We start from the raw sequence: 56,609 nt of genomic DNA, 5'->3' as shown, positions 1-56,609 counted from the left end.
CGATCGTCCTCGCAACGCTCGGCAAAGTCTTTGGCATCCAAGTCGTCGCCGCCGGGTCCGAAGAGACGGGCCTTCTCCCCATCCCGGGTCACGCCTTCGCGGCGGAGATAGCTGAGGTGTGTTGCAAGCGGCGCCGAGCGCGCCGAATGGCGAACGACGCGGGTCTTGATGACCGTGATGCGCGAGCGGCTGGTGAGCAGACGGTTCGCCTGCACGGTCGCGCGGCGGCCACGTCCGAAGCGCGATCCTGTGCCGGAGCTGATGTTGCCTGAGCGTGAGACGTGACCGCCGGCCCGCTGCGCGGCCGCAAGCGCCTGCGCGATGAACGGCCGAGCGCGCTGGGCGCGCGTCGAGCGGATGCGGCCGGGGCGGATGCGGAACTCGTCCTCGACGCTCATAGCCACAGCTCCGCACATCGCGCTAACACTCTGATTGAACAGAGAGAGCGTCGAGGCCGCAGGCTGCGTCGACAAGGCGCACCTCGCGAACTCGGCTCGCAAGCTATTGAAAAGCCACGACCGTCCTCGCGCGCACATCGCGCCTTTTTATCTCGCCATCGTGCGGTCGTGCTTCCAAGCTCCTGCCTCAACGCACTCCATTCCACGCCTGAACACGCCATGACGCGAATGGGGACGGCAGTCGTCATTGCGGCCTCTCGTTGCCGCCGCGTGCTACGAATAGAGCGGGTGAACGCGCTGAGAATGCGCCGGCATCTTGCATTCGTGGCGCGTTCGGTCCGCTTTCGCGCTGACGCTCGGGATGCATTACGGCTGCTTTTCCGACGTCATCAGAGCGTGCGACGAAGAGCGGGGCGCTCATCCAAGCAAGCGGATCAGCGCGCGTCGAAGGCATTGCATACGGCGGCGGGTCAACCCCGAGAAGGGGTGCGATCGTGGCGACATAGGCCCGCGTCTCGGCCGGCAGATCGCGCGTGCCCACAAGGTACTCATCGTAACGCCGGGGCCCTGCATTGTAGGCGGCCAGCATGGCGCTGACATTGCCGTATCGGTCGTACATCTCGCGCAGGTACGCGGCGCCGGCGAGAATGTTGTCCCGCACATCGAACGGGTCGCGACCAAGATCGTAGCGGGCGCGCAGCTCAAGCCAGGTTTCCGGCATGACTTGCATAAGGCCGATCGCGCCAGCAGAGGATACGGCGCGGATGTCATGTGCGCTTTCGGCGCGCATGACCACGCGGATCCAGGACGCCGGAATGCGGAAGCGGCGCGAGGCCACGTCGATGTGGAGAGCGATGGGGCTCGCCTGATCGGCGCTGGCGGACGGCACCACCTGAGGACTGGCCGAACCGCTGATCGTGACTACCGAGAGCAGGCCGGAAAGGAGAAGAGCGGTGAGACGCCGGGCGGGCAAACGCCGCCCGGGCCTCATGATCCGCGTTGGTGAGGTGCAGCAGATGGGCATTCCGTCAGTCCCGCTCGGCGCGCTTCTGCGGACGCGTCCAATGCAAACCCCAGACGGACTTGCCCTCGCCCGATTGAAAGAGATTGGCGCGGATCGGCTGTCCGAGTGCGGGGTCGTCGATCTGGACCGACACGTAGTCGCCAGCCTTCTCGCCGGTGCGCTTCCAGCCTGCGCCGATCTCCGGGCCATCGCCGTCACCGAGATGCGCGCGATAGTCCGGCGCGTTCTCGGCGTCCGAATGTTCGGCCGGAACCAACACCATCTCGATGTCGAGTGAGAGCGTGCGGATGCGTCCGGAATAGCCATTCTTGGTGCGGGCGAACTCTCCGATCTGAGGCATTTCGGTCTCCTTGCTGGTGCGATGAGAGGACGACAGCGCGCACCGTCACCGCGTCGGTGCGCGCCATTCGAACTGTCCGGTGCCTTCCTCATCGGTCCACAGCGGCAGCGCGTGGCCGACGATTGCGCTGGCAGGGAGCGGGCCGAAGTAGCGCCCGTCGAGGCTGTCCTCGACCCACCAGTTCATGAGGAAGACCTGGCCGTCGGCGATGCGGCGGCAGCCCTGCCAGATCGGCAGTTGCCGGCCGAGCCGGTCGCGCACCAGCGCATCGCCCATGTCGATGCCGTCGACTGTGACGTGCATGCCATGGCGGCAGACTTCTTGCCCCGGAAGCCCGGCAACACGTTTCAGGAGCGGCACGCCGCGCGGCAGGTAGTGGCGCTCAGCCAGGAAGGAGGCGAGCGGTTCAGGCGCGTTGACGACGACCAGGTCGGTGACCTCGAGCCGATCCGCCGGCGCGATCGTATAGAAGCCAATCGGCATGCTGGCGGAAGCGTTCCAGATGAGTCGTGGCGTCACGGGGACGAAGGAGCCGACGCCGATCGACATCGCGGCGAAGTACGTGGTCATGACGTAGCCGAAGCGCGTCATGACTCGATCTCGCGGCGCAGTAGGATCGCGCGATGTTGCTCGACCGTGTAGGCGCGCGGTTCCTGGCCCGCAGTCAAGCGATTGTGGACATGCCGCCAGTGATGCGGCGAGACCTCGCTCGGATCGATTCCAGCCGCCTCAATAGCGTCGATGACCTGGAGGACGCGCTCGACTTTCGGCCAGCTCTCCATCTTGAGAAGGATGTCGCCGCCCGGCCGCACGAAAGGCAGCGTGGAATAGCGCTCGCCCGGCGTGATCGTGCGCACGATGTCGATGCGCGAGATGACCGTGCCGTGGTCGTTCGAGGCCCAGCGAACGAAGGCGAAGACGCTGTTGGGCGTGAAGCTCAAAACGCGGCGGCGCCGGTCGAGGATCTGCTCATCCTTCTCCTTGCCGAAGCGAATCCAGTATTCGACCTTCTTCTCGATCCAGGTCAGCTCGACGCGCGTGAGGCCGTCGACGGGAAGGGGCGGCGGCACGAGTCGCAGGTGAGATGCGGCACTCATGGCAGGTCTCCTTCGGCTGGAGGGAATTCGCGGGCGAGGAGGTCGCGCAGCATGTCCGCAACGGTCAGGCCACGCTGGAAGGCGACGATCTTGATGCGGCCGCGCAGTTCCGTCGTGATGTCGATCGTCAGCCGCGCGGTGTAAGCGGCCGCGTCGCCGTTGCTGTTGGAGCGCGGCGCAGGCGCCTTGATCCAGCGTTCGGGATCAGCCGGTCGCGCGATGAAGGCGCGTTTGGAGGATCGCTGGGTCACCGCGCCAGCCTCCCGACTTCGCTCGCAAGGGCAGTGATCTCGCGCGCCGCAATCGTTGCGTGGGCTTCCCAGACGAGGCGGCCGGACTGGGCGGCGTCGGCAAAGGCGACACGCTGGCCGACCTTGGAGGCGAGCAGTGGCGGGTCGTGATCGGCGAGCGTGAGCGCCGTCTCGCGCGCGATGACGGTGCGTGCGCCACACCGATTGAGAACGAAGCGGGCGACGAGGTGCGAACGGTAGACGCGCGCCTCGCTGAGCAGTGCGAGCATCTCGGCCGAGCCCCAACCGTCGAACGGCGATGGCTGCACCGGGATCAGGATGATGTCCGCCGCCAGCAGCGCTGAGCGCATCAGCCCGGCGACGCGCGGCGGGCCGTCGATGACGATGTGATGGACGTTGCGCGCGAGTTCGGGTGCTTCGCGATGAAGCGTGTCGCGCGCCAGGCCGATTACGCCGAACAGGCGCGGAAGGCTTTCGCGTGCGCGCTGCTGCGACCAGTCGAGAGCGGAGCCTTGCGGGTCGGCGTCGATGACGGTGACACGCTGGCCACGCCGCGCCCATTCGCCGGCAAGATGCAGAGCGAGCGTCGTCTTGCCGACACCGCCTTTCTGGTTCAGCAGCGCGACGATCATGGCACGCCCCGCTGTTGGCAGCGCTCATGCACAGGTGTGGATCGCGGAGCGGCCGTTAGAAAGATTCCGAAGGAATCTTGGTTACAAAAGTTAGGCCGCACCCAATGCCTTGAATCCGCGTTCGGATTCGACGATTCCGGTCCCCGATAGCACGAGGATCGGGTCCCCGATGGCACGATAGGTGCGGTCCCCGATAGCACGAGACGATTCACAGCTTATCCCCAGCGCGAGAGGGCTCGCGCTTCCCCAGCGGAGCGAGGGCAGCGGCATCGACGGGAGCGAAGGCGAGGCGTTCCGGGGCGTCCGGCGGCTGCTCGAGGGTCAGCCGGTAGCCGGGCAGTGTCTGCCGGCGGACGATGTCGCGCAGGTCATAGGTGAAATGCTTGAGCGGCGACAGGCTGCCGGACTTCGTATGAAGGTAGGCGACGTCGAAGCTCCAGCCGTGCTGCTGGCGGCCGCCGTGCTTGCGCACAAGCCGATACAGCCAGCGCTCCAGCCCGCCGGTCAGGCGGAAGTAGGCCCGGTCGATCGTCAGCACGAGGGCGTCGTCGAGCACGGCCGCGTAGAACCAGTCGGGCACGATCAGCTCGAGGCCGAGCGGGCGGCCGTGTGGATCGGCCTTTTCTTTCCACTCGTTGATCCAGGAGAAGCGGTGCATCCGCCGCTCGTTCGGCTGGCGGATCGAGGTCGCGACCGTGGTCGATTGCAGGCGGTCGAGCGCGGCTTTGAGACGATCGTAGTCGCGTGCGCTCACCCCGCGGCCGATGAAGGAGAGAATCTCGTATGGCGTCGCCGCCATCAGGCGCGACGGTTTCAGGCCGAGGTCGCGCGCCTCGACGATCTGCGACGCTGCCCAGATCAGAACGTCGGCGTCCCAGATCGTCGCCAGGCCATGTTCTGCCACGGCCTCGACACGGATCACGATCGTGCCAGCTTTGAAGTCGATCGGCGTCAGTCTTTTTGATTTTGCGAGGGAGAAGAAGGGATATGCCATGAGGTCCTGCGCGTCGCGTGGAGCGAGGTCGCCGGGCAAGGCCCGGAAGAGATCGAGCTGCTCGCGCTCGCTGCTGCACCGCGCCGTTGACATTGGGGCTCAGCGATGGTGGGAGCGGGCCGGAACGGGAGAGGTGTGGCGCTTGGCCGGGAGTACGGATCCGCGAGGATCTGACGTAGACGTCACAGCGCCGCGATCGGCCCAGGCCTGCAAGTCTTCGAGCGCGTAGACGACGCGTCCGCCGAGTTTTCGATATGACGGGCCTGTGCCGTAGGTCCGATGCTTTTCAAGCGTGCGGCTCGACAGGCCGAGGTAGTTGGCGGCTTCCGGCGTCCGCAAGAAGCGTGGCGGCAATCCAGCGAGATTGTTCATGTCGCACCTCCGGGCGTTTGTTGAGGCTGCTGGTAATCAGCGGCGTCCGAAGGCCACGGTGGCGGAGAGGAACTGCGATGGGGGATGGCGAATTTGGGGTGGCCAAAAAAGCACCCCCCTGGCTTGGCGCTATAGCCTACGGCGACGCTTGAGCAGCGAGCGGTAGCCGCCGGCGGTCAGGGCCAGGCCGTCTTTGACGAGGTCGATGGTCGCGTCGCGCAGGGCGGAGGTTTTCCAAGGCGTCTCGGCGATGCGGGATTGGCCGAAGATGGCCTCGGCAATCTGGCGGTAGCTCGCTCCTTCGCTGTGCCCGTCGACCGCCTGGAGCATGCGTCTTAGGCGGCGGCGCTGTTGCGCCGTAATGCGCGCGTCGGGGAGCAAGCGGTGGCTGTGCGCCATGCGCCAAAGCCTTGCGACCGCCTCGATCCGATCGAGGCCGTCCGCGCCGAGAGGGAGGAGAGCAAAGACACGCTGACCAGCCGCAACCCCTGGCACAAGAAGGACACGGATCGACAGAAGGCCGCGGCCGAGGGCGAGACTTACGCCACCATCGGAATCCGTATGGCTGGTTGCGGCATCTATCGTTGGCACAACGATGCTGTCTACGGTGGATGTCGCCGGCCATGAGCCCAGGATAACCGTGCCTGGGTCGGCTTCCGGTGACCAGAATACCGTGAGGTCTTTCGCTGACAGGCGCGGGTCAACCGGGAAAGCGCAACCCCCAGCGCTCGCGTACCTCGCGTGTCAAGTCTTTCAATTGGGTCGGACGGCGCTCGCCTCGCGAATAATCTTGCTGGTAGTTCGTGTTTCGCCGCAGCCATTCCCAGGCCAAGTCTGATGCGATCAGGCCGTCAACGTAGTCATACGATACTGACGAATGCCAATGCGATGTATCAGGTCTCATTTAGTCCCTCCCTCGGTCCGAGTGGCCGCTTGCGTCGAAGGAGCAACGATTATGGCTGAGGGGAGACGAGTGAAGTCTGATTCTTGGCAGCAGATGATGCCGCGCCGGCATCACGGCTTTCATTCAGTGGCCTATCCGCGGAGCAGTAGTCTGTATCCGTGGTCGGCCATCCAGCGAGCGCGAGCCAAATGGGCACGGTGCACTTGGCTAGCACGCAAAGGCTCCTTGTCCGGATCAATCCCGAAGAGCACGTGAACAGCCTCTCGCCAGTCGGCACCGCTTGAGTCGGCGTCGAGCAGGCGCATGTAGAGCTTCATGTGTGTTCGGTCATACCGTGTGAGCTCGTCGCTCTGCGGTGGTTCATCGACAAATGGGTTCTGTGTCAACTGGCTCTCGCTACTCGATCATGGGCCGCGCAATCGGATTTGGCGCGAGTCGTGCCGCAATGCTACGGACTATGCTTCGAGCCTTTGACCTCAGTGTGAACAAGCATCACTCCTTCGCCTTGATCGGACGAGAGGAAGACTATGCCGCTGGTCTCGAGGGCGCGACGAACCTGGTCGCGCGTCGATTCGTAGACCGCGAGGTTGTTCTCTGATTCAAGGCGCTTGAGCGCCGTAAGAGAGACTCGGGCCTTGTCAGCGAGCGTCTCCTGTGTCCAACCCAGCAACGCGCGCGCGGCCCGCGATTGTCGGGCGGTGATCATGCATGATCACCTCCCATCGCCGGGCACACGCACGCCAGAACTACGACTATTTTAGTCGCTCTCTGCGACTGGCGCCAGTAAAAATCGCTGTGTTTTCCGTCAGCAACGGGGTGGCGGTGGAACTGATTCGGTCGCTGAAGCGAGCGAAAGCCCCGCCTGGGTGTTCCGGGCGGGGCCTGGAGCTCGAGCCTCACTCGCCGTTGCGGCGGTTCGGGCGGGACCAGATCAGGCTGTAGCCTTCGCCGTCCTCGTCGTCGAAGAGGTTGGCATAGATGGGAGCCGTGAACGACGGGTCGTCCAGCTTGAGACCCAGATAGTCGCGCCCCTCGTTGGAGCGCTTGGCCCATGCGGCGCCGATCTCGACGCGGCCCGCGAAGACGCGGTGGCTGGGGGCGTTCTCGCCCGAGCGGTTGGTCTCGGGGACGATGCGGACGTTCTTGGCCTGGACGCTGAGGGTGACGATCTGGCCGACGAACTCGTCGCCGGACTTCTTGAAGGTGCCGATGGTCGCCATGGCAGTTCTCCTTGATCTCTATTTCGAGCCCGCACCATTGCGGCCTCGATGGCGATCGGTTGGCCGGAGGCGATCGACGCCGCACCTGTTTGCAGGCCGAAGCGCAGCGGAGGATGGCAGCCGGGAGACTTTCTTGTTTCGCGAGGAATGGGCGCAGCCCAGGGGAAGAAAGTTGATCGGCGCCATTGCGGCATAGGCGATCGAGGCGAAGCCGGCCTTCGGCCAGATCAGCCCATCAAAGAGGCCGCTTGGAGCGCTCGATCAGACAGAGAAGGATCAAGGCGAACTTGGCGACACCCGTCGTGCAGCCGCTGAGACACGGCGGACGGCGGCCAGTGCTTCATCATGTCGAGGCAAACGAACCTCCCGCATCAATGCTCCCGACGAACAAGAAGTGGCGAGCGATCTGGCCACCGCCTTCGCAGGCGTCGTCGTTCGCTGCGCGGCCTGGCCCGCATTTCAACGTGACGCGCCACCAGGGGCTCGCTCTGAGCCGGGAGTTCCGCAGCGAACTGCCAACTGACGCGGCGGAGTCGAAGGCTACAGCCTGATCTGGTGATGCCGCGCCGGCTGGAATGGCGTCAGGCGCGAACCACGCCTTGGCCGGCCCGACCGGGCGGGGCCAGCGTCGCGAGGCGAGCGAAGGCAGTAATGGCGACGACGATCGCGCCGACAACCGAAAAGGCGATCTGCCACGTCTCGGAAGGCATGGTGTGCTTCACGATGCCATGGGTTGCGTGATAGCCGGCGATGGCCGCTGGCGCCACGAAGACCGCTGCGATCATGAGGCGGAGCCAGAGCGGCTTGACGAAAATGAGCAGCAAGTGGCCGATGAGGAGCGTTGCGAGACCGGCAATGATCCCAACGGCGATTCCTCCGAGCCAGCCAGCGCCGGTGCCGTAGGCCCAAACGCCTGCCGTCACGCCGGCGAACAGCGGTAGCGCGTAGACGGCGAGGTAGAACAACAGACAGCAGATCACGCCGATGGCGGCGATGCTGGCGAGGATGCTGATGACAATCATGGTGGTGGCCTCCGTGAGAAGCATCTGACGGTCGCGCCTTCCACCACCACCACGGCGCGGACGGATATTATAGCAAAGAAGAGAAGGCCGCGGCGAACCGAATTCGCCGCGGCGCTCTGATTGAGGCAGGTGTTGACGGCGATCACTTCGGCTTGTCGCCGTAGCGCCAGACGGGAACTCCGATCTTGCGGGCCTTGTCGGTCAGGTTGTCCTGGATGCCCGTTCCCGGGAAGACGATGACGCCGATAGGCAGCACGGCCAGCATTGCGTCGTTGCGCTTGAATGGTGCGGCCTTCGCATGTTTCGTCCAGTCGGGCTTGAAGGCGATCTGCGGCACGTTGCGGTGATCGGCCCAGCGGGCGGCGATACGCTCGGCGCCCTTCGGTGATCCGCCGTGCATCAGCACCATGTCGGGGTGCTTGGCACGCACCTGGTCGAGCTTGTCCCAGATCAGCCGATGATCGTTAAAGTCGAGCCCGCCGCTGAGCGCGACCTTCGGGCCGGGCGGCAGCATGACCTCGGTCTCGGACCGCTTCTTCGCGGCAAGGAAGTCCCGGCTGTCGATCATCGCCGCGGTCATCGCACGATGGTTGACGAGTGAGCCGTTGCGCGGCCGCCAGGCCGAGCCAGCGTGACGCTCGAAATGCTCGCACGCCTGGTCGCGCATCAGTTCGAAGGCGTCGCGTCGTTCGATGAGCGTCTGCCCCTCGGCGATCAGGCGCTCGAGTTCGACAGACTTGACCTCGGTGCCGTCCTGTTCGCGTTGGCTGCGGCGCTGCGCCTGCTCGTTATCGTCGAGCTCTCGGGCGATGCGGTCGGCGGCGCGATGGAAGACGTTGGTGGTCGACCACAGCAGGTCTTCGAGATCGGGTTCGAGGCGTGTGTCGCTGAGCGTAGCGACGAGAGCATCGAAGATGTCGGCAATGGCGCCGGCGACGACATTGCCCTCGGGAAGCGGTCGTGGATCGGGTTCGTCCTGGAAGGGGCGAAAGCCGTAGAGCTGCAGCTCGGCGAGAACGTGATCGGTCGGAGACGAATTGTGGTGGGGTTCGAAGTCGTCGTCGGTGGTCATGGGATGCTCCGTCGCTGGATTGACCGCGACCCTCGCGGCCTTCATGGCGGCGGAAGACGGCGGGCGGTGCGGCCCTGCACCCGGAGCGAAGCGCAGGGCCGAAGCGCAGCGGAGGGCCGAAGGGGGCCGACTATTTTGCTTCGCGATGTAAAGGCGGCTCTGCCGCCGACGGAAAATAGTCGGCCCACGAGGTTGCCGGGCCGGGCCGTTTGCCGTCCCGATCGCCCTCTTGAAGGCCGAGGGCGCGGCTCTCTCCGGCACGCCTGAGCATCGGCCGCCGGCGAGGCACTGGACCTCACCTTCGTCCCGGCCATGCGGTCACGATCGCGAGCTCTATGCGGCCTCGGCCATGAAACGGGTGACATCCCGCGACGCGAGCTGCGCCCGAAGGTTCGCCCGCAGCGCGTCGGGGCCGAGCATGCGGAGATCCTCGTTGAAGTCGCCCAGTCTCGGCGACAGCACGATCGCCTCGATACCGTCGTCGGACGCACGCTCGATCAGCGCGGCCATCGCGCCGTCGCCCGCCGGATCGTCGTCACGCGCGATGTAGAGTCGGCGCAGCGTGTCCGCGAACAGGATGGCCGAGAGATGGGCGGCCGACAAAGCGGCGACCATCGGCATGTCGGGTAGCGCCATCCTGAGCGACAGCATGGTCTCGATGCCTTCGCCGCCAGCCATGACATCGCCGGCCACTCCGAAGCGGACAGCGTGTCCGAGAAGATCGCCCATCGCGCGACGCGGCGTGTCGATCGGCGCCTTGCCGAGGCGAATGGGGTCAAAGCCCTCGGGATCGAGCCAGGTCCGATGCGCTCCGGTGAGGCGGCCGTCGAGATCGGTGACCGCTGCGATCATGGCGGGCCAGGTCTCCGTCGCGGAATGCTCGTCTGGCCGGTAGTAGCAGCGTGGGTGAAAGCGGAGCGATCCGGTTCCGTGCAAAGACGTAATGCCGCGTCTGCGGAGATATGCCTCGACCAGCGTGCCGTGGATCGGTCGCGACATCGCGAACAAGCGCTGCGCAGCCTCCGACGACCCTGTCGGGGTAGGATGTAACGCGTGGCGGCGCTCGTCGCGCGGCGGTTCGGGTTGCGGCAAGCTGAGGAAGGCGCGTGCCTCCTTGGCGACATCAGCGAAATCCAGGAGGCCGCAGCTCTCGCGGATGACGTCGAGAAGGTCGCCATGCTCGCCGGTGGCGGCGTCGGTCCATTTGCCCGACGCACCCTTGCCGCTCTCGGGGCCGGCCAGGCGCACGAACATCGAGCGCCCAGGCGTGTTGCGCACGTCGCCCACCATCCAATAGCGACCTTCGCGATGGCCGTTGGAGAGATAGTGGCGGCACACCGCCTCGGCGTTGCGCGCGAGACGGTGTGCGAGTTCCGAAGCATCGAGCCGGGACATCACGCGGCCTCCCGCTCGCCGACGCGCGCGACCGGATAGCGATCCATCACCTTGGCGAGGATCGCGGGGCCGCTCGCGTCGGTGGGCACGAACATGCGCAGCTTCCACGAAATGATCTCGTGGAAGAGGCCGTAGGCCGTGAGCCGTTCGCGCATGGTGTCGGTGAAGCCCGACAATTCGATGCGATGACGACCCATCAACCGAACGCGACGAAGCTGGAGCCCCTCGGCAAGATCGATGACGGTCTTGCCCTCGACAAGGGCGGCGAAGGCGTCGTCCGGCGTCAGCGAAGGCAGGCCGGTCGCCGTGGCGGTCGCTGCCCACGCCGGCGAGACCCTGCGTCCGATGATGCGCTCGCCGTCGTCGGTTTGCAGCCGATAGACGCGTGTCGACTCGTTCGGCAGCCGCTTCCAGATCGGGAGCAACAAACCCGCGACCATGTGGATGGTCGAGTCGGCGAACGCCGGCACCTCGTTCAGTTCCGTGGTCCAGGCGTCGGCGAAGGCCGCTTCGTCTGCCTCCTGCCAATGGCTCTCCGCCATCATGCGGACGGGGACGTTCGGTGCTTCCATCGGCCGGATCAGACGCACGCGGTATTCGACATCGCCGTCGTCGAGCATGACGGACGGCGCCCGGACCTGCACGGCGGCACGCCCGCAGCGTTCGTTGACGAGAAGCCGCGATCCGCGCTCGCGCAGCCGGCTCAGCGCTTCGTCCAGCGTGACGGGACAATTGCGCTGGCGCTGCATGATGGTCAGGAGGCGCGTCTCCGCGCCGGTGCCCGGATGCGTGTAGATCGTCTCGCGGTCGGTGACGACGAAACTTTCCGCCCGCAGCGTTTCCAGGCCCATGTCGTAGGTGCCGGCGGCGATCGCGCCCTCGATGCGGGCGTTCAACAGTTGCTCGAAGGCCGTGAACAGGACACCTTGCAGCTCGATGGTCAGCGCGAGCATGCGGTTGAGGAAGGTGGTGATCGGCGGCAGGTCATCCTTGATGCCGTTCGCATCCATGAGCTTCAGGCCGGTCGCCGCTTCGAAGCGCTGAAGCGAGCAGCCCTCGATCTTGCCGCGAACGAGCAGCATGTAGAGCTGGCGCAAGGCGTCGCGTCCGTAGTGGCTTTCGAGATTATCTTCAGGCCTGAACAGGTTCTGGCCGCCGGTCTGGCGCTGGCCGCGCGTGATCGCGCCGAGCGTATCGAGCCGGCGTGCGATCGTGCTCAGGAAGCGCTTCTCGGCCTTCACGTTCGTCGCGACCGGCCTGAACAGCGGAGGCTGCTGCTGGTTGGTGCGATGCGTGCGGCCGAGTCCCTGGATGGCCGTATCCGCCTTCCAGCCGGGCTCGAGGAGATAGTGCACGCGAAGGCGCGTGTTCCTCGCCGTAAGCTCGGCATGATAGCTGCGGCCGGTGCCACCCGCGTCGCTGAACACAATGATGCGCTTCTGGTCGTCCATGAACGCCTGCGCCTCGGCGAGATTGGCGGAGGCCGCCCGGGTTTCGACGACAAGGCGATCGCTCCTGGTGGCGCCGCTCGACTTGCGGACGATCCGGCGCGACCGGCCCGTCACCTCCGCCACCATGTCGGTGCCGAAGCGCTGTACGATCTGGTCGAGCGCGCCGGGAACGGGGGGCAGGCTCGCGAGCTTGGCGATGAGCGCATCCCGTCGCTGCACAGCCTCCCGGCTCTCGACCGGCTGGCCGTCGCGATAGACCGGACGCGACGACAGCTTGCCCTCGCTGTCGGTGAAGGGCTCGTACAGCTGCACCGGGAAGGAATGGGCAAGATAGTCGAGGACATATTCCCGCGGAGTGATGTCAACGCGAACGTCGTTCCACTCCTCGGTCGGGAGCTCCGCGAGACGCCGCTCCATCAGGGCTTCACCCGTCGAGACAATCTGGACGACGGCGGCATGGCCGTCTTCGAGATCGCGCTCGATCGAGCGGATCAAGGTCGGCGTCTTCATGCTGGTGAGGAGGTGCCCGAAGAAGCGCTGCTTCGCCGACTCGAACGCGCTCCGGGCAGCCGACTTGGCCTGGCGGTTCAGCGTCCCCGATCCGCCCTCGCTTCCGCCGGTGATGTTGGCGGCCTGCATGGCGGCGTCGAGGTTGTTATGAATGATCGCGAAGGCGTCCGCGTAGGCGTCATAGACGCGGGTCTGCTCGGGCGTCAGCTCATGCTCGACCAACTCGTATTCGACGCCGGCGAAGCTCAGTGAGCGCGAGGTGTAGAGGCCGAGCGCCCGCAGGTCGCGGGCGAGCACCTCCATGGCGGCGACACCGCCGGCTTCGATCGCCTCCACGAATTCGGCCCGGGTCGAGAACGGGAAGTCTTCGCCACCCCAGAGGCCGAGGCGCTGCGCATAGGCGAGATTGTGCACGGTCGTCGCGCCGGTCGCGGAGACATAGGCAATGCGGGCGTCCGGCAGCGCGTGTTGGAGGCGCAGGCCTGCGCGGCCCTGCTGCGAGGCCTCCTGATCGCCGCGTTCACCTTTGGCGCCGACCGCGTTCTGCATGGCGTGCGCTTCGTCGAAAATGATCACTCCGTCGAAGTCGGAGCCCAACCATTCAACGATCTGCCGCACGCGGGAAAGGCGTTCGCCGCGGTCGTCGGAGCGTAGCGTGGCATAGGTGGTGAATAGGACGCCTTCCCGAAGCGTGATCGGCTTGCCCTGCGGGAATCGCGAGAGCGGCGTGATGAGCAATCGCTCCATGCCGAGCGCCGACCAGTCGCGCTGCGCATCTTCGATCAGCTTATCGGACTTGGAGATCCAAACCGCCTTGCGGCGGCCCTGCATCCAATTGTCCAGGATGATGCCGGCAGACTCGCGGCCTTTGCCGACGCCCGTTCCGTCGCCGATCATGCAGCCGCGCCGGAAGCGGATTGCGCCCTTGGCGTCCTCCGCTGCGGCGGTCACGACGTCAAGCGTTGCGTCGACCATCCAGGCGCCGGCGAGATAGTCCGAGTGCGTCTCGCCTGCGTAGATCAGCGTTTCGAGCTGGGCGCCGGAAAGCACGTTGAGGATGTTGGCAGGAAGTCGAGGACGGTAGGTCGGCTTGGGCGGCGCGACGGAGGCCATCGCCGCCGATTGGACGAGCTGCGTCGGGTGATCCTGAGCGCCGGCAATCCGGATGCTCTGGAGCGCATAGTCCTCGTAGATGGAATCGGAGAGGCGCGCGCCCTGCGGCGGCGTCCAGTCGATCGTCTCGTAGCTGAGTTCGACGCCTTCAGGCTCGGCGACGCTCGACGGTCGCGTTGCAGTTTGTGCGGCGCGTGCGAGATAGCCGCGAACGGTGCGCGGCGTCGTGACGGCCGGCAGGGCGGCGGAGGCATCGACCGGCAGCCGTGGCGGAACGTGCTCGGCGATCCAGGCCAGCAGCGTCCCGACGTCCGGCGCGACACCGGGTGCGACCGGGAACGCGGTCGGATCGTCGGCCGGTCGCTTGTCGATGACGGTCAGCCGTGTCGGGAAGGTCGTGCCGTGCTTGGCATAAACCCGGCCATCGATGGCGGCGGAGAAGACCACACGGCCGCGTTCCTGCAGCCGGACATAGGCGTCGCGCCAGGCCGGCGCGTCGGGCGCGACATTGGCGCCGGTGATCGCGACCAGCCGGCCGCCGTCGGCAAGCCGCGCCAGGGCCGAGCCGATATGGCGGAGCGCGGCGTCGGCCATGCGGCCTTGCACGTTGGCCATCACCGAGAACGGCGGGTTCATGATCACGACGCTCGGCACGATGGCGGCGTCGAGATGATCGTGAATCTGCGCGGCGTCGTGACGGGTCACGCCGACGTTCGGATACAGCAGGGAGAGAATGCCGGCGCGAGTCTCGGCCAGCTCGTTGAGGACGAGCGATCCGCCCGCGATCTCCGCAAGGATGGCGAGCAGGCCGGTGCCCGCCGACGGCTCGAGCACGCGGTCGGCTGGGGTGACCGCCGCGGCCGTCGCGACCGCGAGGCCGAGCGGGGTCGGCGTCGAGAACTGCTGGAGCGCCTCGCTCTCGGACGAGCGGCGCGCGTGCGTCGGCAGGAGGCCGACGATCTTCTCCAGCATGGGGAGGGCCAGGGCCGGAGAACCGGCCTTGCGCAGAAGCGCCTTTCCATATTTGCGGAGAAACAGAACGGTGGCGGCCTCGCAGGCGTCATAAGCTGCCTTCCAGTCCCAGGTGCCGGACGCGTCGGAGGCGCCGAAGGCTCGCTCCATCGCGGCACGAAGGGTCGCGGCGTCGACCTGTCTGCCCTGTTCGAGATGCGGAAGGAGATGGTGCGCGGCTGCGCCGATGCAGCGGGCGATGTCGGAGGGAGACGCAAGCGGGGACGCCGCGACCGCAGGCGCGGCCGCAAGAGCGGTGGTTGGGGTCATGTCGGTGAGCCTCGGGAGAGCGGGAACGGGCGAGCCGGCCGGCGCTCTCTCTGGACCGCTCCGGCTCAAACCCATCCCGGCCAAGCTCTCCCTCTCGTCACGCCGCTGCCCTCACAGCGCGCCACTACGCGATGCGCTCGTCGCGCGTTGCGTTGGCGAGCCTCAGCAGCAGATCGCCGTGGCACGGACGCGGCGCGCAGTAGCAGACGAGATCGCGGCCGCGAAGCTCGTCGAGCGCGCGCAGCAAGTGATGCTGATCGGCGAGCCAGCGCTCGTGTTTCGCGATGACAGCGGCGCGGTCGCCGTCCGGGCCGATCCGGAACGGATTGCCCCATTTGCTGCCGCGGCCGATGTAGACGGCGCCCGCCGGCACGCCTGCGTGATGCTTGTTGAGAACCCTGCACATGCGATCGCCTCCTGATCTCCTATGGCGACGGGACGCGGCTGAGATGCGGCAGGTCACGCATCGGGAGCCGATGCGGAAACGGCTCGCCCGTTGACCAGCGAGCCGCCGCGTCCAGACAGGCCCGCGGCGCGAGAGATCAGGGGGGCGGTTCGTCCGGCAGGGTTGCGGACGGCGGCACGTAGGCGTCGAACGGATTGCCGTCAGCGAGATGGCCAAACGGTGTGAACACGAAATCCGTGCCGTCGCGCCCGACAGCGCAGATGACGAAGCGCGCCTCGCCGGTGACGGCGTCGGTGCATTCCATAAGCGCGAGGTTGCCATCAGCCGCGGCCCGCAGCAGCGTCGCGAAATTGGCGCGTGCGTGATCGGGGATGCTCATGCCGCACCTCGCTTGCTGCGCTTGGCCGAGAGCGTGGCGTCGAGCCAGGGATTGGTTGCAATCCAAGCCACGGTCTTGCGACGGCCGAGGTCGAGGACGTGCGCGCCGCCCCCGAAGGCGTTCACGCGCGGGCGCGAACACGTGTTTGCCCATTGGAAGCCCCAGCGCCCAGTGAGGCCGAATTCCTCGGCACATCGGAGCACGAAGTCGATCACGGTCTGCGCATCGCCGGTAGCATCGTCGCGAATCCAGAGCTGGCTTCCGCCATGCTCTGGCTGGATGGACAGGAGAAACGCATCGGACGGCGGGTCCTCCGCGGCGTTCGCCTCCATCATGCGGCTGTAGAGATCGAGCGCACGCGCGGCGTTCTCCGGCGTGCCGAGGTCGAGAAGACAGGAGAAGTGTGTGAAGAAATCGGCCATGTCAGCCTCCTGAAACGACAAAGCCCGGCGCGTGCCGGGCTGGTTGAAAGACGGGGTTTCTGCCTGAGCGTCAGAGCCGGAATTGGACGACGAGCCGCTGCGCGTTGGCGTGATGCTCGAGCATCTCGCGGTAGAAGCGCTTGCGCGCGTCCCGCTTGGAGGGATCGCGGCGAGCCGATTGCGCGAGCTTGCGCCGCGCAGCGCGGATCACCGTGCGGTTGCTGGCCCAGACCGTGACGTCGAGGCGGAGATAGGCGCCGTACATCTCAGTCCCCCTTCGCGTCCTTCGCCGCTCGCAGGGCGGCGAGTGCTGCGCGGAACTCGGCTGCGCCGACTTCCTCGGTGAGATCGGTGTTGGCGGCGACGGACAGGCAAGCGGCATGAACGTCGTCATCCGATACTGCGTTCGGCGTCAGACCCTCGAAGTCATGATCGGTCTCGATGATCGATGCGATCTGGTCGCGAACGCGATCCTCCTGGAGCTGTGCAAGGACGTGATAGGGCCGCGGTGCCGCGACGGGCTCGTCGGGATCGCGAGCGCCGGCCAGGATCGCTTCGGCCTTTGCGATCGCGGCGTTTGCGCGCGCGAGCCAGTATGCGTCTGTCCGTCGCTCGGCCCTCTGATCCGCAACGAAGATCTTGAGGAGGCCGAACAGCACCTCGAAGTGCGCGGCCTTGCGATGGATGGTCTCATCGAAATGCGATGGGACCGGGACAGTCTCACCCGAATAGGCGGCGTCAGCGCCGAGCCAGATGCCGGTAACATAGGTTTCGCCGGCGGCCTCGTAGTCGAGCTTGTCGTTCGACCAGTCATCGTCCTCGATGGCCTGACGGCAGGCTTCGGCCGGAGTCGCGGCCTCATAGGTTCGCTGCCGGTAGACCGGCACACGATAGGTCGTTTCAACGGTATAGGTGGGCATGACAGGCTCCTGAAACGAGAAAGCCCGGCGCGAGGGCCGGGCCGTTGAGGGTTTAGTGAGGAGAGAGCTGGCTAGTAGCCGAACTCCCACGAGGGCCAGGACTGGCCGTCATCGGCGGCGCTCACCGCTTCATCGAGATAGTCGGTGTGCCCTTCGACGAAGGTCGGGTTCTCGACGGGCGTTTCGTCGATCACCGTCACGCTGCTGACGAGGCCGTCCTCGACCTCGACGTGGACCGGCACGAAATACTGGAAGACGACGCGGCGCGGCGTGGCCGAGCTGAGCTTGGTCATCGGAATGCTCCTTGTTGAGAAATGGCGGGAGCGATTGAAGCCACCCCCGCCATGGTCGCGTTACTCGGCGGCGATCATCGCCGGGTCGTCGACATCGACCTCGCCGTCACCTGGCTGCTCGTCCTCATCGTCGGCGAGGAAGGCCGGCAGCGCATCGTCGGCTTCGGCCTCGTTCGCCTCCGCCGTGGTCGTCGCGTCGGCATCGGCGGAACGCAGCGGCTCCGGCAGCCAACCGGTATCCGCGAGCAGACGCTCGGCCTCCTTGGCCATGTCGGCCTTCTTGAGGTGGTCGATAAGCTGCGCCTTCTCCTCGCCGAGTGCTTCTCGCACGGCTTCGACGATCCGACTCTTGGTGACGCGGCCGAGATAGTTCGCCGCGGTCGGGCGCCATCCAGCCTCCACCATGTCAAGGCCCGTGGCGCGCGCGAGGCGGTCGGCGTCGCGCATCCGCCGGTCGAGGCCGTGCTGCGAGACGCCGTTGCCGCTATAGGGATTCGGACGCTCGTGAAGAGCGTTGATCCCATAGCTGACGCAATGTGCGAGCAGTGCGAGACGGCTCGCATCGTCAAGCCCCGCGATCCAGTCCCACAGCCGATCGTCGTCCTCGATCGGCATGTCGGCCTTCCACGCTTCCACACGGGCCTGGATGGCCTTCGCGGAAGCGCTGTCCTTCAGGTCGGTGGCCTGAACGGGAAAGTGAACCTCCCGAACGGCTGCCTCGACGGCGGAGCCGTGCGCGTTGCGCTTGAAGGCGTCGAGCACCAGCTTGTGCAGGAGCGCCGTGAGAGCGACGTGCGGATGGTTGGCGACTGATTCCCGCAGAGCCAGCGTGCGGTGCGCAGTGAGCTCGATGACCAGGCGCTCGGGCAGCGGTTTGACGCCATCATCGTCCTCATCTTCGTCGCCCTCCGGCTCTTGTCCGCCGATGGTGATGACAGCGCGCTGAACGGACGGCGTTGTGGGAACATCAATCCCACCGTCCTCTCCATCGACCTCAGCGTCGGCGCCGTCGACGGCAACAGGCGCATCGTCCTCGGGCCGCACATAGCCACGGTTGACCACGACGTCGCCGTCGCGGTCCACGCTGACAAAGACCCCGGCGCGAGCGATGTCGGCGGGATCGTAGACGACCGGACGCTTCTCGAAGGCCTCGAGAGCCTCCTCGATCTCACCCAGGCGCTGATCGATCTCGTCCGGCAGCTCGTCGGCGCCGTCATACTCCGCCTCGAGCCGATCGTATTCGGCGCGCAGCGTCTCGCGTTCGGCCCGTTCCTCGTCGGTGAGATCAACGGAAGCGCCGGCGATCTGGCGCAGACCATGATCGTAGCCATACGGCAGGTCGAGGTCGATCTTCACCCACTTCCAGCCTTCGCTGGCGATCTCCTCGGCCACGGTCTTGAGCCGCTCGCCGACCAGGCGGTGAAGCAGCGCTGGGTCCTGGAGCCAGCCGCCATTATCGTCCTCGAACAGGTCGCGCAGCACCGCGCCGCCGGCCGCGACATACGCGTCGGCGCCGACAAAGCGCGCGCGCTTGTCCGAGGCCGGGATCGTGGTCTCGGTCAGCAACTGGCGGATATGCCAGGGCTGCCGATTGTACGAATGCTGCACGGCTTCCCACACCTGCTCCTGACGCGCATGATCGGGGTTGACGGTGAAGGCCATCAGCATGTCGAGCGTCATGCTCTCCTGGGCATAAGCGTCGCGCAGGACGGGCGAGACCGCGTTGAGACGCAGCCGCTGCTTCACGACCTGCACCGTCGTGAGATAGGCCGCGGCGATTTCTTCCTCGGTCATGCCCTTGTCGAGCATGTCCTGGAATGCGCGGAATTGGTCGAGAGGATGAAGGCCCGCGCGCAGAAGGTTCTCGGCGAGGGAGTCGTCTTCGGCGAGAATCTTGGTGTCGGACTTCCGAACGATACAGGGGACGAGCCCGTCCTTCGGGAAGCGCTTGGCCTTCACCAGGCGCTCGATCGCGCGATAGCGGCGCCCGCCCGCCGGCACCTCGAACATGCCGGTCTCGTTGCCGTCCTCATCGAGGATGGCGCGGACGTTGAGGCCCTGGACGAGGTCCTCGCGTCGGCCGATGTCGTGGACCAGCTCGTCGAGCTCGGCTTCCGGCCGGGTTCGCCGGACGTTGGCCTCCGAGAGCACGAGCTTGTTGAAGGGAATGTCGCGCGAGCGCGAGAAGACGATCTTCTTGGCAGCCTTTGCCATGTCGGGATACTCCGCGACGGGCGCCGAGAGCCTCTCTCTCGGCTTCCAACCCGTCACAAAGCGAAGCGCCGCCCTCTACCTCTGAGGACGGCGCCGCCGGCAGATGATCCGGTTTTCCGCAAGGCGGAGATACAGACGTGTGCGTTTCCAGCTTTGCGGGTTTCAGGATGGGCGCGTTACGTCCCATCGCGGCGCGGCCGCGCTGCGCGGTAGAGGATGCGTTCCGCCGCGCGGATGCTCCCCGCCTCGCGAGCGGCTTCCGCCCAGACCGAGAGCGAGAAATCGCCGGTGAACAGGATGTCGCGTTCGATCCCCATCCCGAACGGCAGATGGATCGAGGTCAGTTCTTCGAGGGAGAAACTGCCTAGCTCGGGATCGCCGAGATCGGCGAGTCCGAAGAGCGTATCGCCGTCCGCGTCCAGCTCGGTCGCGAGCCAGACGCCTTCACCCAGCGGGTTGAAGAACTTGACGACGGGCACATGGTCAGCGCCGCGTTCAAGCCCATTGGCGAGCAGTCGCTCGCGCAGGCCATCGGTCAGGAGGATCATGCCGCCCTCCTGTCGTTCGCGGGTTCGCTGGCCGTCTCGGTTTCGGGGAGGAAGGCAAGCAGCCAGTCAGCCGCCTTGCTGGCCTGGGACGCGGCGCGAACGATGGCACGATTATCCTCGCGCAACACCTCCAGCCACGAACCGATGTAGTCGGCGTGTCGCACGGTCGGGACAATGCCGAGCGAAGCGCAGCAGAACGCCGCGTTCATCTCGGCGACCAGTTCCTCGAACGCGTATTTCTTCGAGCCGAAGGAGCCGGAGAGGTCGCGGCCGAGACGCGATGCATGACCTGTTGCATGGCCAAGCTCATGCAGGGCCGTGCGGTGCCAGTCGATGGTTTGGAAGTACGCCTGCGGAGGCGGGACCTGCACGTAGTCATGCGTCGGCACGTAGAAGGCGCGGTTGCCGCCGATGCGAAAGGCGATGCCGGTCTTCTTGATCAGCGCTTCGACGCGCGGCTCGATCAGGTCGGGCTCCGGCGCAGGCGCCGCGACCGCAAGGTCGTCGGGCAGATCCTCGCACTGCGCGACGTTGAACACGGTGAAGCGCTTGAGGAACGGAATCGCCTGCGCCTCCTCACCGGTCTCCTGCGCACGCTTCTTCTCGTCGTCGGGAACGAAGCGATCGGCGTAGACGACCGTGGTGCCACGCTCGTCCTTGCGGACATGGCCGCCGAGCGACAGTGCTTGGCGAAAGGTCAGCCAGCTCTGGAGGGGAAAGCCGTGCTCGATGACCGCGCCCCACAGGATCAGCACATTGATCCCCGAATACTGCCGGCCGGTCGCGGCGTTCGCTGGCATGGCAAGCGGCGCCTTTGCGGCCGCCGTTCCCCAGGGCTGGACCCAGGGCACACGCCCAACCTCCAACTCGGCGATGATCTTGTTGGTGATGTCGTCGTAGAGACTCGCGCGGTCCGCACGGGCGCGAGCATGATGATGATGTCTGGACATCGCGGTTCTCCGCGACGGGCGCCGGAGGCCTCTCCTCCAGCCCTCAACCCGTCACGGAAAACCCGATCCGCACTCTCACTCTAAGGGGGCGTTGCGGGGCAGGCTGTGCAAAAACGCGAACGCCATTGGCGGCAGATCGGCAGATCATACCAGCGCGAAGGCTCCGATCACCCCCGTGCCATCAGCGTTTGTACTCCAAAGGCGTTTGAGGCACGGATAAGGTTGAAGGCGAGAACCGAGAGCGCTGCTTCCGCCTTCACTCGCCTCAGTCCTCGTGTCAGGAAGCGTCCTCCGCCGGTCATTCTTTTGATGGTCCCGAAGGGATGCTCGACGGTGCAACGACGAACCGTCATCAGATCAGGATTCTCGTGGATTCGCCGTTCCATACGGTCGAGCGCCCCCTGGTCCACAAGCCGATGGATCGTGCGCTGGTATCCTGGCGTGCATTGTCCTTTGATCTGGCAAGTCTGGCAGGCCGGCGTCCGGTATCGAATGGCGCGATTGCGGGTGTGCTTGCCCTTCGGGTGCATGATGGCTCCGGCCGGACAGCGGATGGTGTCTGTCCCTTCGTCATGAACGAACTGTATGGGCCGGAAGTATTCCGCCCTCATGGCGCCCCGTTTGATTGGGGCGGCGACGCGAACGCCATCCTGTTCGCAACGGGCAACTTCCTGGGCGTTCGAGTATCCCCCATCGGCCAGAACGTCCAGTTCGTCGACTTCGAGAACCTCTTTCGTGGCCATCGCTATCGGGTGAAGCAACTGGCTGTCGTTGGCCTCGTTGGCGACATCTTGATGAACGATCAAGCCACTTTCGACGTCGACGACACTCTGCATATTGTATGCGGGGAACTTCGGTGCGCGGCCATAGCCCATCGGTCTTGCGTCCGGTTCTCCGAAGACGACGACATCCGTGTCGTGATCGCCAAGCTCGGATTGCCGCCGCTCAAGTCTCGCCTTCCGGCGCTCCAGCGAACCGATAGCCTGGGCAAAGGCATCACGATGAACCGTCTGATCCTCGATCCCTTGGGCGGTATGCTCATCGGCAATGTTGAGACGGTCGAGATAGTAGGCGATTTCCGCTTCAGTATGCGCAATGTCTCTGGCAAGGCGTTCGGCCCCGGCAATGTTCTTGGCGCTGGCCACCGCCCGCATCTTGGTGCCATCCAGCGCGACCTTGCCGCCCGCGATCAGCCCGGCTTCGCGACAGAAGCGGATGAAGGCAGCACCTGCGCCGACTATGGCTTCCGGGTTGTCGTGCCGGAATGCGGCGATCGTCCGGTAGTCGGGCGACATGCGCCGCATCAGCCAAATCGCCTCAAGATCACGCTCGCAGGCACGTTCCAATTGTCGGGAGGAGCGAAGCTGGTTCAGATAGCCCCAGACATAGAGGCGCAGCATATCGCCAGGGTGGAAGCCCGGGCGTCCGGTCGTCGCCGAGACTGTGCGACCGAAGCCGAGTGCCGCAAGATCGAGAGTCTCGACGAACGCGTCAACGACCCGGACGAGCGCCTCGGGGGCAACATAGTCGTCAATGCAGGGAGGAAGTAGACTGGGTTGATGGCGGTCGTGACCTTCGATGAAGCGGGTCATCAAACTTCCTCCGGCGGGCCTCGTTCAATCCATTTCGGATTCAGGCGGTGACACTCACCCGTTCGACCTCGACGGTGATGTGGGAGAGTTCGTGTATTTCCGCGAGGCGAGCCTTGTAGTGCGACGGTTCTCGGGGAGCGCTCGATACCACCGAGAGGATGGCGGCGTGGTGTCCTGGCCCAACCTGCCAGACATGCAGGTCTGCAATCCGGTCGGTGTCGGTTTCCAGCGCCTCGCGGATTTCCGCGGGCAGATCCTCGTCATCGGGAAGCCTATCCAGCAGGACGCCGCCGGAATCACGGATCAGCCCCCAAGACCAGCGTGCGATCACCAGCGCGCCGACGACGCCCATGAGGGGATCGGCCCAGAGCCAGCCATAGCTGCGTCCGGCCAGCAATGCCACGATGGCGAGGATAGAGGTCAGCGCATCCGCCAGCACATGCAGATAGGCGGCGCGGAGGTTGTTGTCGCGTGCATGCTCATGGTGGCCGTGGTCATGATCGTGCTCGTGTGCATGATGGTGCCCATGGTGATGATGGGAATGATCGTCGCGAAGCAGCCAGGCGCAGACAAGATTGACCACCAGTCCCACCACGGCGACGGCGATGGCCTGCCCGAAGCTGATCTCGACCGGATTGGCCAGCCGCACGAGGCTCTCCCAGCCGATCAGCAACGCGATCAGGGCAAGGACGACGGCGCTGGCAAAGCCACCAAGATCGCCGAGCTTGCCGGTGCCGAAGGTGAAGCGGCGATCATCGGCGTGGCGGCGCGCGTAGAGGTAAGTCAGCGCGGTAATCAGCATCGCGCCGGCATGGGTGGACATGTGCCAACCATCGGCCACCAGCGCCATCGAGCCATAGACCGTACCCGCGACGATCTCGACGACCATCATCGACGCGGTCAGGGCGATGACCAGCCAAACCCTATATTCGTTCCGTCGGTGGTCGCGCCCGAGGAAGTTGTGATCGTGGGTATGTGTTGAGATGTCGACTGCGGACATGTGACTTGGCTCCCGCCGGCGTTCCGGCTTACTTCATGTAGGTTCGGATGACTTCGATCAGTTCTTCGCCGCCCTGCCGGCGGTCGGCGTCGGTTTCAGCATGAAGCACATGCTCGCGCAGATGATCCTCCATCACCTCGGCAGTCAGCCCGCTCATTGCGCCGCGGGCAGAGGCGAGCTGGCGCAGGATTTCGCCGCAGGGTTTCTCGGCCTCAAGCGCGCGCTCGATCCCCTCGATCTGACCTTTCAGGCGGCGCACTCGGGCAATCAGCTTCTCTTTGTCGCGGATGGTGTGAGACATGGCGGTGGCTAACCTCTCCTCCAAATGGTATAGGGTACTATACTATATAAGGTGGGATTGGTGAAGTCATGGAATGGACCGAAGACCGGATCGAATGGGTGGCTGACGGCAAGCCGGTCACCGTCGGATTGACGCGCGCCGGTACTGGTCCGGGCATGTTGCTGCTGCCCGCGCTCAGCTCGATCTCCATGCGCGAAGAGATGCGTCCATTGCAGGAAAGGCTGGCCGAGCACTACGCGACAGTTGCGATCGACTGGCCAGGTTTCGGTACGCTGCCGCGGCCGAAGGTGGATTGGCGACCGGATATTTATCGGGATTTCCTGCGCTTCGTGCTGGCCGAGGTCATCCGGCCCGAGATTACTGTCGCGGCGGGCCATGCCACCGGCTACGTGCTGGCGCAGGCGGCGGCCGATCCCGATAGCACCGGCCGCCTCGTCCTGGTGTCGCCAACCTGGCGTGGCCCGCTACCGACCATGGCAGGAAAGCGGTTGGGCCTGTTCCGGGCGCTCGCCAAGGGTGTCGACCTGCCGCTCGCGGGCGCAGCCTTCTATCGGCTCAACGTCACCGGACCGGTCATCGGCATAATGGCGCGGGGCCATGTCTATGCTGACCCCGCATGGCTGACGGGTGACAGGATGGCGGAAAAACGCACCGTCACCGAAGCACCGGGCGCGCGGTATGCATCGTTCCGCTTCGTCGCAGGTGAACTCGATCCGTTCCCGACCCGAGACCCCTGGCTCGGCGCCGCGAGCAGCATTCCGGGCAATATCTCTGTGCTCTATGCGGAAAGCACGCCCCGCAAGTCCAAGGCCGAGACGGCCATGCTCGCCAGCTTGGAAAATGTCAGCGTCACGGTTTTGCCGCGAGGCAAGCTGTCATTTTACGAAGAATATCCCGATGATACGGCAAAGGCGCTTCTGAGCGCACTGGCGTAGATGTGAGCGGGTTTGGCGGCGTTTTTGCACAGCCTGGGGGTCTCCCCGCAGAAGGGGTCGGCCGAGACATTGGCTCGGCCGCAGGGGAAGGCCTTCCCCTATTTGAGAAAGTCCGAATTGTCGTAGTTGAGATACGATAACGGCAACAAGTCAAAGCGAGTGCATCCGGTTGCCGCTGCCACCATGGAACGCCACTACGCGCTTCCGATAATGTGTCGATCTGCGCCAAGGGGGATCACCCATCCGCCGGCGCGATCGGCACGCGCGAATTCATCGTGCCTGGTGGTTGCGGCTAGCCGGTCGCGCACGGTCTTGGCCTCGCCCTCGATCGCCGCATCGATGAGATCCCGCTCTATGCCGACGAAGACCGGGCGCAGGTTGAGCCGGGCAAGCACATCCTGATCGGCGGGATTCGCGGTTGCGTCGGTCAGCGGTCCCGCCCGGGTGACGATTCCGCCAACGAGCCCGTCAATGGCGCTGGCGCCGTCCACTTCCTGTACAGGTGCAGCATTCAGGAGTGCTCTGGCGCTCGCGACGTCACGCTGAAGCCCGTGCTCAGAGCGTTCGCGGGTTAGCCGCCGAAGCGCGCCCGCGAACTCGGCATGGCCGAGCGGAGCGACCAGGTTGGCGATGTGGTGACGAAGCAGCCCGATGAAGACGGCGTCCTTGTCCTCCGCATCGATCGGCTCGCCTTCGTCGACCGGGTCACGGACTGACAGGTACGCTTGCGCTGGTCCATTTGTCGCAGCGCCCCAGCGCGTGGCGATCGCGACGCGCTTGATCGTCACCTTCCGTCCCCTAGCCGTCACGTCGATGCGCTGGGCCTGCGTCCATCCCCTGGTGAGCGCTTTGTCGGGACCGCTTGGGTCATGACAGCCTTTGGCCTCGGCCACGGTCAGGGACGTGAGATCGGCGGCGCAGGCCACCCAGTCCGGCAGATCGCCACGGGAGCGGCGGACGATATCGATGCGGCGCCGGCCATCGAGGAGCAGCGATCGGCTCGTGAGATGCGCGAAGATGGAAAGGTCGAGGTAGCGCTCGAGATAGGCGCGCGCCACAAAGCGTCCGAACAGGCCCGACAGCGCGACCTTCACCTCGCGAGCTTGTCCGAGAGGCTCCTTGAAGATGAACGGTGTGCCCGGACCCGTCGCGGCGAGCAGGGCATCCAGAATGGACCACGCGCCATAAGCAGCGCCGGGAGTCTGAAGCACCTCGCGGATGCCGGCGTCCTCGATCTCGGAAACCTCCAGATCGACGGTCGGGCCAGCGACGGGGCTCGCCGCTGCTGGACCGAAAGCTATGGATGAAGGTTCGCGTCACAGCGCCAACGCCCGCTTGAGATCGCCGTGCTCAAAAGCGCTGGCCATCCGGGTGATCTCGGCGGGCCGGGCGCCGGCCTCTTTCGCGGTCGCCCGCCAGGTCGCCGTCACGGCCGCGACGTCCTTGATGATGGCGCGTGCCGCCGCGAGGCCGAGGCCGAAGTACTCCGAGGCCGCCTCGAGGAGATCGATCGAGCAGGTGCCTTCGTCTAGATCGATGTTCGTCGTCAGCACGCGGGCCTTAAGGTCGGTAGGGACGGGGTTGAGGTCATAGACGGGGGAGAGTGACCAGCCCGCCTTGCCAAGCCATAGGAAGCCATGGTTGCGCAGGTGATCATCCACATTCGAGATCAGCACATTGAGGACGACGCGACGGTACAGCGCCTGCGCGTCGGTCTTCGCTTGCGCCCCGTGGCGCGTCAACGCATCGACGATTTCGGGATAGCTGCCGCGCTCGCCGTCCTTCGATCCGGTCATGGCCATGGCGGAGAGGAACGGGATGCGATTGGCAGCGTCCCTATCGAAGCGCCGAGACAGGAGCACCGCCTTTCCGCCGACCCGCAGCAATTCGTGGGAGGGCGTGGCGATGCCGGCGCGCGCCGCCAGGCGCAAGGCGATCTCCTCCCAGGTCTCCAAGCTGTAGTCGTCGGTTTCCTTGGGGAACTTCGCGATGGAGAGGCGGCCGTGCTGATCGATGACCGACGCCTTGGGGCGTGAACCTCCAAGCGACGATCCGGGTGCGAAGATGAGCTGGAGATCCTCGTCCGTCTCCTCGTCGCGAAGAACGCGCTCCGTCACGGCGAGGAGGCGCCCGAGCTCGATCAGGGCGGGCACGCCCGCGCGAAGCGGCGCCTGAAACACATCATCGCCTGCCCAGCGGAAGCGGAGCGCGCCAAGACGGGTCTCATCGGCGACGCCGAGAAGATAGTCGCTCTCGGCAAGAGTTCTGACCGCGCGGCCTTCGCGCTCGGCGAGGCGCCGCTCGGCGCGCTGCATGAGGCGGCGCCCCCAAGTGTCGGGGGCCGAGTCGCCGAGGGATCCGAAGATGGCCTGTCCGGCCGGCGGCGCGAAGCCGCCGCGGGTCAATGCAAGGGCAGGCTCGATCGAGAAACGGTCCGGATCGGCGAGCCATTCCGGCGCGTATTCGAACACGACGGTCTCGTTGCCCCGCACCTTGTTGCTGCGCGCCAGGCCGACCGGACGGGTACGCCCTTCGAGATCGATATGGACTTCGATGTCAGCCATGATCGGTCGACCCCGGGGCGCGCTTGAGACGGACGCGCTTCGGCAGCTCCGCGCTGGCCAAGGCCTGGCCGATGCTGTCGCGGCTGATGTCGGCGATCTCGCCGAGGCCATCGAGCAGGCCAAGCGCCTGCAGGACGGCAGCATAGATGCCGATGCTGACATTTGCGTCGCCGGCTTCTACCCTTTGCAATGTCGAGCGGGACGTGAACGCGCGCTCCGCCACGACGGCCATCGGCAGCCGTCGGCGACGACGGGCATCGTGGATATCCGCGCCCAGCTTCCGTAGGACGCGCCGCACAGCGGCGGGAGGGTGATGAGGTGTCGGCATTGTGCTCTTCGTGCGTCTAAGACACCCATTACGTAGCACGAAGATTACAATTTATCTACCATGTAGGGGCGGGTCTGGCTCATAGGAGCCCGTCCACTTGAAGTGGCCGGGTATTGGCCGTACATTAGGTCAGGAGAAAAGCCATGCCCAATGCAGCATCCAGATCAACCAGAGGGCGCGCCCGAGCAGAGCGCTTGGAGGCTCGTGTAACCTCGGAACAGAAGAGTCTAATCGAACGTGCCGCCGCCCTCCAAGGGCGGACCGTGACAGACTTCGTGCTGACCAGCGTACAGGATGCGGCCCGCCGCGCTATCGAGGAACACAACCAGCTCGCTCTCTCCGTCCGCGACAGCGAGGCCTTCGTTGACGCGCTGCTGAACCCGAAGCCAGTCAATGATCGTCTGCGCGACACGGTGCGCCGCTACCGTGAGCGGGCCGGCGTTTGACAAGTGCCTGCTGGAAGAGACGAAAAGCTCCGCGTCGAGCCGCTGGCATCGAGCCATGACCGATCGAGGTTCGAGAGCGGCGTAGAGCCGCTGGACCGATATTTCCGGACACAAGCGGGCCAGGACGCGCGGAAGAATATGGCTGCGCCCTTCGTCCTGGTGCTGCCAGATGAGACTATCGCCGGCTACTACACGCTCTCTTCGACATCGGTGCAGCTCTCAGAACTGCCAGCGCAGATAGTGCGCAAGCTCCCGCGATACCCGCTCGTGCCGGCGACGCTTCTGGGTCGGCTGGCCGTCGATCGCCGCCAACAGGGGAAGGGTTATGGGCGTTTCCTGCTGGCCGACGCTCTCTACCGCGCCTCCCGAAGCGAGGTCGCCTCCTTCGCGGTGATCGTCGATGCGAAAGATGAGGGTGCCCGTCGCTTCTATGAACTGGAGAGTTTCCTGCCATTGCTGGACCAGCCCACGAAGCTGTTCAGGCCGATGGCAGACATCCGGCGGCTGTTCGAATAAGAAAAATTTCGGGGCACGGGGAAGTAATAATGATCGATAGACCTTCGCACATAGAAGTTGAGCAGGGCGCCTTTGTCGAAGTGCGGGGCAAGCCGTGGCTTGTGGAGGCGTTGCTTGGTGATGACGGCGACCTGCCTACGCTCAGCTTATCCTGCATTTCAGATGATGCTCAAGGCGAACACCTCGACATTCTATGGGATGCTGAGATTGCCAGGAGGATCCTCGATGAGGATCGATGGGCAAGTGTCGGCGTCGGCAATCCAGACAGCGCGGACGTTCTGGCCGCGCATATCCGGGCAATCCGATGGCGGTCCGCGACAGCCGCCGATCGGGATTTGCTGCAAGCGCCGTTCCGCGCGGGCATCAGGCTCGACGCCTATCAGCTTCTCCCTCTGCGCAAGGCGCTGCGTCTGCCGCGCGTCAATCTGCTGATCGCCGACGATGTCGGTCTCGGCAAGACGATCGAAGCGGGCCTTGTCGCGCGGGAACTCCTGCTCAGACGGCGGGTGGACTTCATCGTGATCGCGGCGCCGCCGGCGATGACGGTGCAGTGGAAGGACGAGCTGGAGGCGAAGTTCGGTCTTTCGTTCGAGATCATAGACAGGGACCGCATCAGCGAGCTGCGGCGCTTACGGGGGTTCTCCGTAAATCCGTGGACCACGGGGTCACGTTTTATCGTGTCGCATCGCCTGCTGACCGACGAGACCTATGCCGGGGGCCTACGCGATGTCCTTGGGGAGTTTCGTACGCGGGCTCTGTTCATCCTGGACGAAGCCCACCACGCCGCTCCATCGGCAGGCACGCGATACGCCATCTCAAGCCAGCTCACGAAAGCGGTCAGGGAGCTCGCGGAGCGCTTCGAGCATCGGCTGTTCCTGACCGCCACACCCCATAACGGGCACTCCAACAGCTTCTCCGCTCTTCTCGAGATGCTCGACCCACAGCGCTTCACGCGCGGCGTCGAGGTCCGGCCGCGCGATCTCGAGCCGGTCATGGTCCGTCGGCTGAAGGCCGATCTCCGCCGTCTCGGCGAGGCATTTCCGGAACGGGTCATCGAGCCGATCTCGATTGACGGACTGCCGGAGGACGCTCCCGAACTGGCGCTCGCACGACTGCTTGCCGCCTATGGCGAGCTGCGCATGAAGCGTATAGCAAAGCTGAGCAGTCAGAAGGCGGCACTCGCCAAGCTAGCCTTTGTCGGCCTTCAACAGAGGCTTCTGTCGTCGATTGCCGCCTTCGCTCGAACGCTGAAGACCCACCGCGTCACCCTACAAAAGGTGCTTAATGGTGAAGAGGTCGCTCGCGCGACGGCGGCCGCGACCGCGTTCGTGGCCGCGCCGACACCGGAGGACAACGCCGAGCTGGGCCTAGAAGAGGAAGACGCGGAAAAGGCAATGGCCGCCGACGAAGACGCGGAAGCCGCCACCGCTTCCGCGGCCGGCGTCGTCGACGCCACGCTGGAGGACCTGCGCGCCGAACTGGCGGTTGTCGACGAGATGCTCGCGCTGGCCGAAAAGCACGCCGCGCGGCCTGACGCGCGCGTGAACTGGCTGGTTGAGTGGATCCGCAAGTCTATGCTGGACGGCCAACAGTGGAATCGGCGCCGGCTGATCATCTTCACCGAGTGGGAGGATACGAGGCGCTGGCTGGAAAGGCGGTTGCGGGAACGGCTGGCCGATACCGACGGCATTGACGATCGGATCGGCGTCTTCAGCGGTGCCACGGGGTCGGATCGCCGCGAGCAGATCAAGCACGCCTTCAACGCCGATCCCGATAGTGAGCCCCTGCGGATTCTGATCTGCACCGACGCAGCACGGGAGGGCATCAACCTTCAATCCTACTGCTCGGATCTCCTGCATTTCGATCTGCCGTGGAATCCATCACGCCTGGAGCAGCGGAACGGCCGCATCGATCGCAAGCTCCAGCCTGCGAAGCAGGTCTTCTGCCGCTATTTCCGATACGAGCAGCGCGAGGCGGACATCGTTCTCGATGCGTTGGTCTGGAAGACCGAGACCATTCGCGAGGAACTCGGCTCGGTCGGCCAGGTTATCGAGGACCGCATCGCCAAGCGGCTGGCCGAAGACGGCATCGGGCGCGGACAGGGGAAGGCGCTCGCTCGCGCGATCTCCGAAGAGAACGACACGGAGCGGCTCGGCAAGGCCCAGTCCGAAATGGACGATGAGGAGAAGGTCCGCCACGAGCGTCTTTTGAAGGAACAGGACGATCTGAGGCGGATCCTCGAACGCTCCCGGGAAAGGGTTGGCGTCGATCCCGACGATCTTGAGCGGGTCGCTGCCGCGGCGTTGTCGCGGGCAGGCTTCGCCCTCAATAGTGCGCGCGGCGAGAGCGTTGGCAGGACCGTGACCTATCGGCTGGATCCGTCCGATCCCGCTTTCTCCAGGGACGCCGGGTGGGACGACGCCTTCGACGACCTGCGGGTTCGGCCGCGCAAGCGCGGCGAGCGGCTCGGCGATTGGCGGCGCAACGCTTCGATCCGATCTATCGCTTTCGAGCCCCCAGTTCTCGACGACGGGCGCGACGCCACCGACGTCGTGCAGGTGCATCTGGAGCATCGCCTGGTCCGGCGTCTCATTTCGCGTTTTCTCAGTCAGGGGTTCCAGTCGAATCTGTCGCGATTCTCAGTCATCACCGGCCCAGGCGCGCAACCGCGTGTCGTGCTGATGGGCCGCCTGGCCGTCTATGGCGCCGGCGCGGCCCGGCTGCATGAGGAGATAATCCCGATCACGGCCATCTGGACGGAATCCGAACGGGGCCGAAAGCCGCTCCGAACGCTGGGAGAGAGCGGGGAGGAAAGAACGCTGAATCAGCTTGAAGACGCGCTGCGCACCGCGCGCGAAGCCCCCGCGGCGGCGATCGCACGAATTCAGACGCTCGTCTCCCAGGACATCGCCGACTTGACCCCCGCCCTCGAAGCCATCGCCAAGGAACGCCTTGCCGCCGTCAAGACACAACTCGCTAAGCGTGGAGATGAGGAGGCGCGGTCGTTAGCGAGCTTGCTGGAGCAGCAGCGGGATAGGATTGGTAGAGCCTCGAAGGAGTTCAATCCCGATCAGCTCACCCTCGACCTCGTGCCCGAAGAACGGCGCGAGCGCGAAGCCGACCGGCGGCACTGGCAAACGCGCCTCGCACGCCTCGAACAGGAGCTTCGCGACGAGCCGAAACGTCTGCGCGAATCCTATGAGGTGAAGGCCCATCGGTTGGAGCCGGTCGGCATCGTCTATCTCTGGCCGGTGTCGGGGTGAGCGCGATGGCTGACGTTCTCTACCGCGATCCTGACATCGAATGGCTCGATCACGTCCAGCCGGTCGGGCTGGTCGTAGCACCCAGCGTTCTCAAGGAACTGGGCCTGACGCCGCTGCATCAGAGCCCCGTCGACACGGCCGAAGCCGCCGAACACCTCAATCCGGATGTGTCCGGGCCGGCGCTGCCCGATCCCTGGACTTTCATGGAGAAGGTGCTCGGCTGGAACGCCGCCCATGTGGCAGGAGCGCCAGGCGGACCGGAATTGCCGGACACGCTGCTTGTGAGCCTGCCCGAGCACGGAACGACGCTGGCGCCAACCTGGGCAGTCGCCGAACTCGGCCAGAACGGCCAGCCGTGGCAGCTTCTCGTCCGCATCGAGGTGGCGGGCACCGAGCCGGATGGCCGCGCCCAGCTCGATGGTTGGGAAGCCTCGCCGCATCAGCGCTTCGAGCGCCTGCTGAGAGACACCGGCGTCTTTGCCGGCCTGCTGATCACTGACCGGGAACTGCGCCTCGTCTATGCCCCGCGTGGCGAGACATCGGGCTATCTGTCCTTCCCGCTGCGCCCGCTCGGCATGGTGGCCGGGCGACCGATGCTCGGCGGGCTGAAGCTTCTCCTCGATAGCTCGTCTCTGTTCACGGCCGCTGATACACACCGCCTTCCGGCTCTCCTGAAGAAGAGCCGCGACGCCCAGGCGTCGGTCTCGACCGAACTCGCCGGCCAAGTCCTCGGCGCGCTGCACGAGCTGCTCCGCGGTCTCGACGCGGCCGATGCCGATCTGATCCGGGACCTGGCGCGCTCGAATCCCGGCCACCTCTATGAGGGGCTATTGACGGTCCTCATGAGGCTGGTCTTCATCCTTTACGCCGAGGATCGCGATCTGCTGCCATCGCGCGCCGATGCCCGAGCGCGGGCGATCTACGAGACCAGCTACTCGGTCCGCGGCCTGTACGCGAGGCTCGCCGAGGATGCCGCGCTCAACCCCGACACGATGAACGAGCGGCGCGGCGGCTGGGGGCAATTGCTCGCGCTCTTCCGGCTGATCCACAAGGGGCATCGTTCGCATTTCGTCCAGGCGCGCGGCGGGAAGCTGTTCGATCCGGACGAGTTTCTCTTTCTGGAAGGCCGCAAGACCAGGGATGACGCGCCCCGCATCCTGAGCGTGTCGGACGGCTGCATCCTGCGCATCCTCGAAGGGCTGATGACCCTGAAACTGCGCGGCCAGGAGCGCCAACGCCTGTCCTACCGCACGCTGGATGTCGAGCAGATCGGCTCGGTCTATGAGACGGTGATGGGCTTCACCGTCGAGGCGGCCAAGAGCAGCGTGCTCGCCATCAAGGCCGGCAAGAACAACCGGACGCCGGTGTTCGTGGCGCTCGACGAGCTGCTGGCCCGCAAGGGCAAGGACAGGATCAAAGACCTGAAGGAGAATGTCGGCCGCTCTCTCACGGCCGCGCAAGCGAAGCCTGTCGAGGCGGCGAAGAGCGTCGAGGAACTGGCCGCGGCTTTCGAGGGCATGGTGGACGAGCGCGGGTCGCCGCGCCATGTCATGGCGCCGGCCGGAACGCCGATCCTCCAGCCGACCGGCGAGCGCCGCCGCACCGGCAGCCACTATACGCCCCGGAGCCTCACCCAGCCGATCGTTGCCCATGCGCTGGAGCCGGCCTTCGAGCGGCTGGGACCGGATGCCACGCCGGATCAGATTCTCGATCTGAAGGTCTGCGATCCGGCGATGGGTTCAGGCGCCTTCCTGGTCGAGGCTTGCCGCGCCATCGCGTCCCGGCTGGTGGCGGCATGGGCGCGCTGGCCCGAGACGCGGCCGGTCATTCCGGCAGATGAGGACGAGGAACTGCATGCCCGCCGCCTGGTCGCGCAGCGTTGCCTTTACGGTGTCGACAAGAACCCGCGCGCGGTCGATCTGGCGAAGCTGTCGCTGTGGCTCGCGACGCTGGCGAAGGACCACGAGTTCACATTCCTCGACCATGCGCTGAAATGCGGCGACAGCCTGGTGGGGCTGACTAGGGAGCAGATCGCAGCGACCCATTGGGACACGACCAAGCCGCCGACTTTCGTCGGTAAGCTCGTGGGCGACCATTTGCGTGACGCGGAGCAAGGCCGCGCGCGCATTCGCGAAGAAGCTGAGTGGGCAACCGAGGCCGAGCTAAGACCGCAGCTCAAATCGGTTGATGCGAAGCTCGAAGTTGCACGATTGATCGGTGACGGCGTCATCGCCGCATTCTTCTTCGCGGACAAGCCGAGGAAGAGGATCGAGGCACTCGTCGAATTCCAGAAGCTCGTTCAAAACAATCTCGGATCACGCGACTGGATGGAAAAAGCCGCCTGGTTCTCGGATGAACTTTTGATGAGCGAACATCCGCTTTGCCCCTTTCATTGGACGATCGAGTATCCAGAGGTCTTTTCGCGTGATAACCCTGGTTTCGATGCGATCATCGGCAATCCCCCCTTCGCCGGCAAGAACACGATCATCGCAGGCAACCGGAAGAATTACCTGCCTTGGCTGCAAACGTTGCACGAACGTGCGCACGGCAACGCCGATCTGGTGGCGCATTTCTTCCGGCGTGCGTTCGGGCTGTTGAGGCACGCAGGCGTATTCGGCCTGATCGCGACGAACACCATCGGCCAGGGCGATACCCGTGACACTGGCCTAGCCGCGATCATTGCCGAAGGTGGTGCGATCGCCCGCGCGACAAGGCGGCTGAAATGGCCGGGCGAGGCGGCGGTAGTGGTCAGCGTTGTGCATCTCGTCAAAGGCGCTGCTCAGTCGCCGAGTCTCGACGGAAGGCAGGTGCGGCGCATTTCTGCTTATTTGGTCGAAGGCGATCTCGACCGCGCGCCGGAGCGCCTGGCGGAAAACGCACGAAGAGCGTTCATCGGTTCATACATCTTGGGAGCAGGCTTTACTTTCGACGACATCTCTGCGGCCAAAGGAGAATCCGAAAGTCTCGATGAGATGCGCGCGCTGGTTGCCAAAGACCAGCGCAACGCCGAGCGCATCTTTCCCTATATCGGCGGAGAGGAGGTCAACACCTCTCCGACGCATGCGCACCATCGGTATGTGATCGACTTCGCCGACTATCCGCTACGCCGTGATTCCGCGTTGGGATCGTGGTTTATGAACGAAGGTACCGAAGCTTGCGAAGAACGCCGCCGAGAATGGCTGCGCAGTGGGGTTGTGCCAAGTGACTATCCCGATGAAGTCGCCGAGGACTGGCCCGATTTGCTAGCGATTGTGGATCGACGAATAAAGCCTCAGCGAATTAAGCTGCCTCCATCTAACGCTTGGAACAAAACTGTCGCAAAATATTGGTGGCGTTGGGGTGCCTACAGAAAGGAATTGAACCGCACGATTGGAGGGCTGAGGCGTTACATATTCATTCCGAACCTTTCACCTCATCTTTTGGTAACATTCATAAATGCAGGTGTAGTGACCGGCGCTCCTCATAACGTGGTCGCCTTTTCAAACCTGGCGCCGTTTTCCGTTATCCAATCTCGGCCACACGAGGTCTGGGCGCGCTTCTTCTCGTCTTCGATGAAGGACGATCTTCGCTACGCACCGTCTGACTGCTTTGAGACTTTTCCCTTACCGGAAGGTTTTGAGACTTCGCCGGCCCTCGAAGCCGCTGGCCGAGCCTATCACGACCACCGTGCCGCGCTGATGATCGCCCGCAACGAGGGCATGACGAAGACCTACAATCGCTTCCACGACCGGACTGAGGCAGCCACAGACATCGTTCGCCTGCGCGAGCTGCACGCGGCGATGGATCGCGCGGTGCTCGAAGCCTATGGCTGGCATGATCTCGCCGAACGCGCCGCGCCGATCTTCCTCGACGAGACCAACGAGGACGACCACACCTATCAGGGCCGCCTCTTTTGGCCCTCCGACTTCCGCGACGAAGTCCTCACCCGTCTCCTCGCGCTCAACGCTGAACGCGCCGAAGCCGAGCGCGCCGCCGGTCTGATCGTGGCCGCTGACCAGGACGACGAAGAATTGGAAAGCGAAGAAGAAGCGTCATGATGGAGGCGGCCCATGGGGGGAATCTCTGACGAGCATGTCGAATGGGCAATCGTGAACCGTCTAAAGGCAATGCTCGATGAACCGCCGAAGACGACGTTCAACGTGACGCAGAGCTTCGCGCTCTTCAGCAGCGTGTTGTTGTGGACCAAGAACCGGGCATGGGTGGCGGGGAATCATGGCGTGCGGGGCAACTGGGACAATCCGGCGGACCATCTCGCGCACGATGTGCGCGAGGCGATGCGTGGGAAGCTGATCACGGAAGCGCCCTGGAGCCTCACGCAGATCATACCACGGATCGCCTTGGTCGACGGCGATGACGGTCCGGCCAAGCGCCAGCGTCGGGTCAACGATGACTTCGAGACCATGACCGCAGAAGACTTCTTCAAATGGCTTCGCGATGCGCTCGCGCACGGCGACGGCCGGACCATCTGTCCCATGCACAAGGTGTCGCCGCGCACTGGAAACACGCTGCTTGCCGGCTTTCGTATCGTGTTCGAGGCCGAACGAGGCGCGGCGCGCAGACTGACGCTCGACCTTTTCCACGCCGACATGCGCCGGATGGGAGGCACCCTTGCCGATCTCTTCTGCAAGGCGCTGAGCGGTGGGGACCGTTATTTCGAGCAGGAGGCGGGTACGGCGCGGATCGAGGAGACGGCCTAGACGGGGTGGGTGAGCGCCCGCAATAAAATCTTGCAAACGGCAGTCCGCAAGATTATATCTGCGCCGTGGAGGTTCCCATGGCGACGCAACTCATTGGCGCGCGGATCAAGGCCCTGCGGGAGGAGCGCAAGCTCTCCCAGGACGACCTTGCTCGCCTTTTTGGCTTCAAGGACCGGCAGACGGTCTCAGCCATCGAAACCGGAGAGCGCCGCGTCACAGCGGACGAGCTTCTGCTCGCCGTCGAGAAGCTCGGGGTGCCGCTCGACTATTTCACCGACCCCTTCCTGCTGGTCGGAGAGGGCCGCTTCTCCTGGCGACAGACCAATGTCGGCTCGGGCGTCCTCGGCGCCTATGAGCGCAATGCAGGCCGATGGATCGCGGCTTTCCGGGCGATTGCTCCCCAGGTCGGGCGGGCGAGCCCGCTGCTGCGTCGCGCCCTCGGCCTGACGCGCCATTCGCGTTTCGAGGATGCGATGGAGGCGGGCGAGCGCTTCGCCGCCGAGTTCGATCTTGGTGAGGTGCCGGCCCGGCGTCTGGCCGAGGTGATGGAGCGCGAGCTGGGAATTCTCGTGCTCATGGTCGATGCCTTCGAGGGAATCTCGGGCGCCGCCTGCCGCTTGCCGGAGCTGGACGTGGTGCTGATTAACCGTCACGAGGTGGCGGGCCGACGCCACTTCGACTTGGCGCACGAGCTGTTCCACATCCTCACTTGGGACGCGATGCCGCCTGAGCACTCGGAGGAGGCCAAGGAGGTCGGCGGCAACCGCGTCGAGCAGCTCGCCAACAATTTCGCGTCGGCAGTGCTGATGCCGAAGGCCGCGCTCGCGCGCTATGGCGAATGGGCGGAGCTTGGCGACGATGACCTCATCGCCCGGCTCAACGCCGCCGCCGATGAATTGCTGGTGACGGCGTCCGCGCTGAAATGGCGGCTGGTCGCGCTCGACTGGCTGAAGCCGGCGCGCGCACGCGCGATCTCCGACGCGGCATTGCGGAATAACGGACACGTCGGGCGCGAAGCGCCCAAGGCCGTTCCGCCGCTTCTTTTCTCGAAGCCTTTCATGGAGGTGATCGGCCTGGCGGTCGACGAAGGCCGGATATCCACCCGTCGCGCCGCAGGTCTGCTTGATCTCACTGTCGAGGATTTGACGGACCTCTTCGTTGCGCACGGGGTCGAGCCCCCGGCCGAGCTATGAGGCGGCCATGGCGCGACATCGCGGCCCCGTTCTGGTCGACACGAACGTCATTCTCGAATCCCACCGGATCGGGGCGTGGGCGGCGCTCGCGGGCGGCTATCCGGTCGAGACGGTGGAGGACTGCGTGATCGAAACCCAGACGGGCTTTCAGCGTCGACGGGCGGAGCAGCAGATTGATGCGAAGGCCTTGCGAGCGTCGCTGAAGGCGGTTCATGCGCCCGGAGACCTCGAGATCGCGGCGGCGGTCGTCAGAGCGCCCGACATTGCGCTGGACATCGGCGAGCGCTCGCTCTGGGCGCATACGCTGACGCGGACCGACGGTTGGGTTCTGTGCGGGCCGGACAAGGCTAGCCTGCGCTTCGGCGTCCGCCTCGGCTATCGTGATCGGCTCGTCGCACTGGAGCGGCTTCTCCAGGAAGCGGGCTACCGGCCGAAGGAGCCCCTGAAGCTGGCGTATACGAGCAAGTGGCTGGAGAAGACTCTCGGCGAGCTCGTCCTTTCGGAAGGAGCGGGCCGGCCATGACAAGCTCGGTCGATATTCGCGCCCACCTCGTCGATCTGTTTCGCCGCGATCTCATCGGTCCCGGTCCGCAGGATGCCGATCTTGCGACCGAGCGGCTGAACGAGAGCCCCTCGCGCTGGTATCTGACCGGCTTCCTTGCGCCGGCCGAAGATCCGCTCGGTCTCGAAGGCGAGGATGAGGACGACGATCCGTCGGCCCAGGAGGAGATGGAGATCGACGTCGAGGAGTCCGACACCGACGGCTCCGGAGGCGCGGCCGGCGACAATGAGGAGCCGGAGACGCCGAACACCAGGCGCCGATTCCTGCCGTCGTCCGTCGGGCTGACGGTGCTGCTCTCGCCCGACGTCACGGAGATCGAGGCCCGCGTTTCCTGGGGAGACTACCGGACGGAGCCTCCGCTACCGGAGACTGTGCTGCTGCCGGAGCCGCTTCCCGAGGAGATCGGTGAAGACGGAATGCCGAAGCGGGCGACACGGCCGATGGTGGATTGGGTGCGCACACCGAAGGAGCGGACCGTTCGGCTGCAAATCCGCGATGGTCGAGGCGAGCCCGTGCTTGTCCCCGAAAGCGCCGCTGAGCAGCGGCGCGGTGGCGGGCTGACGTTGGAAACGCATTCTCGGCTGTTCAGCTACGAGACGCCGGAAGGCCATACCGAGCAGGTTCGGGCGCTGACCGTGTTCCTGGTGAATCGCCGCGCGACGGTGCATCGGTTCTACTCCGACGTCAGCTACGCCTTTCAGGCGCGGCTCGAACTCCATTGCGAGCAAGGCTTCCGGCCGCGTCGCGACCTGTCGGGATACCGCGCGCAAGATTGGGATCTGCGGATCGCGGACCTTCACTACCGCGACGTCTTCGAGTGGGCGGTGGGGCGCAACGCAGCCGCGGGCTGGGAGACCCATCAGGACGCGAATGGTCCAGTCACGCGAGTTTGGACCGATCCGCTGCCGACGGCCGAAGTTGAGCGCGTTGCGCCCAACGAGGACGCAGAGCTGAAAGCGCGCGTGACGTTCGGCATGGAAGCGTTGGCGCAAGCTGCCGACGCCGGCGGCGCTACTCTTGTGCAGGCGCTCGCCGAGCTTCCGAAGCTCTACGGGCTCTGGATCGATGCGGAACGCCACAAGCTGGTGTCTTTGCCCCAGCGTCGGCGGGAAACGGGCGAACGCCTGATCTCCGAGATGGAGACAGCGAAGAACCGCATCGCCGATGGCATTCAGGTCTTGGCGCAGAATGCGAAGGCGCGGACGGCGTTCCGCTTCATGAATCTGGCCGTCGCCATGGCTGCGCGCCGGCGAACGGCAGGTGCCTTCGGCGACCCCTTGTCTGTGCCTGCGCCGCAATGGCGGCCTTTCCAGCTTGCCTTCATCCTGCTCAATATCTCGGGGCTGGCGGATCGGGCTCACCCCGACCGGGAAATCGCCGATCTCCTCTTCTTCCCCACGGGCGGCGGCAAGACGGAAGCCTATCTTGGCCTCGCCGCCTTCGTCATCGCCTACCGGCGACTGACGAGCGGGGGTGTGCTTGGAGCCGGTGTGGCCGTCATCATGCGCTACACGCTGCGGCTGCTCACGCTCGATCAGTTGACTCGTGCCGCTGGTGTGGTGTGCGCCCTAGAATTGATGCGGACCGATCCTGCCAACATCGACGAGCAAAGCAGGCGCTTGCTCGGCGATTGGCCGATCGAGATCGGCCTGTGGGTCGGTTCGGATGCGTCACCCAACAGGCTCGGGGGGCGTGGCAAGTCGGACGAGAGCACAGCCGTCGGTCGCGTAAGGCGTTTCCGGAACGGCCGCGACAAACGCGCCCCGGCGCCGCTGAAGGCATGTCCATGGTGTGGCACGGAGTTCACTCCGTCGTCCTTCGCCTGCATGCCCAACGAGCACGCGCCGACCAACCTCGAGATCCGGTGCGCCAACGCAAATTGCGACTTCAGCCGCAACCGACCGCTTCCAGTCCTTACCGTCGATGAGCCGATCTATCGGCGCCTTCCCGCGTTCCTGATCGCGACGGTGGACAAGTTCGCGGCCTTGCCCTGGGTCGGCGAGACTGGCGCCTTCTTCGGGCATGTAGATCGCTTCGAGGACGGCGTCGGCTTCTACGGCGCGGCTGAACCAGGCCAGGGGCGGCCCTTGGGCAACGGCTGGTCGCTCGACCCGCCAGACCTGATCATCCAGGACGAGCTTCACCTCATTTCCGGCCCTCTCGGAACGGTTGCGGGACTCTACGAAGCGGCGATCGATCAGTTGGCGTCCCGTCGATACGGCGAGAGAGTCGTGCGGCCGAAGATCGTCGCTTCGACCGCGACGGTGCGCCGGGCCACGGACCAGATCGAGGCCCTGTTCGATCGCCGGACCACGAGCATCTTCCCGCCGTCCGGCATCGATCGCACCGACAGCTTTTTCGCCCGCACCGTGCCGGCAACGAAGGACCCGGCCCGGATGTACATGGGCATCGCTGCTCAGGGTCGGGGACCGAAGCTCGTCTTCCTGCGATCCCTCACGACTCTGCTTGCGGCGGCGCAGTCTGTGTTCGACGCCAACGGTCCTGTCGTTGGCGGGAGCGCCAATCCCGCCGATCCGTACATGACGGCGGTTTGCTACTTCAACGCGCTGCGAGAGCTGGGCGGAGCGCGGCGGATCGTCGAAGACGAGGTTCGCGACCGAACGGCCCGCTACGGCACGCAACGGCACCGTGTCGATCCGCTCGGAAACCCGTTTGCGGATCGGGCCATCAAGGAGCCTCTGGAGCTGACCTCGCGCGTGTCGACGGACGAGGTCGCCAAGGCCAAACAGCGGCTCGAAGCGCGGTTCGGTAGCGGCGCAGACCCTGTCGATGTCGCCCTGGCCACGAACATGATCTCCGTCGGTCTCGACATCACGCGCCTTGGTCTCATGATCGTCCAGGGGCAACCGAAGACCGCAGCGGAGTATATCCAGGCCACCAGCCGCGTGGGGCGCGATCCTTCGCGTCCGGGATTGGTCGTCCCGGTCCTGAATCTGCACAAGCCGCGCGACCGCATGCACTTCGAGCAATTCGGTCAGTTTCACCGAACCTTCTACCGATCTGTCGAAGCGACGAGCGTGACGCCTTGGGCTGCCCGGGCGCTGGACCGCGCTCTTGCCGCCGTCGTGGTTGCGGCTGCACGCCATGTCGATCCCGCGCTGACGCCGGAGACGGCTGTCACCGCCTTCAAGGATAATCCCGCGGTGCGGGCCGCCGTTCGTGACGCGATTGTCGCCCGTGCCCCGGCGCACATGATCGCTGGCGGCCATGCCGCTCTGGTGGCTGCAATAGACGCCATCGCCGATGCGTGGATCGCGACCGCCGACGATCAGGCTGCGGGAGGAAACACCTTCGCTTACGCTCGAAAGAAGAGCCCCCATCGCCTGCTTCACATGCCGCTCGAGCCTGACCTGCCTAACCTAACGGAAGATCATCGGCGCTTTGTTGCCGGGCGGTCCATGCGGGACGTGGAGCCCAGTGTCGCGCTCAAGGTCCGGGATCCCTGGGGCAACCAGATCGCAAATGCGGACGATCTCGCATGACCAAGAACGCGCAACGTCTGAGCCAACTGATCTCCACCTTTGGTCCCGGCGCCATGATCGACCTGCCGACAAGGTCCGTCGTGGTAGCAGGCCTCGAATTCTGGGAGATGCGGGCCAACTCCTTCACGACGATCCCCGAGCCACGCCTGACGGCGCGCCTCGAACAGCTCTTGAAGGATCAAGGGCGTCTGGACCCGAATGTCAGCCTGTCGCTCCGTACCCCGCCTGTCGCTACCGACAATGCGACGGGAATGCCGGCCGGCGTTATAGCGCCAATTTTCCCGACATGGTTTGTCTGCGAGCAGGTCGAGGCGACGACTGCTGCGACCGGAACGCTTCGGAGACGGCGTCTCGTGCGTTGGCAGGACCTCGACACCAGGGGGCGGCGCAAGTTCGTCTTCGATGACGGACGAAAATCGGAAGTGACGCCGATACGCTTCGTCTGCGCCTGCGAAAAGGGACATTTGCAGGATATCGACTGGCGATGGGTCGTCCATGGGGCCGTCCAGTGCCACGAACCGCTTTGGGTCGAGGAGAAAGGCACCAGCGCCGACCCGGCAGATACCAGCATCGTGTGTGGCTGCGGTCGAAACCTGTCGCTCCAGGACGCCTTCCAACCCGGGCGTCTTGGTAAGTGCCGCGGCGAACGGCCGTGGTTGCTTGATCGCGATCCCAACGGATGCGGAGACAATCTTAAGCTTCTCACCCGAACGGCCACAAACACCTACTTCCCGCAAGTCTACACAGTCATCTCACTGCCAAGCGAGGAAGACGACCTGACCCGTCTGGTCGACGAGCTGTCGGGAGATCTGGGGAACGTACAGACGGTTGAGGATATCGCTCAGGCCAAACGATTCAACCCGAAGGTTTCCGTCTCACTGGGCGCTTATCCAGATGCCGAGATATTCGAGCGCCTGAAACGGCTCAGAGAGGGAGCAAGGGCCGATGCGGCCCGGTCTCCGAAGATGTCCGAATTCGACGTGTTCGCGAGTGGTCGCCAACAGATCGGGCACAATCACCCGACAGCCAAGCTCTACGCGGAAACGCTTCCCCGGACAGCTTGGGTCGACCCAAGCGTCGATGTCGACACCTCGGCCATCAAGAACCTCGTCGTCGTCCATCGTCTGAGGGAGGTGTCGAGCTTGTACGGCTTCACGCGATTTGAAGCTGCGCCCACGAGTTCGGACGGCGATATCGAGGACATCCAACTGGCCGTTCGCGGCGCGCCGATCTCGCGCGGAGCCGACTGGTTGCCGGCCATTGAACAGTTCGGCGAAGGGCTCTTCATCCACATTGACGAGCAGGTAGTGAACCACTGGCTTCAAGCCCCCGATGTAGTCAACCGTGAGGTAAGCCTGCTTCGCGGTTACGGCCACTGGCGGGCCAGGTTTTCAGGAGGGGCTCCGAACTATCCGGGGACGGCCTACACGCTGTTGCACTCGCTCTCGCATGCCTTGATGGCCGAGATCGCCCTCGACAGCGGATATCCTGCGAGTTCTTTGAAGGAACGTATCTACGCGCTCAGCGACGCCCGCAACGGCGGTGTCCCCGCGAGGTGTGGGATCCTGATCTACACGGCGACCCCAGGCGCCCAGGGGACCCTGGGCGGGCTTGTTGCTGCCGCATCGCGTTTCTCCAGAATTCTGCGAAATGCGCTCGACCGGCAGCTGATCTGCTCGAATGATCCGGTGTGTGCAGACCATGAGCCGGACGGTCGAAGCGGCGACCGGGCGACCCACGGCGCCGCTTGCCATGGGTGCCTGCTTATCGCGGAAACGAGCTGCGAGATGCGGAACCTGTTCCTCGACAGAAGCCTCCTGGTTCGGACTATGGCGCGTCATCAATCGAACTTCTTTGATCAATGACACGCGCGGCAACCGCGACCGAAAAGACTGCTGCGCATTCAGACTGCGCACGGACCGGCCGCCCTTATTAAGTAACCGAGTGCGAAAGTTCGTGCGGACCGGCAGCCGCCGCCGCACGCCCGGCGGCAAAGGGATGCGCGCCACGAACAGAATGCGGGGCGGGTAGCTGGCTTGTTGGGCGATCGACGCTTCGCCGACCCAGTATGAGCAACTTTTCGACGTGCGGAGCGCATTCCTGCATGGGCGCGCCATGATGGCTTTCGACGAAAGAGCGGGTAACGGCGCGGGCGTTGGCCCGCCAAGTCGTCGAGGGGTTTGTCCTCCCGACGGCGTGGGGCCAATCGGCTCGCGGGAGGGCTTTCTGGACGGTCTGCTCGATAAGGGCGCTTGTTCAATCTAGCCGAACGGGTGGGCTCTTCCCGCGAGCCGCCAGAAGCCCGGCTACATGAAAAGCCGCACCGGGTAGGATTGCGGGTGTAGTTTGGGCATCCGCTTGACGATGGTTGCGAGCGTGCCCGCGAAATTCAGCGTCACTGGCAGTCGGTCGTACGGGCCATCATTGTTCCAATCCATCTTTGTAAGCGCGAGGGTTTCGCGGCAAAGATCGTCGATGCTGCCAAGACCGGCATGGCGGACCAGCAATAGAGGTTCGGGCGTGCCTTTTCCTTCTTTGAAATAATCCTTCCCGCTGGCGACAGCGGGTAGATTTCCCTGCGTCCATAGCAGGGCTTCATTGGCGCCGAGCTGAAAGGTCGAGCCACGGCGACAGGGATATCCGTGTGGTTGCTGCGGCCCGGCGATTAGCACGCCGCGCCAACCGCAGCTCTGCTGTACATGGACAAGCTCGATCGAGTTGGCGTTCGGCAGCGCGTCGAAAACCCCCTCAATCTCGTCCGCACGAAATTCGGTGTTCTTGTGCACAACCACGCGCCGCGGCGGATCACCGGAATGCTTCCGCTGATAGATGGCGAGGCTGCGCGCCATCACCTTCAACATCTGATCGCGGCGGAGATACGGGTTCTTGCCGAACATCTGAACGCCGTCGGCCTCATAGGCGACGAATTCGAGGCCTGATCCTTCGGCGTCGAAGACTTGACTGCAGCAGATCGCGAAGCGTTGGGCGGTATCGTCGCCGGTGCGCAGCGCGTAGTCGATGCCGATAAAGGCCGTGCCAGGCTCGACGTTGGCGAGGACCCAAGGCGTTCCGCCGGCCTTTGTGTAGAGCGCGATGCCGAGTCGCCAGGCGACGCTGCAGCGACAGCGATAGTTCAATGCGCTGTCCTCGCGCAGAAATTGGACGCAGATCCCTTCGGATGCAGCATAAGCCTTCACGTAGTCATGAAGGTCGAAGTCCTCGCCAGTCGGACCGCGAAAGGCCGGTGACCAGCTTTCCTTGAGTAGAATGACTACCACGTCGAAGCTGTCGCGTGCGTTCCGGAGCGCGAAGAGCGCGCGCGTCAGTGCGTCAGCCAAAACGACGTGCGGCGCAGCAGCCGTTTCGATCTGGCGATCCAGGTCTTGAGAGAGAACAATGCGGCTCGCGGAACCTCCACGTGACAGACGAACGCCGAACACCTTCTCGAAGCCAGGGAAGGGCGGAAGATATTGCTTCCGCTCGCGCGGCTCATGCGACTGGTCCAGTTCGCGCATCTGGCGGACCAGCGCATCCTCAAGGTCCGCCGGAACGATGATGCCGATCCGGATCGGGTTTGCGACGGGCGAGAGCTTTCCCTGGCTATAGGGCCCAAACCGGATCAACCCCTGCATAGGGTGGATGTCGACATCATGAGCGTTGTCCGACCCGAAGCGAAGTTGGGGCTCGGGCAGCACAATGTGGCCGGGAAGGCGAAACGGCTGCACAACGGCGTTCATGGCTTGGCGATCCCGCTGAAAGCAGACGTCCGCAGGATTTCGAATTCGGCGTCGATGCCGTCTGCGATGTTGAAGGTCCTGAGACGCACGCTTGGTTCGCGCCCGACGATGAGGCTGATCCATCCGTCAAGCATTGCGTTGGCGAGGCGATTGTGCCGGCGCGCCCGGCGTTCGCGGACAAATTCCCGCGTTAATTCGACGACGTTATCAGGTGTCTCGTCATCGAGCGCGACGCTCAGCGTGGGCTCGATGAGAAGCCACAGTTGGTCGAGGCGGTAATCCACCCGCAGGCCGCAGGCTTCGCTCCAACCTATATTGGTTTGCGGCACCATGCCGCTGACCCGGTCGACTGGCTTCGCCTTGTCGTTGTTGAAGACTGACGCCGGAACGGCCCCCGGAAGTGGCACTAGCCGGACCCGACTGCGCCGACGCTCATGAGCAAGGCCAGGCCGGGTTGCGATGGCGCGGAACAGTGCGTCGCGGACCAGCGCGCGCTCACCGCCTTCCTTGACAAGGCGCCGGGAAGACAGCGGATGTTGGTCGAACGCCTTGATTTCATAAGGTTCGAAGACCTTGCGAACGTGGGTGTCACGACCGAATGCGAGGACGCCGTCTCGAATGCGATGCGCGATGATATCGACGCCAGCTTTGGCGATCGCTTCCTCGATCTCCTCGTCGCCGCCGATCTTGCAATCAACGATCCTGCAGAGAGCTGGCCGTGATGTGACGGCCAGGGCGTTCGTTCGGATGGCCGGCACCGCGCCTCCGATTGGCCGAGGCTTTGCGGTTGAGAGGCGAGGCCGGGCGGCGCCGCCAAGTCCAGTTAGCTTGTCGGCGGTTTGCGGCAAAAAACGCAGGAGGTCCGAAAAAAGCTCGTCGAAAGATTCGGACTCGACGAGGTGCGCGTCGATGCCGAGCGCTCGCGCTCGTGCGATCAGCTCCGTCACGGCTGGATACGGCGCATCTTGGCTGCGCTTGAACCAGAAGAGACCTCCAGGGAACCCGCGGCCTTCGTCGAGCGCTTCCGCGAGCACCGCCATGATCGAGGCATCGCGGCCGCTGTAGCCGATTACGGCGAGGCCGGCCCGGCGGCAGGCGTCGACCAGACTGCGCCGCATTTCCGCATCCTGCTGACGGAGTTCAGCATCAGTGTTTTTCAACGCGTCCGAATGATAGTCGCCGTGAAGCTTGCCGTAGACTGGCCAGCGGTTCTCATCGACGGCTCGACGGATTTTCTCTGGTTCCTTGAGATCGGCGATCACCAAACGCCCGGTGCCGGCGAAACGCTCGGCGGCAGCGTCTTCGATCGTGCGGTCGAAATTGGTGGTCCAAACGATTCGGCAGAGATCTTCAGCCATGAGCAGCGCCAGAGCATGATGGCCGAACGACGGTTTGCCGCGCGCTATGAGTTCGTCAAGATACGCGCGCCGATCGCGCGGCGCGTGATAGGTCGCCTCGAAGTAGGCTGAATATTCCGTTTCCGAGCCCGCAGGTGGAAATCCGCCCAGCCCGTCGAAATGGGCTTGGAGCTTTCGCTGAACTGCTGGCTCGCCGATATCGGTGATGGCCGACGGCGGCAGTTTCTTCTGCGAGCGGTAAAGGCGCTGCTTGAAATCCCAGATCATATCGCCGGCCGTCTTGATGCCTGCCGAGCGCGATGCGCCTGCTCCCAAGAACCACATGATTTGAGCGCCACGAAGTTGAAACAGGCGCAGGAATGCGGGTGCGTCGAGCGGTTGAATTGCCCGCATGTCAGTTGCGAGGTCGCGCCTGGCCTGCGCCGTGGAAGACGGCAGTGCACGTGCGTCACTGGAAGGATCGAGACTGATGATCATCTCCTCCCGATCACCACGCTCGAATCGCCGTTTCTTTCGAGACGTATATGGGCAAAATCGCAACCAAGGGCTGAGTTGTTGTACGCCGCTGTGTTAGAAGAGGTGGTAGTATAGCTATGCCCGTGCGCCGGCTGGCGGGGTGGGGGAAGGTTTGAATAGAGGCGCGCCAATACAGGTCGCCGCGGATTTCGAGGCAGCCGATGATCTGCTTTGGCAAGCCGTCGCTGGGCGGCTGCCAAGACTCGGACCCGTGACGCTTGGCCGATCGGGCAGGATCGGGCCGCTGGTCGAGTTGGCTATGGCGGCAGCCGCGCTGCCCGATGCCTATCCCGCCATAGTGGTCGAGGCGCCCGTGTTTCGCCAGATTGTGGGCGCGCTGGGTGACGGCGCAATAAGTGGCGCGGGCGCCCGTGACCGCGCGGGCGCGTTTCCATTGTCGCGCTTTGACGCCGACGACCGCGGATCCGGGGGGTTGGTTTGGGATCAGTGGGCTAAACATGCCGAGAATGCGGCCGTTGCAGCGGGTCTCTCTAGGGGACTGGCCGCGGGGCTGATGGGTGCGCTCGGCGAATTGCAGGACAACATCTTCGAGCACAGCGGGCGGCCGGAGAGCGGCCTCGTCGCCTATGCCGCGAGCGATGGCGCCTTCGAGTTTGTTGTTGCCGACGCGGGTCGTGGCGTGCTGGCCAGCCTGCGCGAGAATCCCGATTTCGCCGGCCTCGCTGACTCCGGGGCGGCGCTGCGGGTGGCCGCGTCCGACGGTGCGTCGCGGCACGCGCGAAGCACCGGTCACGGCTACGGCATCGGTCAATTGTTTCGCGCACTCGCCCATGACGCCGCCGAGCTAAGGTTTCGTAGCGGCGACCACGCCCTGCGGCTCTGGGGCGACGCCCCGAGTCTCACCGGACAGGTGGAGCTGGCGCAGAAGGCCTGGCTGGACGGGCTCACCATCTCGGTGCGCTGCGCGCCGCAGGCGCCGGGTCGGCGGCCTCAGCCGTAGAGGGGGCTTTGCCGAGGTCTCATACGAGGCGCGAACCAGAGCGATATTGTGGGCCAGGAGGTCATCGATCGGCGCGCCCTTCGGCGTGGGATATTTCGTCCATTTGACGCGCCCGGATTCGGTCAGATGCGCACGCCGCCGTCGAATGGTCCGCGAAAAGGCTTCGGTCTCGATCAAGCTCACCTGCGCGAAATGGCGCCGCAGCTCAGCGAGTTTGCGGCCGCCGCCCCTGATCACGAGCGCGAGGGGACGGCCAACGCGATCGGCAAGCGCGCAGAGTTCGGCAACGTGCCAGTCGATACGTTCCCCGCGGCCGCATCCGGTGGCAAATTCGAAGGCGAGGATCTCGATTTCCGGGCGGTCGGCGATGAGCTCGGCCCACCGAGAATAGTCATGCTGGGTGCGGCCGTTGACATGCAAGGCAGCCGGCAGGCCCGCTGCCGCCATCTCGGTCCAGGCCAGCAGGATGCGCTTCATCGAATGAAGGTTGTCGGTGCGCGGCACGTCGGTCAGCACGCTGTAGTTGGGGGTCGTGATCAGCTTGACGCCGAGCGCCTTCAAAGCAGCGAGGATCGCGGCGCGGTCCTTCAACTCCCACCAGCGTTCAATTGGGCCATCCTTGTCGACGCCGGTGACGATGATCACCGCGCCTTCGGGGATGAGGAACCGAGCCGCTAACTCGACGCGCGACGTGACGTGCGGCTTGCCCGTCGCGAGGTTGATGAGTTCGTAGAGCGAAATCGCGACCACCGGTTCATGGAGTGTAGCGGCGCGGCCGTAGCGATGATCGACGAAAGGCGCGATGGTCGGTAGGTCCGGAACGCCGGTCGCCGCCACGCGCGGCGCGTTCTCAAAGCCGAGACCGCCGACCTCGCGCATGCGGGCGACGAAGTGGCTCGGCTTGAACCGGCAGACCATGTCGCACTTGCTTTTGTCTTTGCAGGTGCAGAGGTCTCCGCAGTCGAAGATGCCCGCGTCGGTGTGGACGCCGCCGCAGCGATCGCGCTCGAGACAGGTCGGACAGCCCAACGACGGCGCATGGCGCATGGCATCGTCCCACAGCTTGTTCGGCTGAGAAAAATGGCGCGAAGGCTCGTGGGGTGGCCGGCGGTTCATTTGACGCTGATCTCCGCGGTGTCACCGAACAGGCCGACGCGTTGGAGCACGCCCTCGGCATAGCCGCCGCCGTCGCGGACGGCGGCGGTCAACTCCGGCGAAGGATTGGCGACGCGGCCGATCGCACGCAGCCCATCGCTGATGGTGAAGCCGTCACCGCCGCTCTGAACGATCAGCGTATCGCCCGCCTTGACGTGGCAGCCCGCATTCAACTCGGCGGTGACGGTGCGCGCAGTCTCGGACATATTGAGGTCGAGCAGGCTTGGCGCTTTCAGGCGGTCGAGTCCACCGTCCCAGCGCTTGCGCCAAGGCTTGCCGGTCTGGGAGCGGATATAATCAAGGCCCATCAGGCGATCTCCAGAAGCGGACTGAACGACTTGGACTTGCCCTGCTTGCGTTCGACCAGCAGGCCCTTGGTCGCTAGCGCCGACAACCGGTTATTCCAGGCGGTCGGCCCGATTCCCTGGTCGGCGAAACGGGCGGCGAGCTCGGGGGCGGTGATCGCGCCGAGTTCGATCACCGCATTGAAAGTTGATCGTTGAGCAGGATCGAGATCGCCGATCAGCCGAGCCCCGACGACCTGGTTCTTTGCATCGAGGTCGCAGCTCCAAATGACGTCGCCGCGCGCCCGGACGAAGAAGTCCAGCTCTTCGGCGACGGCAGGGACTGTATTTGCGACGACGGGATAGACGTTGGGCAATGACTGCCGGGCGTAATCGCGGAAGCCGATCACTGCCTCGCGCAGGAATGACGCAGTAGCCACCTCGATGCCGTCGAAGTCGAGGAAAGCGGGCGCAGGCGCCTCCATCGAGGGCGTCGCCGCGATCAGCGCGCTCAGCACTTTGCGTCCGGGAATGGCGCCCGAAAGAACGGTTTGGCCGCCACTATGCTCGATCAGCCTATGAAGCAATTCACTATCCTCACGTCGATCAAGTGAAGATGGTGAACGAATCGGTCGCCGTCAAGGGTATCCGGAAATGCGACCCTGTTTTCCCCAGCTCGCCGGGCGCAGGGACCGTTTGCACGGTGATGAGACCGTCGCGGGCCACAAGCATTCTTGAAGGGTGTCAGAAATCGTCATACATTTCTAACAGGAGAGTGGGCATGCAATGGTTAACAGAACAGATACTTGCGCATGTGGAAGGGCTGCCGGAAGGTACGCCGGTCGCAGCGAAGGGTTTGCTTCACCTTGGTAATCGCGCCGCAGTGGATCAGGCTTTATCGCGTCTGACCGAGCGAGGCCGACTGATCCGGGCTGGTCGCGGCGTTTATCTGCGTCCCATCAAAAGCCGGTTCGGCACGAGGGCACCCTCTGTTGAACAGGCGGTCGAGGCGCTCGCCAGCCAACGCGGTGAAGTCATTGTCCCGAACGGCGCGGCCGCAGCTAACGCGCTTGGCTTGACGACACAGGTGCCCGCCCGATCGGTCTATCTGACCTCCGGCCGCAGCCGGACGATGAGCCTTGGCAAGCAGGTGGTTGAGCTGCGGCACGCGCCGCGCTGGCAATTAACGCTAGCCAACCGGCCGGCGGGAGAAGCGGTTCGGGCTCTGGCTTGGCTTGGTCCCGAGAAGGCCGGGGAGGCGCTGGAGACGCTGAAGCGGAGGATGCCGCCAGCCGCCTTTGGCGAGTTGGTGGCTGCGGCGCCACAGCTCCCAACATGGCTCGCGCAGAGCGTGAGCAAGGCGGCTCATGGCTGAGACCTTCTGGCGGCCGAGTATCGCCGCGACGCTCTCGGGGTCGCGCCTGACCCGTTCCGGACGTCCCGCCACCTCCTCGAAAAGGATGTGTGGGTGGTCTACGGTGGAACGGAGTTCTGGGGGGAACTGAGATGCCCACGGTAGGCTGGATACGTGAGGATGCGCTTGAGGCCTTCTACGAAGGAACCGAGCGCACGCCGGAGCCCGGTCCGCCTGCGAAGCCAACCTTTCGTTGTCCTTTCTGCATTTCGGTCTTTTCCGTTCAACGGGAGCTTTACGATCACGTCTACAAGACGCATCGGGTTGAACGCCCCGTTATGTTTTTGGGCGGAACGGAACCCACAGGCCGCGCGGTAGTCCGAGTTCCAGTGGGTCGGTCAGCGATCGTGGTCGCCAACGCGACCGCAGTTCGAATCGGCATTGACGGCGGCGATCCTCAGCGATGCCTACCGGATGCCGTCCCAAAGAAGCTCGCGGATACGAAGCAAGGCGAGATGAAGCTCGTTCTCCTTAACGAGTCGCAGGTCAATGCCGAACCTGTTTCAACTCACTATACAATATCGTTCCGGATAGCCGATACCCATGAGCTTCGGCGTGTTGAAGATGCGTTTGCCGAAATACTCGTCTCATCTTCGATCACCCGGGACACCATAAGCCGGTTCTTGGCGGATCAGCGAACACAGGGGCCAGGCAAGGAGTATGCTGCCGGGCTGGGATATTACTGCCTCGGCGTTTTGATCAAGGAGCGACCGACCTCTGAGAACCTGACGACTCCGCTGGCACGCTACCGCGAACTCTATGGCTCGGCTCTGCAGGTGCTCGCCGACTTCGATCGCCCCCTTGCACGGCTGATAGCTGGCATTGTTCGATTTGCGATGAACGACTTCTCGGACGCAGGGAGTTCGACAGGGTATTGGGAGCTCGATCTTGCGAGACTGTTGCTGAGCGATCCAGGTCGGGCGAGGATGCCATCGTCGGATGTTACGGCCAAGCGCCGACCAATCTGCCCGATCGATCACGGAACGGCTCGCATATTGGATCTGGCCGCTCGATTGTCCACACAGTCGCGGTGGAGTCCCATCCTCGACGATGAATGTCGCGAAATCGCGAGTTCCGACGTGTTGGATGCCACCGATCACCAAAAAGCGCTCGCAATTTGGGCTGCCGCCGCCTGGCGAACAGGTTCAACAGGGAGCGCGATCGAGCCACTGACGCAGATTGCCGCTGTGTACCCGTTTAACCGCTGGGCGGAGCCATACTTGGAGAATGTTGCAAAGTGACCGACGATAAAGAGAACCATACGCCACCGTCCGGGCGCTCCGAACACCGGGCGCTAGAGAATAGAAGGAGCGATGGCGTAGGAGAGCCATCAGCAGAGATCGAAATTCGCCCGGCGATTTCGGGATTCTTCGAACAGCCGAAAGCAAGTGCGTCTGCCTTTTTCAAGGTTATCCGTAATCACGACGTGAAGCGCTTTACCGTTGCCGATCAGGCAGACGCCGAAAAGCTTATGGAAGAAATGGATCCTGATGGCGAACGCCTCTGGAATCTCATGTCCCAAGCGTCGCTTCCTGAGGCGGTTGACGCCTGGATTTTGGGGGCAGCTCAAAAGCGGCTGGCAACAAAGTTGGGAGAGTTCTTCGATCCCCAAGAGTTCGATAAGCAGGAGATCTTCAAGTCGCTAACAAAAGGGCTCTCGAAAGATCTTCAAACGGAAGACAAGGAGAAGAGGAGAGGCGCGGAAAACTGGCTTCGGATCGGGTTGAGTTGGCTGATCGAGAAGAGAACCCTTCAACCATGGCAGATTGCTGAAGGCCTGCTTCCAATTCTGTTCCCCGAAAGCAAGAGCGCATCGCGCCTGGCAAGCCGTGCGATCCAAAAGGGCAAGGCCTCGGAGTTTCGCCTAGCGATTGCTGTGGCAGGACTCGCGCACGACATGGTCAAGGTCGCTGAGCGGGAGAGAGACCAGGAGCGCCAAATATCGGCAGGATTGCGCGACCGGCTTGCCGACACGCGTGCGACGCTTGACCGTCTCCAGGCGAAACTTACGGAGACGCAAAATGAGTTGGCGCAACAAAACTCCAAGCTGGTGGAAGCGGAAGCAACGCTTGCCGCTGAACGCCAACACTGGGGCCACGATCTCTCCGAAACCAAGGCCGAGCAAAGGGTGCTGCTCGGCGAACGAATCGGCCCCCTTCTGCAGGACGCAGTTGACGCTTTGGAGATCGATCCCCCCGCTCCCGGCCTTGCGCTGAGGCGCATCAAAGCAGCTCTTTCTACCATTGAAGAGGCAAAGGCGTGACGGACGTTGCCTTCGGCATCGATTTTGGAACCACCAACAGTCTGGCCGCCGTTACTGTCGGAGGTAGAACTTTATCCCTAGTGGACCAGGTCAGTCAGCGCCCCCACCCCTCGGTAATCTGGTATCGGGGTGGAGACATCGTGGTCGGCCGGGAAGCCAGGCAGAACATGGACCTGACCGAAACAGGTGCACCGCCGGGGTTTGTTCGTTCACCGAAAATGTCATTGCGGCGCGATGGCCCCGTTTTTGTGGACGGCCGGCCGATTGAGCCGACCGATGCGGTCGCTGAGGTTCTGAAGCATCTGAAGGGCGATGCCGCGATCGCTAGGGGAGGGGCTCCCGGCAAGAACCTGGCACGCGCTGTTTTTACCATTCCTGTCGACTTTGGTGGCCCGGAGAGACGTGCGCTCCGAGAAGCTGCTGGAAAAGCCGGCATCGGGGTCGTGCAGTTCGTGCATGAACCCGTTGCCGCGCTTTACGCCTACCTCCGGTCCAAGGCTGAACTTGGCCGAGAGCTTGCTCGTCTGGAAGGACGGTCAGTACTGGTTTTTGACTGGGGCGGAGGCACCCTGGATCTGACACTCTGCCGAATTCAAGGTGGAGCCATCATGCAGGTGGCCAACCTCGGCGACAACGAGGTTGGCGGTGACAGGTTCGACGAACGCCTCCGAAACCACCTGAGGGCCAAACATGCGACCGCGCACGGCATTGAGGATATCACGACACTTGAACAACCAGGCATGGCTGCAAAGCTATTGCACCAGTGTGAAGTCCTCAAGATTCACTTGTCGGATCCAAAAACCGACAGCGAGGACGTAATTGTCCGGAACTATCTTAAGACGGACGGCCCCGGCAAGAATCTCCTGGGCACAGTTACTCGCGCGGAGCTAGACGGGCTGAGCGCCAGCATCGTTGCGAGGGGTTTGGCAAGAATCGACGAAATTCTGGAACAGGCACAATTTTCCTACCAGGACATCGAACTCTGTCTTGCTACCGGCGGGATGGTCAACATGCCTGCCATTCGTAATGGCCTGACAGAACGGTTTGTCGGAAGGGTCCCAAAACTCGATAACGGCGACCGAATTATCGCCGAAGGAGCTGCTTGGATTGCCAACGATGGACTTCGTCTGACGCTCTCGAAGCCCATCGAGATTTTGGTAGCAGATACGTCGGGGCGAGGAGCTTATCATTCGCTCGTCGATGCTGGCTGGACATTGCCGATCGAGAACGAAACCCAGAACGTGGCCAACACGCGCTTTTCTGCGTTGATCCGCGAGAAGGGGTTGCGGTCGTCGAAGTGGCAAAGCCGGCAAAACTCGGGAAGGAGTCGCCGAGCGCACCACGGCGGACCCTTTGTGTCGCCAAGGTCGAGGTTGATGCAAATGCAGAGCCACTCCTTGAGCGGATCGAATGCCATTTGCAGATCGATCATGACTATGTCGCGCGCGTCACGCTTCGATCCACCGGGCGAGGAGCCAGCGCGAGCGAAGAATTTCATGACCTCGAGTTCGGCCTTTCACTCGCCTCGCTTTCTCCTCCCCGTGGTCACACAGACGGGGAAGAAACTGTAACTACATCTGGTTCGGCTGGGGAGGTACAAGCGCTCCCAACCAGCAATCTGTTCCAACGAACCAATGTCGCCCGATATGACGAGCGAGCTAGCTCAAATGGGGAGGCTTGGAGGTACGTACCAGGTGACCTGATCGCGAAATGGCGCTCCAGTTACTTTGATACGAGGAGCAATGCGGCAACCAGAAGACAACAGGAAGAAAGGAATTTCTACGTTCCATGCGCGCGCTGCAAGCGGCGGATCTCCCAGATAAAGGCTGAGGGACCGGTCGCTGGTTGCAGGGGCGCGTGTGGCGTTACGTGAAGCACTGAGTTGATGGCGCTGATCGAAACAAAAAGACCATCAGATCAATTTGTGGTGCTGACGGTCTTTCACAAAGCCAACGCCTGCCTGAAATCGTCGTGCTCGAAGGCGCTGGCCATGCGGTTGATCTCCGCCGACCGGGCGCCCACTGCCTTCGCGGTGTCGCGCCAGGTCGTGGTCACGGTCGCGACCTCCTTGACGATCGCACGGGCCTGCACCAGCATGAGGCCGAAGATGCCAGACGCGGCTTCCAGCAGGTCGAGCGAGCAGGTCCCTTCGTCGAGATCGATGTTCGTCGTCAACACCCGTGCCTTGAGATCGGCCGGCACGGGGTTGAGGTCGTAAACCAGGGACCGCGACCATCCCGCCTTTCCCAGCCAGAGAAAGCCGTGGTTGCGCAGATGGTCGTCGACATTGAGATCAGCACGTTGAAGACCACGCGCCGATAGAGAGCGTGAGCATCGGTCTTTGCCTGCGCTCCATGTGAGCGAGAGAGTCGACGATCTCCGGGTAGCTGCCGCGTTCGCCGTCCTTGGCGCCCATCATCGCCATCGCCGACAAGATCGGGATGCGGATCGCGCCGGTGTGGTCGAAGCGACGCGACAGCAGGACCGCCTTGCGGGCGACATTGAGAAGCCCTCAAGGGGTCTGTCCGAAGCATGCCGCTCTCTTCGGACGGCCGGCGACTGAGTTCCACACGAGGTCGATGGCTGGAAAGAAACCCGCTCGTGTGGTAGGAAGCCAATGACGGTCTTTTTTACGCGCTCTGGATTCGCGGTGTTTGAGGCCGTCGGAGAAGAAATCGACCAATCGCTGGCGATAGTCTTCGAAACCGCGTTGAATTCGAAACGCGCGAATTTTCCTTTGAAATCATAAGCGAAAAATTTTGACGGCTCGACGGTCGGGCTTTGACCGTCAGAAGAAGTATTTTGCGCTTATA

At 64.2% G+C, this 56,609-nt stretch carries 53 protein-coding genes and 1 pseudogene (1 of these 54 running past the window's edge); 15 read left to right on the top strand and 39 right to left on the bottom strand.

From position 1 onward, the window contains the following. The 10 genes from GGQ63_RS18800 to GGQ63_RS22135 all read right to left on the bottom strand — a co-directional run. Positions 1-398 carry the beginning of a relaxase/mobilization nuclease domain-containing protein gene (locus GGQ63_RS18800; protein WP_183858145.1) on the bottom strand. 1,342 nt of this gene lie to the left of the window's left edge, so only the first 398 of its 1,740 coding nucleotides appear in the window; the start codon lies at positions 396-398; its stop codon lies beyond the left edge, outside the window. A gap of 244 nt (positions 399-642) precedes the next feature. Beyond that, positions 643-1,422, bottom strand: a complete 780-nt coding sequence (locus GGQ63_RS18795; protein WP_183858144.1) for a lytic transglycosylase domain-containing protein — start codon at positions 1,420-1,422, stop codon at positions 643-645. A 4-nt stretch (positions 1,423-1,426) separates the two neighbouring features. Next, the gene (locus tag GGQ63_RS18790) at positions 1,427-1,762 is read right to left on the bottom strand and encodes a DUF736 domain-containing protein (protein ID WP_183858143.1); all 336 of its coding nucleotides are present in this window, start codon (positions 1,760-1,762) and stop codon (positions 1,427-1,429) included. Positions 1,763-1,807: 45 nt separating this feature from the next. Next, on the bottom strand, positions 1,808-2,353 hold the full coding sequence (locus tag GGQ63_RS18785; RefSeq protein WP_183858142.1) for a S26 family signal peptidase: 546 nt from the start codon (positions 2,351-2,353) through the stop codon (positions 1,808-1,810). Further along, a complete protein-coding gene (locus tag GGQ63_RS18780; RefSeq protein ID WP_183858141.1) occupies positions 2,350-2,859 on the bottom strand; it encodes a DUF2840 domain-containing protein in 510 nt (169 codons plus the stop codon). The genes GGQ63_RS18785 and GGQ63_RS18780 overlap by 4 nt, the downstream gene beginning before the upstream one ends. Continuing rightward, the gene (locus GGQ63_RS18775) at positions 2,856-3,110 is read right to left on the bottom strand and encodes a hypothetical protein (protein WP_126699830.1); all 255 of its coding nucleotides are present in this window, start codon (positions 3,108-3,110) and stop codon (positions 2,856-2,858) included. The genes GGQ63_RS18780 and GGQ63_RS18775 overlap by 4 nt, the downstream gene beginning before the upstream one ends. Beyond that, positions 3,107-3,742 carry a ParA family partition ATPase gene (gene parA, locus GGQ63_RS18770; RefSeq protein ID WP_183858140.1) on the bottom strand — a complete coding sequence of 212 codons (636 nt, stop codon included), beginning with the start codon at positions 3,740-3,742 and terminating at the stop codon, positions 3,107-3,109. Before parA ends, GGQ63_RS18775 begins: the two co-directional genes overlap by 4 nt. A 208-nt stretch (positions 3,743-3,950) precedes the next feature. Continuing rightward, positions 3,951-4,829, bottom strand: coding sequence for a replication initiator protein A (locus GGQ63_RS18765; RefSeq protein ID WP_183858139.1), 879 nt, complete (start codon positions 4,827-4,829; stop codon positions 3,951-3,953). Between the two features lie 6 nt (positions 4,830-4,835). Next, complete coding sequence (locus GGQ63_RS18760; protein ID WP_183858138.1) at positions 4,836-5,108, bottom strand: helix-turn-helix transcriptional regulator; 273 nt, start codon at positions 5,106-5,108, stop codon at positions 4,836-4,838. A gap of 129 nt (positions 5,109-5,237) precedes the next feature. Then, positions 5,238-5,507, bottom strand: coding sequence for a DUF2285 domain-containing protein (locus tag GGQ63_RS22135; protein WP_246429876.1), 270 nt, complete (start codon positions 5,505-5,507; stop codon positions 5,238-5,240). Here GGQ63_RS22135 and GGQ63_RS22130 point away from each other — a divergent pair. Continuing rightward, positions 5,493-5,735, top strand: a complete 243-nt coding sequence (locus GGQ63_RS22130) for a hypothetical protein (protein ID WP_246429875.1) — start codon at positions 5,493-5,495, stop codon at positions 5,733-5,735. The two genes, GGQ63_RS22135 and GGQ63_RS22130, sit on opposite strands and share 15 nt — an antisense overlap. A 73-nt stretch (positions 5,736-5,808) precedes the next feature. Here GGQ63_RS22130 and GGQ63_RS22125 read toward each other — a convergent pair whose 3' ends face one another. The 20 genes from GGQ63_RS22125 to GGQ63_RS18660 form a co-directional block, all read right to left on the bottom strand. Then, positions 5,809-6,012: a transcriptional regulator domain-containing protein gene (locus GGQ63_RS22125; protein ID WP_246429874.1), complete on the bottom strand. Its 204-nt coding sequence runs from the start codon at positions 6,010-6,012 to the stop codon at positions 5,809-5,811. Between the two features lie 131 nt (positions 6,013-6,143). Continuing rightward, positions 6,144-6,398, bottom strand: a complete 255-nt coding sequence (locus tag GGQ63_RS18750; protein ID WP_183858136.1) for a DNA -binding domain-containing protein — start codon at positions 6,396-6,398, stop codon at positions 6,144-6,146. 62 nt (positions 6,399-6,460) lie between these two features. After that, positions 6,461-6,718, bottom strand: a complete 258-nt coding sequence (locus tag GGQ63_RS18745) for a helix-turn-helix domain-containing protein (protein ID WP_183858135.1) — start codon at positions 6,716-6,718, stop codon at positions 6,461-6,463. Positions 6,719-6,908: 190 nt separating this feature from the next. After that, entirely contained in the window at positions 6,909-7,232 is a 324-nt protein-coding gene (locus tag GGQ63_RS18740) for a DUF736 domain-containing protein (protein WP_183858134.1), read from the bottom strand. Between the two features lie 581 nt (positions 7,233-7,813). Next, a complete protein-coding gene (locus GGQ63_RS18735; protein WP_183858133.1) occupies positions 7,814-8,254 on the bottom strand; it encodes a hypothetical protein in 441 nt (146 codons plus the stop codon). A 142-nt stretch (positions 8,255-8,396) separates the two neighbouring features. Further along, positions 8,397-9,326, bottom strand: a complete 930-nt coding sequence (locus GGQ63_RS18730) for a DUF2493 domain-containing protein (RefSeq protein ID WP_183858132.1) — start codon at positions 9,324-9,326, stop codon at positions 8,397-8,399. Between the two features lie 333 nt (positions 9,327-9,659). Then, complete coding sequence (locus GGQ63_RS18725; protein ID WP_183858131.1) at positions 9,660-10,721, bottom strand: DUF7146 domain-containing protein; 1,062 nt, start codon at positions 10,719-10,721, stop codon at positions 9,660-9,662. Beyond that, a complete protein-coding gene (locus GGQ63_RS18720) occupies positions 10,721-15,076 on the bottom strand; it encodes a strawberry notch-like NTP hydrolase domain-containing protein (protein WP_183858130.1) in 4,356 nt (1,451 codons plus the stop codon). The genes GGQ63_RS18725 and GGQ63_RS18720 overlap by 1 nt, the downstream gene beginning before the upstream one ends. Positions 15,077-15,200: 124 nt before the next feature. Then, the gene (locus GGQ63_RS18715) at positions 15,201-15,482 is read right to left on the bottom strand and encodes a DUF4326 domain-containing protein (RefSeq protein WP_183858129.1); all 282 of its coding nucleotides are present in this window, start codon (positions 15,480-15,482) and stop codon (positions 15,201-15,203) included. A 136-nt stretch (positions 15,483-15,618) separates the two neighbouring features. Beyond that, a complete protein-coding gene (locus tag GGQ63_RS18710; RefSeq protein ID WP_183858128.1) occupies positions 15,619-15,861 on the bottom strand; it encodes a DUF6117 family protein in 243 nt (80 codons plus the stop codon). Then, positions 15,858-16,283, bottom strand: a complete 426-nt coding sequence (locus GGQ63_RS18705) for a hypothetical protein (RefSeq protein ID WP_183858127.1) — start codon at positions 16,281-16,283, stop codon at positions 15,858-15,860. Before GGQ63_RS18705 ends, GGQ63_RS18710 begins: the two co-directional genes overlap by 4 nt. A 70-nt stretch (positions 16,284-16,353) precedes the next feature. After that, positions 16,354-16,548 carry a hypothetical protein gene (locus GGQ63_RS18700; protein WP_183858126.1) on the bottom strand — a complete coding sequence of 65 codons (195 nt, stop codon included), beginning with the start codon at positions 16,546-16,548 and terminating at the stop codon, positions 16,354-16,356. Position 16,549: 1 nt separating this feature from the next. Beyond that, on the bottom strand, positions 16,550-17,203 hold the full coding sequence (locus GGQ63_RS18695) for a hypothetical protein (RefSeq protein ID WP_183858125.1): 654 nt from the start codon (positions 17,201-17,203) through the stop codon (positions 16,550-16,552). 71 nt (positions 17,204-17,274) lie between these two features. Continuing rightward, positions 17,275-17,496, bottom strand: a complete 222-nt coding sequence (locus tag GGQ63_RS18690; RefSeq protein WP_183858124.1) for a hypothetical protein — start codon at positions 17,494-17,496, stop codon at positions 17,275-17,277. A 60-nt stretch (positions 17,497-17,556) separates the two neighbouring features. After that, positions 17,557-19,710: a ParB N-terminal domain-containing protein gene (locus GGQ63_RS18685; protein ID WP_183858123.1), complete on the bottom strand. Its 2,154-nt coding sequence runs from the start codon at positions 19,708-19,710 to the stop codon at positions 17,557-17,559. 176 nt (positions 19,711-19,886) lie between these two features. Beyond that, positions 19,887-20,258, bottom strand: coding sequence for a DUF2958 domain-containing protein (locus GGQ63_RS18680; protein WP_183858122.1), 372 nt, complete (start codon positions 20,256-20,258; stop codon positions 19,887-19,889). Continuing rightward, on the bottom strand, positions 20,255-21,208 hold the full coding sequence (locus tag GGQ63_RS18675) for an ArdC family protein (protein WP_183858121.1): 954 nt from the start codon (positions 21,206-21,208) through the stop codon (positions 20,255-20,257). Before GGQ63_RS18675 ends, GGQ63_RS18680 begins: the two co-directional genes overlap by 4 nt. A 167-nt stretch (positions 21,209-21,375) precedes the next feature. Then, on the bottom strand, positions 21,376-22,800 hold the full coding sequence (locus GGQ63_RS18670) for an IS1182 family transposase (RefSeq protein WP_183858120.1): 1,425 nt from the start codon (positions 22,798-22,800) through the stop codon (positions 21,376-21,378). Positions 22,801-22,840: 40 nt separating this feature from the next. Further along, the gene (dmeF, locus tag GGQ63_RS18665) at positions 22,841-23,800 is read right to left on the bottom strand and encodes a CDF family Co(II)/Ni(II) efflux transporter DmeF (protein WP_183858119.1); all 960 of its coding nucleotides are present in this window, start codon (positions 23,798-23,800) and stop codon (positions 22,841-22,843) included. 28 nt (positions 23,801-23,828) lie between these two features. Further along, the gene (locus tag GGQ63_RS18660) at positions 23,829-24,101 is read right to left on the bottom strand and encodes a metal/formaldehyde-sensitive transcriptional repressor (protein ID WP_183858118.1); all 273 of its coding nucleotides are present in this window, start codon (positions 24,099-24,101) and stop codon (positions 23,829-23,831) included. Between the two features lie 68 nt (positions 24,102-24,169). On the opposite strand from GGQ63_RS18660, the gene GGQ63_RS18655 reads away from it, so the two are divergent. After that, positions 24,170-25,036, top strand: coding sequence for an alpha/beta fold hydrolase (locus GGQ63_RS18655; RefSeq protein WP_183858117.1), 867 nt, complete (start codon positions 24,170-24,172; stop codon positions 25,034-25,036). Between the two features lie 194 nt (positions 25,037-25,230). Here the strand turns inward: GGQ63_RS18655 and GGQ63_RS18650 are convergent, their stop codons facing one another. From GGQ63_RS18650 to GGQ63_RS18640, 3 genes are all read right to left on the bottom strand, one after another. After that, complete coding sequence (locus tag GGQ63_RS18650) at positions 25,231-26,247, bottom strand: hypothetical protein (RefSeq protein WP_246429873.1); 1,017 nt, start codon at positions 26,245-26,247, stop codon at positions 25,231-25,233. Positions 26,248-26,352: 105 nt separating this feature from the next. Then, the gene (locus GGQ63_RS18645) at positions 26,353-27,600 is read right to left on the bottom strand and encodes a type II toxin-antitoxin system HipA family toxin (RefSeq protein ID WP_183858116.1); all 1,248 of its coding nucleotides are present in this window, start codon (positions 27,598-27,600) and stop codon (positions 26,353-26,355) included. Continuing rightward, the gene (locus GGQ63_RS18640) at positions 27,593-27,928 is read right to left on the bottom strand and encodes a helix-turn-helix domain-containing protein (protein WP_183858115.1); all 336 of its coding nucleotides are present in this window, start codon (positions 27,926-27,928) and stop codon (positions 27,593-27,595) included. Before GGQ63_RS18640 ends, GGQ63_RS18645 begins: the two co-directional genes overlap by 8 nt. Before the next feature lie 143 nt (positions 27,929-28,071). On the opposite strand from GGQ63_RS18640, the gene GGQ63_RS18635 reads away from it, so the two are divergent. The 9 genes from GGQ63_RS18635 (at position 28,072) to drmB (ending at position 43,973) form a co-directional block, all read left to right on the top strand. Next, a complete protein-coding gene (locus GGQ63_RS18635; RefSeq protein WP_183858114.1) occupies positions 28,072-28,374 on the top strand; it encodes a type II toxin-antitoxin system TacA family antitoxin in 303 nt (100 codons plus the stop codon). 3 nt (positions 28,375-28,377) lie between these two features. Beyond that, on the top strand, positions 28,378-28,890 hold the full coding sequence (locus tag GGQ63_RS18630) for a GNAT family N-acetyltransferase (RefSeq protein ID WP_183858113.1): 513 nt from the start codon (positions 28,378-28,380) through the stop codon (positions 28,888-28,890). 29 nt (positions 28,891-28,919) lie between these two features. Next, positions 28,920-32,153, top strand: a complete 3,234-nt coding sequence (gene drmD, locus GGQ63_RS18625) for a DISARM system SNF2-like helicase DrmD (RefSeq protein WP_183858112.1) — start codon at positions 28,920-28,922, stop codon at positions 32,151-32,153. A 5-nt stretch (positions 32,154-32,158) separates the two neighbouring features. Further along, positions 32,159-36,190, top strand: coding sequence for an Eco57I restriction-modification methylase domain-containing protein (locus GGQ63_RS18620; RefSeq protein ID WP_183858111.1), 4,032 nt, complete (start codon positions 32,159-32,161; stop codon positions 36,188-36,190). A 12-nt stretch (positions 36,191-36,202) separates the two neighbouring features. Further along, positions 36,203-36,850 (top strand): hypothetical protein, encoded by a 648-nt coding sequence (locus GGQ63_RS18615; protein ID WP_183858110.1) that lies wholly within the window; start codon positions 36,203-36,205, stop codon positions 36,848-36,850. A 77-nt stretch (positions 36,851-36,927) separates the two neighbouring features. After that, positions 36,928-38,043 carry a helix-turn-helix domain-containing protein gene (locus GGQ63_RS18610; protein WP_183858109.1) on the top strand — a complete coding sequence of 372 codons (1,116 nt, stop codon included), beginning with the start codon at positions 36,928-36,930 and terminating at the stop codon, positions 38,041-38,043. A 7-nt stretch (positions 38,044-38,050) separates the two neighbouring features. Next, a complete protein-coding gene (locus tag GGQ63_RS18605; protein WP_183858108.1) occupies positions 38,051-38,566 on the top strand; it encodes a hypothetical protein in 516 nt (171 codons plus the stop codon). Next, the gene (drmA, locus tag GGQ63_RS18600) at positions 38,563-42,108 is read left to right on the top strand and encodes a DISARM system helicase DrmA (RefSeq protein ID WP_183858107.1); all 3,546 of its coding nucleotides are present in this window, start codon (positions 38,563-38,565) and stop codon (positions 42,106-42,108) included. The genes GGQ63_RS18605 and drmA overlap by 4 nt, the downstream gene beginning before the upstream one ends. Continuing rightward, the gene (gene drmB / locus GGQ63_RS18595; RefSeq protein WP_183858106.1) at positions 42,105-43,973 is read left to right on the top strand and encodes a DUF1998 domain-containing protein; all 1,869 of its coding nucleotides are present in this window, start codon (positions 42,105-42,107) and stop codon (positions 43,971-43,973) included. Before drmA ends, drmB begins: the two co-directional genes overlap by 4 nt. A 441-nt stretch (positions 43,974-44,414) precedes the next feature. Here the strand turns inward: drmB and GGQ63_RS18590 are convergent, their stop codons facing one another. The 5 genes from GGQ63_RS18590 to GGQ63_RS18570 all read right to left on the bottom strand — a co-directional run bounded on the left by GGQ63_RS18590 (position 44,415) and on the right by GGQ63_RS18570 (position 50,706). Continuing rightward, entirely contained in the window at positions 44,415-45,845 is a 1,431-nt protein-coding gene (locus GGQ63_RS18590; protein ID WP_210308580.1) for an argonaute/piwi family protein, read from the bottom strand. Further along, positions 45,842-47,680 (bottom strand): SIR2 family NAD-dependent protein deacylase, encoded by a 1,839-nt coding sequence (locus GGQ63_RS18585; RefSeq protein ID WP_183858105.1) that lies wholly within the window; start codon positions 47,678-47,680, stop codon positions 45,842-45,844. The genes GGQ63_RS18590 and GGQ63_RS18585 overlap by 4 nt, the downstream gene beginning before the upstream one ends. A gap of 844 nt (positions 47,681-48,524) precedes the next feature. Next, positions 48,525-49,796 carry a DUF4417 domain-containing protein gene (locus tag GGQ63_RS18580; RefSeq protein ID WP_246429872.1) on the bottom strand — a complete coding sequence of 424 codons (1,272 nt, stop codon included), beginning with the start codon at positions 49,794-49,796 and terminating at the stop codon, positions 48,525-48,527. Then, positions 49,793-50,143, bottom strand: coding sequence for a hypothetical protein (locus tag GGQ63_RS18575; RefSeq protein ID WP_183858104.1), 351 nt, complete (start codon positions 50,141-50,143; stop codon positions 49,793-49,795). Before GGQ63_RS18575 ends, GGQ63_RS18580 begins: the two co-directional genes overlap by 4 nt. Then, entirely contained in the window at positions 50,143-50,706 is a 564-nt protein-coding gene (locus GGQ63_RS18570) for a hypothetical protein (RefSeq protein ID WP_246429871.1), read from the bottom strand. The genes GGQ63_RS18575 and GGQ63_RS18570 overlap by 1 nt, the downstream gene beginning before the upstream one ends. A 194-nt stretch (positions 50,707-50,900) precedes the next feature. On the opposite strand from GGQ63_RS18570, the gene GGQ63_RS18565 reads away from it, so the two are divergent. The 4 genes from GGQ63_RS18565 to GGQ63_RS18550 all read left to right on the top strand — a co-directional run bounded on the left by GGQ63_RS18565 (position 50,901) and on the right by GGQ63_RS18550 (position 55,367). Further along, positions 50,901-51,494: a DUF6088 family protein gene (locus GGQ63_RS18565; RefSeq protein ID WP_183858103.1), complete on the top strand. Its 594-nt coding sequence runs from the start codon at positions 50,901-50,903 to the stop codon at positions 51,492-51,494. Positions 51,495-51,625: 131 nt separating this feature from the next. Further along, positions 51,626-52,774 (top strand): hypothetical protein, encoded by a 1,149-nt coding sequence (locus tag GGQ63_RS18560; protein ID WP_183858102.1) that lies wholly within the window; start codon positions 51,626-51,628, stop codon positions 52,772-52,774. Next, a complete protein-coding gene (locus GGQ63_RS18555) occupies positions 52,771-53,796 on the top strand; it encodes a hypothetical protein (protein ID WP_183858101.1) in 1,026 nt (341 codons plus the stop codon). The genes GGQ63_RS18560 and GGQ63_RS18555 overlap by 4 nt, the downstream gene beginning before the upstream one ends. Then, on the top strand, positions 53,793-55,367 hold the full coding sequence (locus GGQ63_RS18550) for an Hsp70 family protein (RefSeq protein WP_183858100.1): 1,575 nt from the start codon (positions 53,793-53,795) through the stop codon (positions 55,365-55,367). Before GGQ63_RS18555 ends, GGQ63_RS18550 begins: the two co-directional genes overlap by 4 nt. A 370-nt stretch (positions 55,368-55,737) precedes the next feature. On the opposite strand, the pseudogene GGQ63_RS18545 reads toward GGQ63_RS18550, so the two are convergent. Continuing rightward, a pseudogene (locus GGQ63_RS18545) lies at positions 55,738-56,305 on the bottom strand (type II toxin-antitoxin system HipA family toxin); the annotation flags it as partial. Positions 56,306-56,609: the final 304 nt, after the last annotated feature.

This window comes from Prosthecomicrobium pneumaticum, from assembly GCF_014199915.1.
GTDB lineage: Bacteria > Pseudomonadota > Alphaproteobacteria > Rhizobiales > Kaistiaceae > Prosthecomicrobium > Prosthecomicrobium pneumaticum.
The sequence above is the reverse complement of the archived record's forward strand: the minus strand, read 5'-3'. Positions and strand labels throughout refer to the sequence as shown.

Bases quoted from the DNA above. Each gene is read 5' to 3' on its own strand.
- GGQ63_RS18795 (WP_183858144.1), bottom strand. From the start codon at position 1,422: ATGCCCATCTGCTGCACCTCACCAACGCGGATCATGAGGCCCGGGCGG.
- GGQ63_RS18790 (WP_183858143.1), bottom strand. From the start codon at position 1,762: ATGCCTCAGATCGGAGAGTTCGCCCGCACCAAGAATGGCTATTCCGGA.
- GGQ63_RS18785 (WP_183858142.1), bottom strand. From the start codon at position 2,353: ATGACGCGCTTCGGCTACGTCATGACCACGTACTTCGCCGCGATGTCG.
- GGQ63_RS18780 (WP_183858141.1), bottom strand. From the start codon at position 2,859: ATGAGTGCCGCATCTCACCTGCGACTCGTGCCGCCGCCCCTTCCCGTC.
- parA (WP_183858140.1), bottom strand. From the start codon at position 3,742: ATGATCGTCGCGCTGCTGAACCAGAAAGGCGGTGTCGGCAAGACGACG.
- GGQ63_RS18765 (WP_183858139.1), bottom strand. From the start codon at position 4,829: ATGTCAACGGCGCGGTGCAGCAGCGAGCGCGAGCAGCTCGATCTCTTC.
- GGQ63_RS18760 (WP_183858138.1), bottom strand. From the start codon at position 5,108: ATGAACAATCTCGCTGGATTGCCGCCACGCTTCTTGCGGACGCCGGAA.
- GGQ63_RS22135 (WP_246429876.1), bottom strand. From the start codon at position 5,507: ATGGCGCACAGCCACCGCTTGCTCCCCGACGCGCGCATTACGGCGCAA.
- GGQ63_RS22125 (WP_246429874.1), bottom strand. From the start codon at position 6,012: ATGAGACCTGATACATCGCATTGGCATTCGTCAGTATCGTATGACTAC.
- GGQ63_RS18745 (WP_183858135.1), bottom strand. From the start codon at position 6,718: ATGATCACCGCCCGACAATCGCGGGCCGCGCGCGCGTTGCTGGGTTGG.
- GGQ63_RS18740 (WP_183858134.1), bottom strand. From the start codon at position 7,232: ATGGCGACCATCGGCACCTTCAAGAAGTCCGGCGACGAGTTCGTCGGC.
- GGQ63_RS18735 (WP_183858133.1), bottom strand. From the start codon at position 8,254: ATGATTGTCATCAGCATCCTCGCCAGCATCGCCGCCATCGGCGTGATC.
- GGQ63_RS18730 (WP_183858132.1), bottom strand. From the start codon at position 9,326: ATGACCACCGACGACGACTTCGAACCCCACCACAATTCGTCTCCGACC.
- GGQ63_RS18725 (WP_183858131.1), bottom strand. From the start codon at position 10,721: ATGTCCCGGCTCGATGCTTCGGAACTCGCACACCGTCTCGCGCGCAAC.
- GGQ63_RS18720 (WP_183858130.1), bottom strand. From the start codon at position 15,076: ATGACCCCAACCACCGCTCTTGCGGCCGCGCCTGCGGTCGCGGCGTCC.
- GGQ63_RS18715 (WP_183858129.1), bottom strand. From the start codon at position 15,482: ATGTGCAGGGTTCTCAACAAGCATCACGCAGGCGTGCCGGCGGGCGCC.
- GGQ63_RS18710 (WP_183858128.1), bottom strand. From the start codon at position 15,861: ATGAGCATCCCCGATCACGCACGCGCCAATTTCGCGACGCTGCTGCGG.
- GGQ63_RS18705 (WP_183858127.1), bottom strand. From the start codon at position 16,283: ATGGCCGATTTCTTCACACACTTCTCCTGTCTTCTCGACCTCGGCACG.
- GGQ63_RS18700 (WP_183858126.1), bottom strand. From the start codon at position 16,548: ATGTACGGCGCCTATCTCCGCCTCGACGTCACGGTCTGGGCCAGCAAC.
- GGQ63_RS18695 (WP_183858125.1), bottom strand. From the start codon at position 17,203: ATGCCCACCTATACCGTTGAAACGACCTATCGTGTGCCGGTCTACCGG.
- GGQ63_RS18690 (WP_183858124.1), bottom strand. From the start codon at position 17,496: ATGACCAAGCTCAGCTCGGCCACGCCGCGCCGCGTCGTCTTCCAGTAT.
- GGQ63_RS18685 (WP_183858123.1), bottom strand. From the start codon at position 19,710: ATGGCAAAGGCTGCCAAGAAGATCGTCTTCTCGCGCTCGCGCGACATT.
- GGQ63_RS18680 (WP_183858122.1), bottom strand. From the start codon at position 20,258: ATGATCCTCCTGACCGATGGCCTGCGCGAGCGACTGCTCGCCAATGGG.
- GGQ63_RS18675 (WP_183858121.1), bottom strand. From the start codon at position 21,208: ATGTCCAGACATCATCATCATGCTCGCGCCCGTGCGGACCGCGCGAGT.
- GGQ63_RS18670 (WP_183858120.1), bottom strand. From the start codon at position 22,800: ATGACCCGCTTCATCGAAGGTCACGACCGCCATCAACCCAGTCTACTT.
- dmeF (WP_183858119.1), bottom strand. From the start codon at position 23,800: ATGTCCGCAGTCGACATCTCAACACATACCCACGATCACAACTTCCTC.
- GGQ63_RS18660 (WP_183858118.1), bottom strand. From the start codon at position 24,101: ATGTCTCACACCATCCGCGACAAAGAGAAGCTGATTGCCCGAGTGCGC.
- GGQ63_RS18655 (WP_183858117.1), top strand. From the start codon at position 24,170: ATGGAATGGACCGAAGACCGGATCGAATGGGTGGCTGACGGCAAGCCG.
- GGQ63_RS18645 (WP_183858116.1), bottom strand. From the start codon at position 27,600: ATGGCTGACATCGAAGTCCATATCGATCTCGAAGGGCGTACCCGTCCG.
- GGQ63_RS18640 (WP_183858115.1), bottom strand. From the start codon at position 27,928: ATGCCGACACCTCATCACCCTCCCGCCGCTGTGCGGCGCGTCCTACGG.
- GGQ63_RS18635 (WP_183858114.1), top strand. From the start codon at position 28,072: ATGCCCAATGCAGCATCCAGATCAACCAGAGGGCGCGCCCGAGCAGAG.
- drmD (WP_183858112.1), top strand. From the start codon at position 28,920: ATGATCGATAGACCTTCGCACATAGAAGTTGAGCAGGGCGCCTTTGTC.
- GGQ63_RS18620 (WP_183858111.1), top strand. From the start codon at position 32,159: ATGGCTGACGTTCTCTACCGCGATCCTGACATCGAATGGCTCGATCAC.
- GGQ63_RS18615 (WP_183858110.1), top strand. From the start codon at position 36,203: ATGGGGGGAATCTCTGACGAGCATGTCGAATGGGCAATCGTGAACCGT.
- GGQ63_RS18610 (WP_183858109.1), top strand. From the start codon at position 36,928: ATGGCGACGCAACTCATTGGCGCGCGGATCAAGGCCCTGCGGGAGGAG.
- GGQ63_RS18605 (WP_183858108.1), top strand. From the start codon at position 38,051: ATGGCGCGACATCGCGGCCCCGTTCTGGTCGACACGAACGTCATTCTC.
- drmA (WP_183858107.1), top strand. From the start codon at position 38,563: ATGACAAGCTCGGTCGATATTCGCGCCCACCTCGTCGATCTGTTTCGC.
- drmB (WP_183858106.1), top strand. From the start codon at position 42,105: ATGACCAAGAACGCGCAACGTCTGAGCCAACTGATCTCCACCTTTGGT.
- GGQ63_RS18590 (WP_210308580.1), bottom strand. From the start codon at position 45,845: ATGAACGCCGTTGTGCAGCCGTTTCGCCTTCCCGGCCACATTGTGCTG.
- GGQ63_RS18585 (WP_183858105.1), bottom strand. From the start codon at position 47,680: ATGATCATCAGTCTCGATCCTTCCAGTGACGCACGTGCACTGCCGTCT.
- GGQ63_RS18580 (WP_246429872.1), bottom strand. From the start codon at position 49,796: ATGAACCGCCGGCCACCCCACGAGCCTTCGCGCCATTTTTCTCAGCCG.
- GGQ63_RS18575 (WP_183858104.1), bottom strand. From the start codon at position 50,143: ATGGGCCTTGATTATATCCGCTCCCAGACCGGCAAGCCTTGGCGCAAG.
- GGQ63_RS18565 (WP_183858103.1), top strand. From the start codon at position 50,901: ATGCAATGGTTAACAGAACAGATACTTGCGCATGTGGAAGGGCTGCCG.
- GGQ63_RS18560 (WP_183858102.1), top strand. From the start codon at position 51,626: ATGCCCACGGTAGGCTGGATACGTGAGGATGCGCTTGAGGCCTTCTAC.